A 50,753-nucleotide genomic window follows, 5' to 3' on the forward strand; every position below is an offset into this window, starting at 1 on the left:
TATAATTAAAGTTTTACCCAGTCATGTATAAGCATTGCTTTTAATTGCTGATTTATCCTGTAAAAAACACATTTGCTGGATACGTTTTAAATATGATTTATCTTTATATAAAAAATTCAATAGGCTGCTTGTTTTTATGCAAGCAACCTATTTTATTACAAAGAAATATGTTATCTTTGTAATCCTAACAAAGGAACAACCAAGAAACGAAGAATTTTCTTTTAGTATATCGTACAGCCCTGAGTGAACGGTCCCAAGCTTATTAACTTCGGCTCGATACATAGCAATTAGGTTCTTCGAATGTCCGAGATAGCTTCGGCATTTTGAGTTGTTCCATTTACTTTTTTGTTTAATTAATTATACTACATCTGGAGTTCTCCAGAACACAAGGTTCTTTCCTCCGTTTTCTAATTCAAACCTCACAAGAAATTCATTTACTACATCAGTTTCATAAATTGACACAAGTCCTGATGATAATTCTATGTCTTTAATAAATTTACAATTTCTCTCAAGAAACTGCATAACTTCACCCCATATCTCATTTGAATAATCAGCAGTATAAGAAATTTCATTCTTAACGAAATATTCACGAAGAATTTCTCGGAGTTCCGAATTTCCTACATTATCTGAAAAGCATGAGCCTATGGGGTGAAGTTCTATAGATTCTGTAAGTACATGGTGTTTCATATTCTATACGTTTATAGTATAAAATATGTATTTATAAAAAATTAAATGCATAACATAGTTACTCAATGATATTATTAATCAGCGTATATCTCCCAATAAAAATATTGTTCTGTTGAAAAATCTAATGAAAGTATATCATTTAACCAAAAATCTTGCCATCTTGTAGATTGATATTCATTATCAACAAAATTCGAAAAATCCCAACTTTTATTATAATCACCACTGTTTGGACTAAAAGTTAAGTTATTTCCAAATACCGGCCATATATTTTCTAATTTAATATTATAATCTGTATCAGAATATAATATTGAGTTCGTTATTGTTAAGTTATTTTTACATATTCCTTCAACACCAGTTAATTCAACAACTCTAAAGGGGGGTGCACCTAATCCTTCATAATCAATATAGCCATTTTCACTATTTACTGATTTATCCCTAATATAAAAACCATATCCTTCATCCCCAGGTATATATGAACCATCATTAAGAGTAAAAGTTATGTTAATAATTAATTTAGGATTAAATTTTATAATGTCATTGTATTTTACAAGTTGATTATCTTTATAAGATGTTAATTTTGAACTATCTGCACCCATAGCAACAGCTCTTGCTTTCGTGCAGCATTTATTTGTATCAACTGTTCCACTATAACCTAATTTTGATTTTGCTTCGCCTTCCGTAGCAATTCCATTCGTTCCTGTAGCCATAATATCTATTTTTAATTATTTGATAAATTATACAGAAGGACTATCCATCCAATTTCAGAAAAAACAAGAAAATTCATCAATGAATGATTTTTTAACATTTAAAATGCAATTTCCGTAACGTGGCGAGTATAATTCTCAAAACAAATAATAAATAGAGAATTATATGATAACATTCCACTCATTACTTCACATGATTGATACTCTGCATACCGAGGAGGATTGCAGAGTATATCTGGAGAATATGCGGTGGAATGGAAAGCCTATTTGTCCTCATTGCGGTTCAATATCTGAACATCATTATAAATTGACTAAGGATGGAAAATTTGAAGGTCTTTATAAATGTAAGGATTGCCGTTGCCGATTTACTGTGAGACAAGGAACTATGTTTGAAGGCTCCAACCTTCCATTGAAAAAATGGTTCTATGCAATTTATCTATTCTTGTCACATAAAAGAGGCATCAGTAGTTGTCAATTGGCACGTGATATTAATGTGACACAGAAAACTGCATGGTTCATGCTGCATCGTATTCGTTACAATGTAAAGGATGATGATGCAAACTTCAATGATATGACACAAGTTGATGAAACATATATTGGTGGAAAGACAAAACGTAACAGAGGTGGACAAGGTCGAAGTACTAAACAAAAAACACCTGTAATGGGACTACTTTCTGATGGCTTGGTTTATGCAAAAGTTATCAAAAATGCAAGTTCTAAAGTTTTGCTTGGTGTTATTGATGAACTTGTCAGAAAAGGTTCCACTGTTATTTCTGATAGTTGGAGTGGCTACAACAAAGTCAAAAATGAATACATACACGAGGTTGTAGAACACAGCTTAGGAATATACGTAAATAAAGATGGATTTCATACCAATTCTATTGAAGGGTTTTGGAGCCAACTTAAACGTGGTATCATAGGTATCTATTATTTGGTAAGTCCAAAGCATTTGCCCAAATATTGCAAAGAGTTCGTATTTAGATACAACACTCGCAAAGAGAGCGACAGCAACAGATTTAATGCGTTCTTACAACAAAGTACAGAACGTCTATACTATGGAGAACTTTTGGAAAAACCTGAATGGCAGCTAATAGGTTAATATAGAATTCCTAAAATATAAAGTCCAATCACATTTCTTTGTGGTTGGACTTTTTTATGTTTATAACATATTTAAAGAGGACATCATTCCTTATTGTTTATGGCAGTCTGTGATATGTCACACAAATCTTTTGTCTATCTCACTCTTTTTCATTACATTTGTACACAAACAAATTTAAAAGGAGGTCCAAAAAACAGACATAAGAAATAAAAGACATATTGCAAGCAACTTGTAGACAAGTTATTTGGCTTAGCTAAATCTGGTAAATTTCGTGAAGTTCCAAGTAATAAGTCGAAAGGTCGGTTTGTACCCTGAACAAGGGCGCAGACTGCTTTTCCTTATTTGAACTTCGAGGTTTTACCAGAACCCAGCTAAGAAAATGAGTGAAAAGTTTAGGCTGTGTCCTTTTCTTTTTTCAAACAAGAAGTACAAACTTAAAAGCTTTAAATATGGATTATAAATTGGAATATATGGAACGTCTGTTTGCTAAGATAAGCAAGAAAAAGACAGAGTCTTATGTCATAAGTAGAATATGGCATCAATTAAACGACGACCGTGTTAAATTTGTCGTTCAGCAATACATCAGAAGAACACATGACAAGTATGCACTTGCAGACTTGTATCTTCCTCAACTCAATATCTTAATTGAAATAAATGAGCCGTTTCACAAAAACAATGTTGAGGTTGATAAGATTCGTAATGAAGAAATAATCAATACTACTCATGCACAATTATTAGTTGTTGATTGTGATAATGATATTCAAGAAATTCACCGCCAAATTTCCATTATAGTTTGGGCTATAAAATTAACGATACAACAACTTGGTGAGAAATTTCAGGCATGGGATGACGTAAGTACTCTTTCAGTGGAATATCATCGAAACAAAGGTTATTTGAAAGTCGAGGATAATGAATGCTTGCGTACTACAGAGGATGTTGCAGCTATTTTTGGGACTGTTGCAAAACATCGAGGTTTCTTGCGTGCATCAGGTGCAGCTATACCAAACAAGAAAAATGAAATAGCTTGGTGGCCAAATACAGAACATCATCTTTGGCATAACGAACTTTCAGAGGATGGAATGTTCATTTATGAATATCCCAAAGTAAATGAAAAACGTGAGGCACATCTAAATCAATGGCTTTCTGCTCCCGAAGAAACAAGAATTACATTTTTACGATATAAGGATGATTTAGGATTTTGTTTCTATCGCTTTGTAGGTGTATTCAAACTCAATAAAGAAAAATCAACAAAAGAAAATAAATGTGTTTGGGAACGCATCTCAAATACTTATCAACTTAATGTTTAATATAAACCTTTTTAATAATATGGCTGAAAATATAGGAAAAAGAGCTCAGCAAGAAAGAGAAAAAAGACTCAGAGAAAGTGATGAAGCTGTAAGGGCAAAAGTAAATTCACTATCTTACATAGCGAATGAAATAGAAGAAAATTTTTCTATTATAAAACATTTAATTAAAGAGAATAAACGCAACAAGAAAGTACTTTCTCATCACGTAAGTATAGAAGAATACAAAAGTAAAATGCAACAAGGTATAACAAGACTCCAAAATTCAATCATGGAACTTTCTGCATTGGATGCCTCAAAATGTTCTATTGTTTCTCCACATTATCAACAACAAATAGCTAACTGGCAAAAGCAACTAAAAGAACTTGACCCTCAAATTAAGAATGTAATTTTGACAGGTGATGATGATTTGGACGAGTTTGACAAACTAGAAAATGAATCTTTTTTGGATAGAATTTTGGGAAATGATAATGAAAGTAAAAGCACATCAGAGCAAGCTAAAAAAGAAGCACGAATCATAAACAGCATTGTGTTTACTAATAATGCTGATGAACTTACGCAAACTTTACTCAATTTTGGTAACTTGATTGATACTGAAATCAGCTCTTTTGATTTTGCAGGAACGGAACATAAGTTTTCAGATGCTAGAACTAAATTTGATAATGGAGTTAGATTATTAAAATCTATAGACCCCAATAATAAGATGATTTCTTATTTTGAAAGTCAACAACAAAAATGGGAGAAGAAACGTAAGATGCATATAAAGTATAGAATTTATATCATTGCTGGCATTGTCTTTTTCATTCTTTTATTTACAATACTTTCAAAACTTGGTATTATAGAATAATTCAAATGAATGTTACTTATGGGATTTGGTAAATGGAGTATAATTGGAATTATCTTATACTTATGTAGAAATATTATTTATGTTCTATTTTGGGGATTGATAGCATTTATTTGTTATGCAATATTGAAATGGTTATGAAAATACGTGGATTAAGTTTTTCCCTTAAAAGGGCAATTGGTATAACTGCTGCCAAACAAAAGATTAGCAGAAAAACGGGAATACCCACAACAAAACAAGGGTTAGAAAGAAAAGTTGGTAAAATAGTACTTGATTCTATTTTCGGTTCTAAAAAGAAATAGTAATTAAAAGAGGATGGCATACATCCTCTTTTGTTTTATCTTAGAGAAGGCAAAAACTTTAATTATACAAAACCGTTGGTACAATAAAGTATATAGTTGCGCTTTTCTAAATTCTCAGAATGAACAATAAAGTTTATTTCCAAATTATCCTCTATCCAACGAATTATTCCAGCAGAATCCTGTGCGGAAAACTTATAATTTCTTTTATTCCTATTCCCCAACAAAGAGCCAGTTTCCGGCAAATAACCCAATATAGCACCTAATGAACGGAAAAAAGTGCCATGACCCTTTGCATGCAATTCATTTCCCCACAGCCTTCTCCTTAACGAGTTCGTAGAAATCCCAATATACAAAATCTTATGCTTCCTCTCTTTCAACACCTTACTAAAGGTAAGCGGAAGTTTATCAATATCCTTTATCTTAACAACATACACACCTGAAGAATCAGGTATATCTGAATCATTCAACTGTTTTACACTGAGGAAATTAGACGAATTCATTAACTGTTCTTCTGATATTTGAGATGTAGCAACTCCAACGGGCTTTTGTATAGATTTTTCATACTTTCCATCAGAATGTGGTATAAACCATCTTCCATTACTAAGTTGGTAAGCATGTGTAATATATCCAGCCCTTAGAATATCTCGTAAAGGTTTTCCAGGTCTGCTCAATGAATCTTTGAGAACTCCAGCTTTATCTAACAATTCTGCTGCTTCAACGGCTGTTAGTACATCTTTTTTATAATCGTATTCAAGGTATTTATCTATAATAGATATGATTAATTCTAACTTCTGAGTATTCATAAACATGTACCTTAATATAAATTCCTGATTATTGATTGATAAATCTATAAGTAACTTTATACAATTCTATCATTCGTATATTCCACCTCAGATTCAGCAGCCATCGGTATATCCTCATCTTCCGATGTCGTATAAGTCTTGATTTTACGGTCTTCCAGAAAAATATGGTTCAATGTAAAAGCCAATGATTCAAGGGTCTGCACACGGATTTTAGGTTTTAACTGACACTCCCAGATGGTTATACAATGCCACCCCATTGCAGCAAGCTGACGCTGTTCCTCCACATCCCGCTTCTTGTTTCGTTCCACTTTCTTCCGCCAGAAATCCACATTCGTTTTAGGAAGATGATAATATTTGCAATTATCATGTCCATGCCAGAAGCAGCCGTTAACAAAAATGACCGTACGATACTTACGAAGCACAATATCCGGATGTCCAGGTAGACGCGGATGGTTCAGCCGATAACGGAATCCCCGTCCAAACAAGAACTTACGTACCACTATCTCTGGTTTTGTGTTCTTGCCACGTATTGCCGACATACAACGGTGTCGTTGTTCCTTCGTCAGTCTGTCCATTTGCCGATTTTTATCTTCAAATTAAAACATCGTAACCATACTACTGAATTCAGGATAAAGATACAGAGATTTAGCATACAAAAGAGTGATTCCTTAAAAAATTATGCACACTAAACTAATCTAAGACAGATTCTGCCGTATAAGCGATACCATATTTATCTGACATAATCAAACAATATTGTCTGATCAAATTCAGGATTCTTCAGAAACAAACTTGAAAAATTCCTCTTTTATTTGCCTCCATTTTATTTATTTTGCACATCAATATTAAGACGGAAGGTATTAACTGAATTTTAATTGAAAATTAATTCAACCCTTAAACAGCTGATAAAGAAGCTGAAGCGAAAAGCGATTAAAACAATTCACTCTATACTTGGAAGTATTCGGAGTAATATATTAAATAAAAGACTAAGAATGGAGCAAACAAATAAAATAGCAAACCCTATAAATAACTTATCATACGACAAGACTTCCGCCATCAGTATATTTGAATACAGCAAAGGATTGCTAGGCAGAAGTTTGCGCGAATTCATCAAAGAGAACTATTCACCCAAGAAAGGGAAAGGCGGCATCGGCCAAATGGTAGAGAACCTTTATTTTCTTTTGGAAACCAACAACAATCCAGAAGCGGACTTCTCGTCTGCCGGTATGGAATTAAAATGTACTCCCCTCAAATTGGGTAAAAACGACACTTACCTCATCAAGGAACGTTTGGTATGCAATATGATAAATTACTGCGAGGTCGTAAAGGAAGATTTTGAACAATCACACTTTTATCTGAAGTGTCAGTTGATGTTGCTGCTCTTTTATTTATACAAGAAAAATTGTGACAACCTCGATCTGAAATTTATTTTCTCTGTTCTTTGGAAGCTTCCTGAGAAAGACTTGCTTATCATCAAGCATGACTACGAGACCATACTGGAAAAAATCAAATGTGGCAAAGCCCATTTACTGTCAGAAGGAGACACTATGTACCTCGGTGCATGCAGGAAAGGCCAAAAAGGCGACAGCCTGATGAAACAGCCTTTTTCAGAAGAAGGAGCACCCCGCAGGGCTTTCAGCTTGAAGATGTCTTATATGCGAACTATCCTGCAATATGTAACGGATAGTGGTAAAAAGGCGGTTTCCAATTTCAAGTTTACTGCCGGACAAATTGTTTCAGAAAGGGAACTTGACAAACATAATTTTGAAGAAATCATATTAAACCGGTTCAAACCTTACCTTGGCAAAAACTACCAAGTAATCGCTAAAGGAAAAAAGATAGACATTTCCAATAATCCCAAGAGCAAATTTGCGATGATAGCCAATGCTATCGCCGCAACTGGGAAATGTGCCAATGTCAACCGTTCTGAAGAGTTCATGAAGGCCGGATTGACAATGAAGACAATACGTGTCCAACATAATGGAAATATAAAAGAAGCGATGTCCTTTGAAAACATTGACTACATAGAAGTCGCAGAATGTGACAATTGGTATGAATCCCGGTTATATGAATTGTTTTCAAGCCGTTTCATGTTTGTAATATTTAAAGAACAGACAGCCAATAAAGGAGATTATATACTAGACAATGTATTCTTCTGGACAATGCCTCCAGAGGATTTGGAATGGGCAGAGACATATTGGATGCATATAAAAAAGAACATATTGGAAGACCATATCTCTGAGGAATATTGGTGGAAAGGACAGGACAAGAAAAAATTCCATGTACGTCCAAAAGCTCAAAAATCAACAGATCTAGCTCTAACTCCCAGCGGAAAATGGGCTAAAAAGTTCTGTTACTGGTTTAATAATGATTACGTAAAACAAATAGTAAACAACAATGGCTCAAAATAATCATATAATTCGTGTAGTAGAACTATTCGCAGGTGTAGGTGGATTCCGTATCGGTCTGGAAGGAGCGTCCGACGCTTACGAAACAATCTGGAACAACCAATGGGAACCTTCTACCAAACATCAAGATGCCTCTTTAGTATATCAGGCCCGATTTGGAAAGAAAGGGCATTCAAACCAAGACATTAATCTTGTAAAAACAGCTGATATTCCAGACCATGACCTGCTGGTCGGTGGATTTCCTTGTCAAGACTACTCTGTGGCTGCTTCACTCAGCCGCTCGGGAGGTATTGAAGGTAAAAAAGGAGTGCTATGGTGGCAAATCTATCGCATCTTGCAAGAAAAGGGCGATGCAAAACCCAATTATATATTTTTTGAGAACGTTGACCGCCTATTGAACTCTCCAGCCTCCCAGCGTGGGCGCGACTTTGCCATTATTCTAGCCTCCTTAGCCGACTTAGGCTATATTGTAGAATGGCGAGTCATAAATGCCGCTGACTACGGGATGCCACAAAGAAGAAGAAGAACCTACATTGTAGGCTATCTTGGAAATTCTCCAATAGCCAACCGCATCCAAAAAATGAAAGACTGGGTTCTGTACGACGGAGTAATGGCACAGGCTTTCCCTTTTGAACAAAAGTCGGGAATCTCAGATTTTGAAATAGAAGGTTCCATAAAAGAAGTTTCAGATAACTTCAACAAAGAAGGAAAGGCAAGCCCATTTGGAAATGCGGGCATGATGTCGCATCGTCAAGTTTTTTCTGTCGATGCCTCACCTATTTATAAAGGTACCAGCCAAAACTTAGGTGATATTCTTGTGAACGAAAGCTTTATTCCAGAGGATTTCTTCATTTCTGAAAAAGATTTGCCCAGATGGATTTATGAGAAGGGAGCCAAAAAAATAGACCGCGTTTCTAAAGAAGGGTTCAAATATACTTTCTCTGAGGGTGGAATGGCTTTTCCCGACCCGCTTAACAAACCCTCAAGAACAATGATTACAGGAGAAGGAGGAAATGCTCCTTCACGTTTTAAACATGTCGTATTAACCCCATCCGGCAGATACCGCCGACTGATTCCTATAGAGTTAGAACGGCTGAATATGTTCCCAGATAATCATACTTACCATCCGGAAGTTTCAGACGGACGCAGGGCCTTTCTCATGGGAAATGCATTGGTGTGCGGTATCGTAGAGCTGATTGGAAAAAGTTTATATCGGTTCATGTATGATGAAGCACCTGTATCTTCACGACCGATACATACCTTACGGGAAGCACGTCCGACATTGGATTTAAACTTGTTTGCTTTTGAGAAAGAGCAGTTGATATTCAATAAGCCCAAGAAAAATTATGTGCTAGACAAGAACAAACGTTTGTTGATAGGATTTGTCAAGGAAGACAATCAAGACTATTTCCTGAATGAAGAACCGACTAAAATATATTATACAGGAAAGACGAAATCATTCCCTTCCACGATTGCATTAAATAAGTTGTATTATTTCATGCCTTATATCAAAGGGAAAGGTGTCAAGGACTTGTATCTAATCCGTATTGCAAGAATTGGAACAAAAGCAGAAATCCATCCAGAAACCAACGACAAAGATCCAAGGTTAGTCTTCGAATTGGAGTTTTTAGAAAGTTTATCCGACTATCTTCCTATTCGTTTAAATATCAATCACACATATACAGATACATTCCTGAGCCGAATAATCGACAAGGAAAACTGATTTAAGCAAAAATTCAATCCTCATCCGCATATTGAGAAGCATGCTGATGAGGATTTTTAATACACTCAGAGAAATACATCTTATAAGAAAAATCCCTTCGAGAAAATCTTATTGTATTTTCCCGCATCTATCAAAATGTTACCCCACTCCCTCCCATCCTCCCTCAAACCTCTTTCTTTTCTCACTCCATAACCTTATACGCTCAAAATCTGCAAGCTGAAGCATTTAGCTAAATTCAGAAAGAAACTATTTCCCTACAAACGCACACACAAAGAAAGCATAAAGCATCATACTTTACGCTGTTATACAAGAAAATCGCACACATACAATCAAAAAGGCACCCAAACTAATTCATTCTATTGCCGTAGCCGTCGTAACGGATGAAGGGAAAGGAATTCGTGAACTGAAAAACCTAGCCGTAGCTCCACACTGGCAGCGGAAAGGATACGGACGTCAGATGGTGGAATACCTTTGCCAGCGTTACCAGAATGTGTGTCACACGCTGACGGTAGGCACAGGAGACAGCCGTATGACCATTTCATTTTATCAGAGCTGCGGGTTTGTCTACTCGCACACGGTGCCCGACTTCTTTACCCTTCACTATGACCATCCGATTGTAGAGGATGGAAAGGTACTGAAAGATATGTACTATTTCAGCCGCACTCTTGCCCAGACAAATGAAACTGACGGATGAATCAGAATAAACCCTGCAAAAGTTTGCTCGTTCCGCAAAAAGTCGCGTCCTTTGTAATTGTAAATTCACAAGACTATGGCTGACAATTACATTGAACGACAATATGAGGCATATCAGGCACGGAAGGCGGCCTGGGAGAAAGAACGGAAGTACAAAAAGAAAAAACCGGCGGCTCCGGCCGAGGCTCCCCATCGCTCGGGGGCTTTCCTGCAAAATCAGGTGAAGAAGGTGGTGGCTGTGCACGACCTGTCGGGCGTGGGTCACGTGTCACTGATGGCGGTCATTCCGGTGCTCTCGTCCATGGGCTTTCAGGTGTGTCCGCTGCCCACGGCGGTCCTGTCCGCACATACGCAGTACCCCACATACTCGTTCCTCGACCTGACCGACGAGATGAAGCGCATCATCGAGAACTGGGAGAAGATGAACGTGCACTTCGATACTTTCTACACGGGTTATCTGGGTTCGCCGCAACAGGCACAGATTGTGGAGGAGTTTATCCTGAAGTTCCGTGGGGAAAATGACATGGTGGTGGTGGACCCGGTGCTGGGCGACAACGGTCGTCTTTATAAGGGCATTACCGAGGAGATGGTGACGGAGATGAAGAAGCTGATTCACCTGGCGGATGTCATCACGCCCAACCTGACGGAGCTGTATTACCTGCTGGACATGCCGTATCAGGAGCACATCACGGATGCGGAACTGAAACAGGCACTGAAGACGCTTTCCGACCGGGGTCCGGCCATCGTCATTGCCACGAGCGTGCCGGTAAGCGGTGACCCGCGTTCTACATCGGTCTATGCCTACAACCGCTTTGGCGACCGCTACTGGAAGGTGACCTGCCCCTATCTGCCGGCACACTATCCGGGCACGGGCGACACGTTTACCAGTGTCATCACGGGGGCGCTGATGCAGGGCGACAGTCTGCCCATTGCACTCGACCGCGCCACGCAGTTTATTTTGCAGGGCATACGGGCCACGTTCGGCTATGAGTACAACAACCTGGAGGGTATCATGCTGGAGAAGGTGCTCCACAACCTCGACATGCCGATTCAAATCAGCAGTTACGAGCTGGTGGAATAAGCGGCCACGCGAATCAGTACATACGTATCTGACCGACGGGGAGTTCCACTTCGCCGAAGGGTATCAGGGCATTGAACAGACGGATATGCCGGTAGTTTCCGAGGGAGGCGACCGGGATGTCCGTTTCTTTTATCTGTCCGGTGTCGAGCAGGTGTCGGCGCTGGGTTCCGGCCAGCAGAGGCTGTGCGGGGGTATGCCACTCGCATCCGTTCCAGAGGGCGATGTTGGCGATGGAGGTATCGGTGAGGAGTCCGTGGCGCACGATGAGGACGTCGTCAGCTGTATCGCGCAGGGCAAAGGCTTCGTCGAGCACACGGCGGTCAGCCTGCTTGTAGCGGTAGTCGATGTTGTCCTGCACCACCAGTTGCAGACTGTGTACGGGGCGGACGTGGTAAGGAAAGTATTCCACGCGAATCACGTCGCGGGCATAGGTCAGGCGACAGCGGGTGCGTGCGGTGTGGGCTTCCGGACGGAGGTAGTCACACACGTGGAGGTCGGGCACGGGACCGAAGAAAGCACGGCGCGTGTCGTTCATGCGGCGGTCGTGCAGCGGGGCATGCCACACCTTGCCGTCTTCGATGCGGAGGGTTTCAATAAAGAGGCACATAGACTTTCTGTTTCATTTCTTCGTATTCATTTCGGGCTTCGCTGCGGAAGGTGATGCCTCCCCCACTCTTGAACACCTTCGTGCCGTCGGGCTGCTGTTCCAGAAAACGGATAAGCACGGCACTGTCCAGGTTGCGGCCGTCAAAGTAGCCGGTCACGCCGGTATAGAAACCACGGTCGTACGTCTCGGCCTCACGGATAATCTGCACGGTACGGGGCTTGGGAGCTCCGGTGATGGAGCCTGCCGGCAGGAGACTGAAAAACAGGTCGCCCAGTTGTGAAGGATAGCCTTCAGACAGACGGCCACGGATTTCGGAACTCATCTGGAGCAGCGGACCACGGTGGGTGTGCAGCTCATCGAGGTAGCGGTAGCGGGTCACGGTGACTTCGGTGGCGAAACGACTCAGGTCGTTACGGATGAGGTCGGTGATGGTGGCATGTTCGGCCGCTTCTTTCGGGTCGGCCAGCAAGCGTTCGCGGGCATCGGGCAGCGTGGCATCCATCGTACCTTTCATGGGGTGGGAATAGATAAAACCATCGGTTATCCGGACAAAGATTTCGGGCGAGAACACCACAAAGCGGTCGTTTACCCACAGTCTGTAGGGAGCACGGGCATGGTCGAACACCTGCCGCAGAGTAAGGTCGGTATCGACGGGGGTGGCACAGGTGTAGTTCACCAGGAAGGAATTGCCGCCATGCAAGTGACAATGTACGATGTCGAATCCGCGACGGTACTCCTCAAAGCTCATCGGATGAGGCTCCCAGCAGAAAGAAACGGGGCGCGGAGTAGCGGACATTCCTTGCGGCACGTTCGTGGCTCCCGGAAAGGCAAACAGCAGTTCCGCAGAAGGCAGACGGTGGGGTTCTTCCACCAGGCATTTCTCGGCGGTATAATCTATCAGGAAAAAGAACGGACGGCCTTCGCAGCCAAAGCGGTTCATGCGGGTGATGGCTTCCTCACGGCCACAAAAAGAGAGGGTATCAGTCATTTCGTTTGGTTTTGAGGGAACAGAGATAAAGGGTTACTCCCACGGCTACGGCAAGCATCATCGCTTTCAGCCAGAGGGCATCGAACATCAGGAAGATGCAATGCAGGGAGGTGAGCCACAACAGGCTCAGAGCGAGGATCTTGGCACGCAGAGGGATGGCGCGCGACTCACGAAAATCGCGGATATAAGGTCCCAGCAGCTTGTGGTTCAGCAACCACTGGTAGGCTCTCGGCGAACTGCGGAAAAAGAGGGCGGCCGAAAGCAGCAGAAAGGGCGTGGTGGGCAATACGGGCAGGAAAATACCGGCCACACCCAGTGCCAGCGACAGGAATCCGATGGGGAGGTAAATGTATTTCATGGCGCAAAAATACAAGGTAAACGGCACACCGCAGGCAGGAGTTTAGTTAATAACCTCAAAATCGGAAGGGCTGCACGTGGATAAGCTTGCAGAAAAAGAAAGTTTTCATCATATTTGTAATTGCTACAAGAAAGATTTTCTGGAAGAAAGCACGACCGACCACAAGGGCATCTACCGCCTGACGTATCACGTGGCACCCTACTTCGAACGGTTGCAGCAGGATTCGTTCTACCCGTTCATCGAAGTGGTGTTCGAAATCAAGGACGGCAAGCACTACCATGTGCCAATCACGCTTTCGCCTTACGGATATTCTACGTATAGAGGAAACTGAAAAAAGAATGGGAGCCTTTTCAAGCTCCCATTTTTCGTGCCTTGCGGGTGCAATATCGCTTGCACTGGGCACAGATGTCATAACCCAGCATGGCTCCCAATATGAAATCTTCTTCCGGAGTGAGCAGGTTCAGGGGACGTGTCACCATCATGCGGATGGCTTCAATACATTCCGCCTTGCCGAAGAAAAGATTGATGCGCTCGTCGTCCACCGGCTGAATCACAAACTTGATGCGCTGGCTTCGCAGACGTTTCACGGCAAAGTCTTCATATCGCTTGTTCGTGGTGTACAACACCATCTGACGCACGCCTTTCTTCAGCTCATAGATGTGGTTGAGAAAGACTTTCAGTTCTACGGGATTGATATCGGGAGTCATCATGGGCTACGGATTTAGAAGATAGAGAAATGAGGTCGGAAGGAATCAAGCCAAATCGGCTTTGAGCATCTCTGTCCAGGCCGACACGCGGGCATCGGTCCGGTCGCTTTCGTTCACGTCGTCGAGGGCCAGTCCCACAAATTTTCCGTCGGCAACGGCCACGGAAGAAGCGTAGGTGTAATCGCTGTCGGGCACAGCTCCCACGAAGGTGCATCCGCTGTCTTTCAGGTCTTCAAAGAGGATACCCATACCGTCGCAGAAGGTATCGGAATAGGATTCGGAATCACCGCAGCCGAAGAGGGCGATGGTCTTGCCGGAGAGGTTGGCGTTTTTCAGCACCTTGATGCCGTCGTACCAGTCGTCCTGCAACTCTCCGTCACCCCAAGTAGAGGTACCCAGAATCAGGGCTTCGTAGCTCTCTGCCAGGGCAGCATCCAGCTTGCTCACATCGTGTACGTCTTCAGGGGATACTCCCAGCTTTTCCGCTATCAGGCGGGCCACAGACTCGGTGGTGCCTGTGGTAGAACCATAAAAAATACCAGTTTTCTTCATTTTCTACATGTTTGATTTGACATCGCAAAGAAACGGCATCCGGTGCGGATTTGAAATACCTAAAAATTGGGATTTTGCGGGATTTTTCCGACCGCTTTCTAATGGGTGAAAGAAAGAATTCTGTATATTTGTCGCATAAAAATAAGAAACAAGTATGAAACAGACTCTCTATGCGTGGGCCAGCATCGTGATGGGATGTACCATCCTGGCGGCCGGATTCGTATTCTTTATCAACCCTTATAACATTGTGCCCGGAGGAGTGTACGGGGCCAGCATCGTGCTCCACAACCTGTTCCCGTCCATTCAGGTGGGTACGTTCGGCTATATGTTCGACATTCCGCTGCTCATCCTGTCGGTGCTGCTGTTGGGAGCAAAGTTAGGGATACGCACCATTGTGGCGGCCCTGCTCACTCCGTTGCTGATGAACACCATGTCGCGGCTGGTCTACCCTACCCGCGAAGCACTGGAGAGTCTAGACCCGGCACAACTGCTGGGAGGCAGTATGAACATGACGGACCACCTGATGCTGACGTGCATCATCGGGGCAGTGGTCATCGGTGTGGGTACGGGCATCGTGATACGCAGTCAGGCTACCACGGGCGGAAGTGACATCGTGGGGATGCTGCTACAGAAGTATGCGCACATCCGTTTCTCACGGGCCATTCTGCTGGTAGACGGGGCCGTAGTGTGCTTCGGTCTGGTGGTTATCGGTTTCGGACTGGGTACGGCAAGCGACTCTACACAGCCTTCGTGGCACCTGTCGTTTTATTCGCTCATTTCCATCTTCATCATCTCGCGGGTCATTGCCTACATGATTAACGGGGCGAAGAACGACAAGCTGATTTTTGTCATCAGCGACCATGAGTTGCAGCCGCTTCACCAGTATATTCTGAAAGATTTAGACCGCACGGCTACCTGCATCAAGAGTTCGGGACTCTACACGGGCAAAGACAAGGAGATGATTTTTCTCGTGGTGAGTTACCAGGAGGTGCAGGGTGTGAAACTGAAAATCAAGGAGGCCGACCCGCGGGCGTTTGTGGTGGTGACGGATGCGTACGACACCTTTGGCGAAGGGTGGAAACAGCTTCCTTCTCCACACGAGATTTATCCGGAATAACTCATTTTCCGACTTTTAAGACAGAAAATCCGACATTCCGAAAAACGCACGATTGCCATTTGTGCCGTACCTTTGCATAAACAAAAAAACTTGCTTATGCACATTCTTTTTACGCATTTCCGTCGTTTCCGCTCCGGCTTCGCACAGGTGTGTTTCTACCTGGGAATTTTGCTGCTGGGCGGATGCGACATGATTGAATATCACCCGTACGACCTCGACATTGACGGAGAAACGGACGTGAACCGCCGGAACATCGAACGGATTGAAACGGCTACTTACGGGAAAGAGGAAATCCGGTTTGCCGTAATCAGTGACACGCAGCGCTGGTACGACGAGACGGAAGATGCCGTGGAGGCCCTGAACCGGCGCGATGACCTGGATTTCGTGCTTCATACGGGCGACATGTCCGACTTCGGTCTGAAACTGGAATTCGAGAAACAGCGCGACATTCTCAGCGGACTGAAGGTACCTTTTGTCTGCCTGCTGGGCAACCATGATTGTCTGGCTACGGGACTCGATGTGTTCCGCAAGATATTCGGCACGGAAGATTTCGCCTTTACTGCCGGTAACGTACGTTTTCTGTGTCTGAACACCAATGCCCTGGAGTTCGACTACTCGTCGGCGGTACCCAATATCCAGTTCATCCGCGAAGAAGGTGACCACGTGCCCGAAGGAGTGGAAAAAACCGTGGTGGCCATGCATGCAGGTCCCTTCTCCGAACAGTTCAACAACAACATCGCCGAGTATTTTCAGTATTATCTCCGGGAAATGCCCGACCTGCAGTTCTGCGTCTACGGCCACGGGCACAATATCAGTGTAGACGAGTTTTTCGATGACGGTATCAGGTATTACGAATGTACCTGCGCCAAGAAGCGCTCTTATCTGTTTTTCACCCTCAACTCAAACGGCTATACCTATGAAGTGGTCAATTTTTAAACTGCTGCTGGCAGGAGGAATGGCCGGAATGACGCTCCTGCCCCTTTGCGCACAAAACGACAGTATCGCTCCGGCCGTAAAGGAACGTCGCTGGGACAAGCGCGAGCACCTGCGTTATGATGAACGGTGGGAACGCCTGAAGCCCACTCACCTGAAATGGCAGTACGCCGGAGGAATGGGACTCAACTCAGTGGGCGTGGGCTGGGATTACGGACGCCGCTGCCAGTGGGAAACGGACTTCCTGGTAGGTTTCCTTCCGGCCAAGTATGCCGAGAAATTCCGTCTCACATTTACCGTGAAGCAAAACTACATTCCCTGGAGCATCTGCTTCAAGGAGCACTGGATGGCCGAACCCTTCTACTGCGGTCTGTACATCACCACCATTGCGGGCGACGAGTTCTGGAAGAAGGAACCGGGACGCTATCCCAACAAATACTATAACTTCAGTACCAAGATGCGCCCCTATATCTTCGTGGGACAGCGGTTCGGGTTCAGTCCCCACCACGACTTGGTGCGCCACGTCTCCCTGTTCTATGAACTGAGTACCTGCGAGCTGTATCTCATCAGCAAGGTAACCAACAAAAGTCTCTCCATGCGCGACATCCTGCGCCTGTCGTTCGGCGTGAAAGTACAGCTGTTCAGAGACGAATAGACACAGCCTGCAAAAAAAGATAAAAAAGGAACGGCAGCCGTTCGCCGTTCCAAAGTTTTCGTTATCTTTGCCGGAAAGTAAACAAAGGGGTGCCCCACGGATGTGTCCGGGCTGAGATTATACCCTACGAACCTGATGCGGTTAATACCGACGAAGGGATTGTTGATTCTGACATCTATTTCCTTTCCCCGTCCGCGGGATGCTCTCTTTGGTTTACACCCTAAAACAGTATGCTTATGAAACTATTGGTAAACAACAAAGAGACGGAACTTACACAAGGTCATACAATTGCCGCACTGGCACAGCAGCTGGAACTTCCGAAGCAGGGAGTGGCCATCGCGCTGCACAACCGCATGGTTCCGCGTGCGGAATGGGAAAACACCGTCCTGAACGAGGGCGACAGTCTGGTCATCATCAAAGCAGCTTGTGGAGGATAAGGCCATGGACATGAATCATTTCAAGTTGCAGTTCATCACACATTTCACCGACACGTATTCGTATCTCGACTCGGCCCGGATGGCCCTCGAAGGGGGATGCCGCTGGGTACAGTTGCGCATGAAGCACGCCTCGGACGAGGAGACGGAAGCGGTGGCCGTAGAGGTACAGAAACTGTGCCGCACGTACGGAGCCACTTTCCTCATCGACGACCGGGTGGAACTGGTGCGCAAGCTGAAGGCCGACGGAGTGCACCTGGGCAAAAACGACATGCCGATAGCCGAAGCACGAAAAATCCTTGGAAAGGACTTCCTCATCGGAGGTACGGCCAACACGTTCGACGACGTACAGGCACACTATGAAGCCGGAGCCGACTACATCGGTTGCGGACCGTTCCGCTTCACCACCACAAAAGAAAAGCTCAGCCCCATCCTCGGACTGGAGGGCTACCGTTCCATCGTACAGCAGATGAAGGCGGAAGGCATCCACCTGCCCATCGTAGCCATCGGCGGCATCACCCTGGAAGACATCCCTGCCATTATGCAGACCGGTGTGACGGGCATTGCCCTGAGCGGTACCATCCTGCGGGCAGCGAATCCGGTGGAAGAGACGAAGAAAATCGTAAGTCAATTAAAAATGAATAACGAGAAACGAAAAATTTGTGGATGTGTTCATTTTTAGACAGAAGAACAAAAGAAACATATTTTTCAAATCCTCTGATTTTCAAGATTTCATCACAAACTCCAACTCACCTTTGCCGGTAAAGAAATTCCTACTTTACCAAAAAGAATAACGAGTAAAGGAACCAAAAAAAGAACGAAGCTCCGAAGCGATTTCGCCCCAAAGGAAGCCCCAAAACAAAAAAACGGATCAAAGAATAAAGAAGCAAAAACTCCCCACAGCGATTTCGCCAAAGGCGAAGAGCGACAGCCCCCCCAAAAAACCGCCGTCCTCAGTTTCGGACCGAAAAGCGGAGAAGCAGAGCACGGCGAAAAGAAGCGCAGGCTGTTTGAGCGAAGCGAGTTCCTGCGCTTCCGACGAGCGAAGCTTCGCAGCCGGTCCGAAACTGAGGACGGCGGTTTTTTCTTTTTGTTACCTTTTTCTTTTTGCCGCCAAAAAGAAAAAGTAAGAGCAAGCCAAAAGAAAAAGTAAGAACAAGAGCAAACAATAAACAAAATAGATAAAACAATGGAAAAACTAATCATTGCGGGAAAAGAATTCGAATCCCGCCTATTCTTAGGAACAGGAAAATTCAACTCCAACCAACTCATGGAAGAAGCCATCCTGGCTTCCGGCACAGAAATGGTGACCGTAGCCATGAAACGTATCGAACTTGACAACAAGGAAGACGACATGCTGAAGCATATCATCCACCCCCATATCCAGTTGCTCCCGAACACCTCGGGCGTGCGCACCGCAGAAGAAGCCGTGTTCGCCGCACAGATGGCCCGCGAAGCCTTCGGCACCAACTGGCTGAAACTGGAAATCCATCCCGACCCGCGCTACCTGTTGCCGGATTCTACCGAGACCCTGAAGGCTACGGAAGAGCTGGTGAAATTAGGATTCGTGGTACTTCCTTACTGCCAGGCCGACCCGACCCTGTGCAAGCGTCTGGAAGAAGCCGGAGCAGCTACCGTGATGCCGCTGGCTGCCCCCATCGGTACGAACAAAGGATTGCAAACACGTGACTTCCTGCGCATCATCATCGAGCAGAGCAACGTGCCGGTGGTAGTGGATGCCGGTATAGGTGCACCGAGTCATGCCGCTGAAGCCATGGAAATGGGTGCCGCTGCCTGCCTGGTAAATACCGCCATCGCCGTAGCCGGGAACCCGGTGGAAATGGCCGTAGCCTTCAAGGAAGCTGTCATTGCCGGACGCCGTGCCTACGAAGCCGGACTGGGTATTCAGGCCGATAACCTCGTGGCATCTGCCTCCTCTCCCCTCACTTCTTTCTTGAATGAATAAATCCTGATTTTTCTCAACCGGTAGGGACTGTTCCCTACCCGCAAACAAACCCCGATTTATATGGAAAAAGAAAAAGACCCAAAAGCATACGCCCATGCAGAAAAAGCCTACATGCAGGGCACCCTTTTCCCCTTTGTAAAGGTAGGCATGCAGAAAGTGAACCTCACCCCGACGGTGACCGTAGTAGACGGCAAGAAGGTAATGACACCTAATGCACCGGTGTACGTGTACGACACGAGCGGCCCGTTCAGCGACCCGAACATTGAAATCGACCTGAAGAAAGGACTGCCGCGCATGCGTGAGAGCTGGATTACCTCACGCGGCGATGTGGAACAGTTGCCGTCCATCACCTCGGAATATGGCAAGATGCGCCGTGACGACCACTCGCTCGACCACCTGCGCTTTGAACACATCGCCCTGCCTTACCGTGCCAAGGAAGGCCACTGCTGTACGCAGATGTACTACGCCAAACAGGGCATCGTGACACCGGAAATGGAGTACGTAGCCATCCGTGAGAACATGAACTGCAAGGAACTGGGCATCGATACCTACATCACACCGGAATTCGTGCGCGACGAGATTGCTGCCGGACGTGCCGTACTGCCTGCCAACATCAACCACCCGGAATCGGAACCGATGATTATCGGCCGCAACTTCCTGGTGAAAATCAATACCAACATCGGTAACTCGGCCACGACTTCAAGCATTGACGAGGAAGTGGACAAGGCGGTGTGGAGCTGCAAATGGGGCGGCGACACGCTGATGGACCTGTCGACGGGTGCCAACATCCACGAAACTCGCGAATGGATTGTGCGCAACTGTCCGGTGCCAGTGGGTACCGTGCCCATCTATCAGGCACTGGAGAAGGTGAACGGCAAGGTGGAAGACCTGACCTGGGAAATCTACCGCGACACCCTCATCGAGCAGTGCGAGCAGGGAGTGGACTACTTCACCATCCATGCCGGTATCCGTCGTCACAACGTACACCTGGCCGACAAGCGTCTGTGCGGCATCGTGAGCCGTGGCGGAAGTATCATGAGCAAATGGTGCCTTATCCATGACCAGGAGTCGTTCCTCTACGAGCACTTTGACGACATCTGCGACATCCTGGCTCAGTATGACGTGGCCGTATCATTGGGCGACGGGTTGCGTCCGGGCTGTATTGCCGATGCCAACGACGAGGCTCAGTTTGCCGAACTCGACACGATGGGTGAACTCGTGCTCCGTGCCTGGGAAAAGAACGTACAGGCCTTTATCGAAGGTCCGGGACACGTGCCCTTGCACAAGATTCGTGAGAACATGGAGCGTCAGATCAGCCACTGCCACAACGCACCATTCTACACCCTCGGCCCGCTGGTGACCGACATCGCTCCGGGTTACGACCACATCACTTCGGCCATCGGTGCCGCACAAATCGGCTGGCTGGGTACAGCCATGCTGTGCTACGTCACTCCGAAGGAACACCTGGGTCTGCCCAACCGCGAAGATGTACGTACAGGAGTTATCACCTACAAGATTGCCGCCCATGCAGCCGACCTGGCCAAAGGTCATCCGGGCGCACAGATTCGTGACAATGCCCTGAGCAAGGCCCGCTACGAGTTCCGCTGGCGCGACCAGTTCCACCTGAGTCTCGACCCCGACCGTGCGCTGGAATACTTCAACGAGGGACGTCACACCGACGGCGAGTACTGCACCATGTGTGGTCCGAACTTCTGTGCGATGAAACTCAGCCGCGACCTGAAAACAATTAATAATGAATAATGCATCAGGCCAGCATCTTTAACTTTTAATTTTTAACTATTAACTATAGAAATGTTTAGTGACGAATTAGAAAAAATAAGCTGGGAGGAGACGACCAAGGCCATCTACTCCAAAACCGAGGCCGACGTGATTCGGGCACTCGGAAAATCACGGTGCGACGTAGACGACTTCATGGCTCTCATCTCGCCGGCTGCCGAAAAGTTCCTTGAACCCATGGCACGCCTCAGCAAGAAATATACCGAAGAACGTTTCGGACGCACCATGTCGATGTTCATCCCGCTCTATATCACCAACTCGTGCACCAACTCATGCGTGTACTGCGGCTTCCACATCAGCAACCCCATGACGCGCACCATCCTGACACCCGAAGAGATTGAAAACGAATACAAGGCCATCAAGAAGCTCGGCCCGTTCGAAAACCTGCTGATTGTGACAGGTGAGAATCCGGCCAAGGCGGGTGTGCCCTACATTGCCAAGGCGCTCGACCTGGCCAAGCCGTACTTCTCGAACCTGAAAATCGAGGTGATGCCGCTCAAGACGGAAGAATATGCCGAACTGGTACACCACGGACTGAACGGTGTAATCTGTTTCCAGGAAACGTACAACAAGGCCCGCTACAACGTGTACCATCCGCGCGGCATGAAGTCGAAGTTCGAATGGCGTGTCAACGGGTTCGACCGCATGGGCCAGGCCGGCGTACACTCCATCGGCATGGGTGTGCTCATCGGACTGGAGGACTGGCGTACGGATGTAACCATGATGGCTTACCACCTGCGCTACTTGCAGAAGCATTACTGGAAGACGAAATACAGCGTGAACTTCCCGCGCATGCGTCCGGCCGAAAATGAAGGTTTCCAGCCTAATGTCATCATGAGCGACAAGGAACTGGCACAGGTGACTTTCGCCATGCGTATCTTCGACCACGATGTGGACATCTCCTACTCTACCCGCGAACCGGCCAATATCCGCGACCACATGGCTTCACTGGGTGTGACTACCATGAGTGCCGAGAGCAAGACCGAACCGGGCGGATATTACACCTACCCGCAGGCACTGGAGCAGTTCCATGTGAGCGACGAACGTACAGCCGTAGAAATCGAGAAGGCCCTCAAAGCATTGGGACGCGAACCGGTATGGAAGGACTGGGATGCTTCGTTCGACCACGTGGCACAGTCGCACGCCACCGCCGCTGCGACCCGCTGAAAAGTCCTCCGGAACACTCTCTAAAAAACGCCCTTACGTTTTCCCTGAAACGCAAGTACGTTTTACTTCAAACACCAGTGCGTTTGGATGGAAACACAAGGACGTTTTTCCAAAACGCAAGTGCGTTTTTTCAAGGCACATATAAATCCCTTCAGAAGGCATCCTGAGGCCATTATCCCGACTTCCGGATGCCTTTCTGTCTTTTCATCCATCCCCTTATCTCTTATTCCTTATGAAACTGACTGAAAAAGAAGCTGCACGCTACAACCGACAGATTCTGCTCAACGAAATCGGCGAGACAGGACAACTCCTGCTGAAGCAGGCCCGCGTACTCATCGTGGGAGTGGGCGGACTGGGGTCGCCCATTGCCCTCTACCTGGCCGGTGCCGGAGTGGGCACCATCGGACTGATTGACGACGATACCGTGAGCGAGACCAACCTCCAGCGGCAGGTGCTCTACAGCGAACCAGAAATCGGACTCTCCAAGGCCGAACAGGCCAAGTTGCGTCTGCAGGCCCTCAACTCCGACATCCGTGTGGAAGCCTGGAACGAACGGCTCACCACGCAGAATGCCGAATGCCTCATTGCCAACTACGACATCGTGGTGGACGGATGCGACAATTTCCGCACGCGCTACCTCATTAGCGACACCTGCGTGCGGCTGGACAAGGTGTACGTGTACGGTGCCATCCGCGAGTTCGACGGGCAGGTCTCCGTATTCAACTACCAGGGCGGTCCCGACTACCGCACCCTCTTCCCCGACGAAGAGGAAATGCTCGCCATGCCCCACCCCTCCAAGGCCGTGCTGGGTGTCACTCCGGGCGTAGTGGGCTGCGTGGAAGCCAGCGAGACCATGAAAGTCATCCTGGGCAGTCCGACCGTGCTGAGCGGAAAACTCTGGCACATCGACCTGCGAACCCTGGAAAGCTACGTCATTTCACTGGTATAGCCCCACACGGTTCGCTGAAAATCACGGTTTCCGGTGATGTACAGCTCCTCAGATAGCTTTACTTTTGTACAAACGTAAATTATCCTATTATTCTTATCTTTAGTATGAACAAAAGTAAAGCAACGACAGCCCTGAAATCGCTGCTGGTTTCAGGCTGTGCCCTTTTTGTGTGGGGCATGACACCCGTATTTTTAGCCTCCACCCTTACCTCGTGCGAAAAATTAGAGGATATTTTAGGAGGTGGTGATGAAGATGAAGACGACGAAAACGGAGACGGAAGCAGCTCAGGCAATCTGAACGGAGTGGGTACTACCGACGGAGCGGCTCCCTATTTCAATCTGGAAACGACCCGCATCGAATTGCCTGCCGTAAGAGACGGAGAAGGCATACAGGTGAAATGCCAGACCAACATCATGAGCATGCGCTATGTGCTGGAGAAATTCAAGAAATTCAGCGAAGGTGAACTGACTGAACAGGAGGACTATTCGTTCATCCTGGAAAATCCGGAGTATTCATTCTACGGCGAAGAGTACCTGCAGTATTACACCAACTACTCCAGCGAGAAACAGACCGACAACCTGCTGATTTATGCCACCGACAAAGACAGTCTGCTGGCCACCATCCCCATCGAACAGGCGGCTGCCCCTCATATCAGCGTGACCAAGGCAGATGCAGGTGTCAATGAAATCACACTGACACTAGAAGGACAGAACGACGCCCGTTTCTATTCCACCTACATCTCAACCGACAGCATCCCCTTGTTCGAAGTCATTCAGGATTTGAAGAACGGAGGCTCAGGACTTCCTTTTGAATACCTCTTCGACCTTCAAAGCCAGCCTACGTGTACCTTCTCCGGACTGACAGAAGCAACCAAATACTACATCTACCTGCAAGGCGGTACGGAACCGGGGCCCTTGTGCGGAGTTTCACTGTACACCGTCACTACTGCCATGCGCGGCAAGGAAGATGCGCTGATTCTGAAATACGTATTGAACAACCTGAACAACCGCACGGTGTACCTTCCGTTTGAAGGACGGGTGAAAGGTGTCATCGACTGGGGCGACGGGGTAACCGAGGTGCTCGACAAGTCATACGTATATTCGGCCGACCTGTCACACGTTTATGCCCAAGGTGCTGAATCGACGGTAGAAGTAGCCTTCAAGGGTACGGTAGAATCTCTGACAACCAACAGCACGACCAAAGGAGAAATCCTCAAGAGTTCACTCATCGGCATCACACAATGGGGTACGCCCGAACTGAAAACACTGAGACTGGAGGATGTTACTGCACTGACCCAGCTGGCTGCCGACACCAAGGGAGCACTGTCTGCCATCACGGACTTCACCTCCTGCTTTGAAGACTGTACGGGACTGACCAACCTCCCCGAAGACCTGTTTGCCATGGCAACCGGTGCCCAAACGTTCGACAGAGCCTTCCTGGGCTGTACGGGACTGACTTCACTTCCGCTCAATCTCTTCGCCCAGAATTCCAGTGCCCGCAACTTTAACGCTACCTTCTCCGGCTGCACAGGACTGCTCTATCTGCCCGAAGACCTCTTTGCAAGCAACAAAGACATCTATGTCATGAACGATGTGTTCAGCGGATGTGAAAACCTGAAAGAGATTCCGGCCGGACTGTTCCGTAACAATACCCGTTTAGGATACATACAATGTGGCTTCTCAGGATGCAGCTCACTCACCAGTCTGCCCGAAGGACTGTTTGCCAACTGTCCGGGCATACAGAGTGTGTCAGAAATCAACTCCGTCATGGATGCCTACGGTCTTTTCTCGAATTGCACCTCATTGACCGAAATTCCGGAAGACTTGTTTGCCAGCATGACCAAGGTTACCAGATTAGATGGCATATTCAAGGGATGTACCTCCCTCCGCGAGATTCCTGAAAAGCTGTTTGCAAACAACACACAGGTGATTTCCATGTGGGAAGCCTTTGCCGGATGCAAGAGTCTGCAACGCATTCCTGCCGGACTGTTCGACTCCATGCGCACCCTGCAAGCAGTCCGACTCTTGTTCAAGAATTGCAGTTCGCTCACCGGCGAATCGCCCTACACCCTGATAAACGGGGAAAAGGTACATTTGTATGAGCGCAAGGATTACCCGAATGAATTCCTTGAAATCACCAGTCACACCAGCGCGTTTAACAACTGTACGAACCTGACCGACTATGAATCCATTCCAAGTAACTGGAGATAAACGAGTCCCGATTTTTGCATAATTATCCTTCCCCTGCCAAAGCTAGATAAAAAACACGCTTGGCAGGGGATTTTTCATGCCTCAATTTCCGATTCTCTATTTTTTATGCTAACTTTGAGAATCAAACCTTTATCAAAAGTACCATCATGCATACTAAACAACTCACCGACATTCTGCTGGTATTCCTCTGCATCTTCTGCTTCACCAGCTGCGACCACGACGACGTAAACTTTCCAACTTTCACATTCAATGAAAACGGAGAATGTGAGCCAGCGTCTCTCACCCCCATTTCTTCCGCCCGCTTCGAAGAAGCCGTGGTGGGATACGGCTGGAAGCACGTCCACACCTACGAAATCAATCCCGACGGCACTTGCCAGACGCAGGATTATTACCAAGACCTGACAGGTGCAGGCCCTACTCAATATTACATGGAAAGCAACTCTTCCCTGAAGAAATACATGTACATTGACGCCTATCCTGCATGGGGATTCCGGACAGTCACTTATACCTTCTCGGACGAGAACCGACTGCTCAGCAACCAGAACACAGTGTTCCAGATACTTTCTGTGAACGGCAACACAATGGAAATACTTGACCAGCTGGGGGTACGGGCAGGCGGAACCGAAATCTACGGTTATTCCATCTACCAGCGGATGACGAATCAGGAACTGGAAGAGGTGCAGAAAACATATCACACAGATTTGTCGGACGTCCACGAACTGACCGTATCGGTACAGGAAAATCCGCTCATCATCTCCGGAAAAGAAACGGAATTCGACGTGCTGAGCAGCAACGGTCCTTTCACTTTCAAACCAGCCAGAGAAGGCAGTTGCGAAATCACTTCACAAGAGAATCACGTCAAGGTCAAACTGCTGAGCAACGGAGTATATCTCACCGGCTACGACCGTCTGCGTCATTGTGAGGTGGTCATCTTCTCTACCGACGAGGAACTGGAACCCGAAGGCACGGACATCTACGACTTCACGTACACAGAAATCACCGTCAATCAAGAAAAGAAACTCTTGACACCCGATGGCCACGAAATCTCCTACGCCCTCGGCAGCATGGAAGTCACCCCGCGCAAGGAATACACCGGAAGTATCCTGAGCCAGTATGCTCCCGTAGCCCTGCTTGCCGTGGACACAAACGGACAGGCACGCTATCTGCGCATGAACAGCGGCAAAATCAGCTTCAAGGACCTTCTTCCGCAAGAAGTGCTCGACCAGCTGACGGAAGGTACAGACGGGGCTTCTCTCACCTACAAGCTGGAACTGATTACGCCCGACTGTGAGGTGTTCCAGGTTCTGCCTTTCAAAATCACCTATAAAAAATAGTGCAAGTTTCATGAAGCTAATCCGCCTGCTTCCCATATTGCTTGTCATCGGACTCTCCTGCCTGACGAGTTGCCAGAAAGAAGAAATTCCGTCTGCCGACAACGAGCGGACACTCTTCATGTACCTGCCGTGGTCTACCAACCTGACGAACTATTTCTACCAGAATATCGACGATATGGAAGACGCCATCTCCCGCAGAGGGCTGAACAAGGAACGGGTGCTCGTCTTTCTGTCTACCAATTCCACGGAGGCAGAACTGTTTGAAATCACGGTCAACAACGGTACCTGCACCCGGCAGATACTGAAAGAATACACCCGTCCCGCATTTACGACCGAGGAAGGTCTCACGGGCATTCTGAAAGACGAAAAGAACTGCGACCTGATTTACGGCCGCCAGCGATACGTTCCAGCCGCAAGGCTATGCGCTGTGCTTTCATCCCGACCTGATTCGCGGCACCAACCTCGGACGCACTATCAAGGAATACACGTTCTTCTCGTATGAAGTAAACGAAGCCTTGCATCTCTCGGAACGGGAACGACACACCTTCATCGACTGCCTGCAGAACATTCAGGAGGAATTGCAACATAGTGTGGACAGGATGAGCAAACGGCTGATTGCCAACCACATCGAGTTGCTGCTCAACTATTGCCTACGCTTCTACGAAAGGCAGTTCATCACCCGTCAGGATGCCCACCACGACATTCTAACCCGTTTCGAAACATTCCTGGACCAATATTTCACGGGAGACAATGCCGCACAAAAGGGATTGCCCAGCGTGAAACACTGCGCAAGCGAAGATAGCCTATCAACTCGGTTTCCAGTATCCGCAGCACTTCACTCGTGTATTCAAGAAAGCCACCGGAATGACTCCAAATGAATACCGGAGCAAAGCGGAGTATAAATAATACAATATTTTTCATCCGCCATAAGAAAGAGGAAGCACAGAATTCATTACATTTGCAGAAACCAAACCCGACATTTATGAATCGCAGACTACTATCCGTCACCGTGTTTCTGGCACTGATGCTGACTTCCCTGCTGGCCGGACGCCATAACTACCACGTGACACGAAACGAAATAACAGCCGACCTGAATCAGGCACTGGCACTGACTTTACTGGAAAAGAAGGAGCCCATTGTGACACAAGACACGATACGGGCATACAAGCAGTTCAGGCGTACTTCGGGCGGACAGGTACTGATTGTCGTGTCCGATGAACGGTTCTGCCGACACCTGAAGAACCGGCGACTGAAGGAAACCTCTTTCCTCACGTTCGATGTGGTGGACAAGGAGTATCAGGGCGGTTCGACGGATGAACAGGCCATCTACAGCGATACACTGATGATAAGAAACGAACACGCAGGCGAGACACTGGCCCTGAAAGGCTATACCCGTCTGTCGGCAGCGGCTGTATTCGGCATGTCCGACCAGCGCTTGCCTGCCGGACTGATGGCAGCGGCTATCCTCTGGGCCATCGGCTCGATGCTGTACTTACGGAAAAGAGAGAAAGAGAATCTGGTGCTGCAACCCGTCGGAGGATGCGGACAACCGGCTGAAGATGGTACACAATCTGCCGAAGATTTCGGGGGACTGACGTATTCGGATGCAGACGACCGTTTCTACGGCGCCGACCACACGCCTATCCGCTTCACCCCCATGCAACAGCAACTGATGCGGCTGTTCTGGCAGTCACCTTCCCACTCCATATCGAAAGAGGAAATCTGTGCGACACTCTGGCCCAAGAAAGACGATGCCAACGATACGCTCTACACCCTTATCCGCCGGTTGAAACCTATCGTAGAGGAGCATACACGGCTGAAAATCGTGGCCGACAGAGGACGAAACTATTCCTTGGAAATCAACGAATTGAAAAGCTGACAGCGAATTGTCAGGCAAATGTCAGCGTCGGTTTTTGACGCCTTCGTAACGCCCTCTTACTTTTGTTCCTGAAATTTACACACAGGAACAAATGAATACACTCAGATTACTTTTCCAGCAGGAGGCCGAAAGCCGGCTTCTGCTGACCGTCTCCCGATTTCTGGCCAGCATCTTTCTTCTTTTATTGTTGGCCCTCCCCACTCTGGCACAAGAAGTGGAACCCACCGTGGACTAGGCGAAGTGGAAGTCAAGGCCGACCGGATTATCCACAAAACCGACGGCCTGCTACTCTATCCCTCCGAACAGCAGAAAGCTTCTTCCCGCTCGGGCTACAGTCTGCTCCAGCAACTCACCTTACCAAATATCCGTGTGGATGAGGTGGGCCACAGCATCTCGGCCATCGACCAGCGGGGAAGTGTACAGATTCGCATCAACGGCATCATTGCGGACAAGGCAGAGATGCTGTCGCTCGACCCGAAGAGCATCCGCAAGATTGACTTCATCGACAACCCTGGTGTGCGTTATGGCGACGGCATTGCCTACGTCATTGACATCACTACCCGACGGGCAGACAACGGATATACTTTAGGAACCTCGCTCACCCAGGCACTGACTACCCGCGACGGCGATTACACAGTATACGGCAAATGGAACACGGAAAAGAGTGAGCTGTCGCTGAACTACAGCTTCGGCTACCGGGATTTTAAAGGAATACGGACGGAAGAAACCGCGCACTACCACCTGAACGACGGCTCCATTTATACCATCCAGCGCAACGACCTCGCCTCGCGCAACCGGAGTCTGAGCAACCAGATGAAACTGACCTACAACCTGGCCGACTCCAGCCGCTATGTGTTTCAGGCTTCACTGAGCGGCGACTTCAGTCACGTGCCGGGTGATTTCAGTCAGAAACAGATTGTGGACGGGACACAGACGTACACCGCCCTCGAACAGCAACAAAGCCAGAGCAGCAGTCCGGTGCTCGACCTCTACTACTTCCAGCAGTTCTCCCCCCGGCAGTCGCTTACCCTCAATGCCGTGGGCACATACATCGGCACCCGCTCCTCCGACAGCTACGACGAAGGTTCACCCTATCGTTACGACGTGGACGGACGCACTTACTCCCTGCTGAGCGAGGCCATATACGAAAACCGGTTGAAGCCCTTCACCCTTTCTGCCGGCCTCAACTACAGCCAGAAATACACAAACAATGAATATACGGGCGATGTTTCTTCCGTCACCCCCATGCACCACAACCGCGTGTACCTGTTTTCGGAAATCAAGGGAGCGTGGGGCAAGCTCCGCTACTCGGCAGGCATCGGAGGCAGCTACCTGCACTACCGCCAGCAAGCCCATTCGTACGATTACTGGAGTTTCTGTCCGAAAGCAGCCCTGAGTTACAACTTCACCCACTCTCTGCAACTGAGTTACAATTTCCAGCTGAACGAACGCACCTCACGGGTAGCCATGATCAGCGATGCCGCCATCCGCACCAACCGCATGGAATGGACCGTAGGCAGTCCCGACCTCAAGCCCAACCGGGAGACGTATCACACCCTCCGGCTGTCGTACAACGACTCCCGTCTGCAAATCAATCTGCAAGGCTTCTACAAGAAATGTCCTCACCCCAACATGGCGGTGTACGAACGCACGTCCGACGACCGGTTCATCTACACCCAGCGCAACCAGAAAGAGATTGATGCCCTGCACGCCATGGCCTACGCAAGCTACTGGCTGATGCCGGAAAAGCTCTCCGTCACGGCCTACGGGGGACTGTTCCGCTGCTTCAACTTCGGCCAGGACTACACGCACTGCTACACGTCTTACTTCTTCACAGGGGCCGTCAACGCCTACCTGGGCAACCTCTCCCTCCATGCCTACGCCGACAACGGCTCCCGCTTCCTGGAAGGGGAAACCAAAGGCTACAGCGGAGGCGACATCGCCCTGAAGGCCGCCTACAGCTACAAAGACTGGCAGTTTGCCCTTATCTGGCAACAGCCCTTTCAACACAAATACAAAATGTTCGAATCGGAAGTCCTGAACCGGAACCTCCAGAAAACCACTGCCCTCTACAGTCGCGACGCCTGTAACCTCGTCAACCTGACCGTAACGTGGCGACTGACTAAAGGACGCAAGTTCCGCGCTGTCAACCGCTCCATCCAGCTGAAGGACAGTGACACGGGGATTATCCGATGAAAAAAGAAATTCTCAGGTAAGTATTCCGCTTGCCTGAGAATTTTTCAATGAGCTGCACGCTGCAACCACCGGTTACAACCGTTTCCCAACAGTACCCCCAAGAATACGCTCACAAAGATGCGCCAATCATCGGCAAGGCCCATCCATTGTGTGACGAACAGACAGAGACTGCACACTACGGCTGTGACCACCAAGCTCCATAACAACGGTTTCATTTTCATAGGCATTTGTTTTGATTACAAGCGTAAAGATACAAAAACTTACCTAAAAACGACTTTTTGAGAAAGAAATAATTATTTCTGACAGACTTATTTGTCTAAACCACCCCGATAAAATCAAGAAACTTTGGCGGCACGCTCGAAAGTAACCGGAATGGCATACCTCACTTTCTCCGGTTTTCCGCTTTGCCGTCCCGGTTTCCATTTCGGCATCAGCTTTACTACCCGAAGAGCCTCTTCGTCCAATGCCGGATTCACTCCCCGCAGCACCACCGGATGAATAATGTTTCCTTCCTCATCTATCACAAACTGCACGATGACTCGAGGAATTACAACCGTTTCAGGCACAAGCGATTTGTCATAGTTCAGATTCTTCCGAATAAAATCCATCAAGGCCGACATGCCCCCGGGAAACTCCGGCATCTCCTCTACCTCGTCATACGCAATATCCAGATCCTTTTCCTCTGCCACTTCCTGCAAAGGCTTTGAAGAAGGCTCCTTGTCCGAAGCATCCCGTTCTTCCACCTTGTGGCCAATCCGGAATTCCGCCGCAAAATACCAGTCGTGATAATTATCCCCAATATCCATTTTCTTCACCACACGATAGATGCCCGGCGTAAGCATACGGAGTGACGTATACAAACTGGCAGAAAAGGGATAAATCTTATTGGATGGAAGAATACGTTCTTCAAGTGTCCAAACTGTTGCTCTCGGTAAAGACAGCCATTTTTCTCCCTCCTTCCGAAGCACTCGGTACGGCGACCCCATTGAGATGCTCCGCCCGCTCCGGTTTACGATTCTCACCGCCACAGATTCCGTATTCAGCGGATACACCGCCTTCTCCGTGTACATCTTGATGCCGAAAGTATCCGTACACATCGGTTGAGTAAAATAAGTAGCTACATCCTCTTTTCCGTCGTTCACTACGATTGCCGCATAATTCAGCACCTTCTGCCGGAACTCTTTCTGCAATGCCTCCGAGTTCACCATCCACGACATATACAACGTGTCATTGTCCCGAAAAAACGAAGTATTCAAGTTTTCTATGACACGGTCCTTGGGATGTTCCTTCCCATACTGGCTAATTTTGTCAAGCAGTTTCCGATGCTGAGCCTTGGATACGAGTTCAAACTCCGCGTATGCCGTACATGTATTACGGTTGAATGATTTGTAAATGCGATACCTGCCGGGACGGTTCTTGTCCGTATAAAATTGAATAGTCTGCCGGTCTGTAGGATAATCGGGCGTAAACACCCACAATACATCGTTGATTATCGGATTGGTAGGCTGAGGTTCCCATTGCTTTAGTGCTTCATTGTAATATACCAGACTGTACCCTTCTCCACTGTCATATTCCCGGTTCGCACGACTGGTAATGAAGACCTTGACTTTGGAAGTCGCTACAGGATAATAATCATATTCTGTATGCATATAAAGCGAATCCGCAGAAAGAGGACGGCCGACAGGAATATCCCGTACCACCGGTTCCAGCACCATCGCCACCGGTTGAGGCGGAGTGTCTGTAGAAGTTTCCGTATCCGGCTCCTCTGCTGCAAGCGTATCATCCGTTACTTCCGGACTCTGTACTGCTGGAGGAGTCTCCTTTGCCAGAACATCTACCGGTTGCGCCTTACGCTTGCCTGTACAACCAACACACATCACACAGACCACCGCCACAAACAATTGAAAAAATGCATTTGTTTTCATACGCTATTGGGATAATTAATTTGTATTCTGCACAGAAGGTTTAAACGCAACAGGAAAAGCAAACTTTACATTCCGGTTCTTCCCGGCTTGTCTGCCCGGTTTCCATTTCGGCATCAGACTGACGATACGCAAGGCTTCTTCATCCAACGCCGGATTTGTACTCCGCAACACCACAGGGTTAGTGGCATTTCCCTTCTTATCTACTACTATTTGAATGATGACACGCTCCCTCTTTTCAGCCTTGTCATGCCGCAGGTTTTTCCGGATAAACTCCATTAAAGCAGACATACCACCGAGAAACTCCGGCATCTCCTCCACTACCTGATAAACTGTTTGCTCATCTTCCTTTCATTGTATTATCGATTTTTCCGTGAAACAATTGTCCGTTATTTATCTATCCAGAACTCGGCACTTACTGTAATTTCTTCCCTCCCGTCATGGAATGATTGAATAATCCGATATTTTCCGGATGTAATTCTATAGCAACTGACAGGATAACTAAAACAATAATAATCAGGAGCAAAGTTTAACTGCATACCTACATCTCCAAAGCCATACATTCCATTCATCTTTGCACCCATCCACGAACCGTTTTCCCATTTCTGCAATGTCCAGTCACCACCAAAAATCAGCGACTTACGCTTAGGATTCAATAGGATAGCATACACATTCTTCGTATCAAGCGGATAATGGTTCTGTATCATATTCATCCTCACAGTAGTCCCCAGCGTATCACAGTTCAGGCATTGTGCATCGGCAGGCCCAATCTGCATAACCTGTTTTTTTGATGCCGTGCGATTGCATCCCAAACTGCATATTGCCATCATCACCACGAAATAAATATACCAGCTTTTCATACTCCACACATTTTTATTTAACCTCAAAACTGTCTGTCAAAAGAATGCGTTCATCACCTCTACTAAATGATTTCTGAACACGGTATTTCCCTTTTGGAATGCAATATTCATTCAGTTTATAACGGAAGCAATACAGCAAAGGAGCCTTCTCTATCATAAACGCATCACTATTCCATACAATCGTATAGGAGGTATCCTTTTGCTCCGGCGGACACCATTTATCATTTTTCCACAAATAGAAACGCATATCCCGTCCGAACTCCAACAGAATGTCCGTCGGATTGCTTACAAATATATTAATCACGGGCACATTTTCTGTATATACTTCATATTCTGTCCACAGACGGGTTTCTCCGTTATATGCTTCAGGTAAATCTTTTGTATACCAAAGTTGACACTGACGTAATTCGTATGTTACTGTATCTTGAAATGAAGCACAGGTATCAGCAACCACAATGGATGTCATGCTGTCCGCACCTCCGATAACAGCTGTAGAGGTAGCCTCCTGTACAGGCTGTCCAGGCTTATTTACACAGGCCGCCAGCAAAATCAATATAACACATGCAATCTCTTTTCTCATATTCATTCCATTTTAATGAAAACAATTATTCCTTTTATCTATTTCATCAGTATCGGTTTATCACACGGTGTATAGCCGATAACCAGCACATCAGTATCCGGATTAACAGTAGCAGAAGAATTCAGTTTATATTGAACTACAAGTGTATCTTTACCTGCCTTCAATAAAGTAGGGACATTCATCACCTTTCTAAAAGTGTCCAATGCTGCTTTCCGAAACGAACGGTTGCTGCAAGAAATGATTTTCGGTTGCACGACATATCCGTTACTGTCCACTGCATATTCAATGCGTAGCAGACACTCTTTTCCTTTGGCCAGCAACTTTACCGGATATTTGCTTTCCTTATGTAAAGTCTTGATAAACCATTTATAATCACGAAATTCATCTAAAGATTTATCCAGACCAAATATTCCTTTCGGAGCCTCCTTGCGCCATGAAGTGCCAAACTTCTTATCCAGATAATCAAAAACCACCTGATTATAAGCTGTCAGCATATGATTGGGAACACCCAGATAACAGTCCAGTGTTCCATCTTTTTTCAATGGATAAAAAACGTCATAACTCACGCCGTACTTTATCCAGAAAAAGTGTGTGCGGATTTTTTGTTCCTGTTCTTCCGGTATTACCAGGCGCAGCTTGGGATGTCCCTTGAGGATATTTTCTTTCGACAACTCCGGCGAACAGTCATATTTCAAAATATAATCATACCATAAAGGAAGCACCATACGCAGCGTGTCATTATGCTGCGAAGGGAGGGTTACTACCGTATCACAAGGAGCGAGTCCCACATATTCAGCTTTCAGATGATAAGTTCCGGCCTCCAGTCCCGTCATCCGGAAGCAGCCGGTGGAATCTGTCAGCCATCCTTGAAACGGTTGTTCAACCATGCTCAAATTGGAGCCAACAAGCACAGCATGTACCACATCATAAGGAGGACGTTGACGGACGGATTCACCATACACCCGACCCACAATCGTGTATTTTGCAGAATCACCCTTATTATGCGTTATATCTCCCCTCAAAGTTATAGTAAGATTCCGATATTCGCTCGTGTACTTTCCGTTGATGAAGAGCACCTCCCACGGATAAATGGATTTCAGCGTTTCTTTGAGGGCAAGAGCCAGCGGATGATTCCCGTCGTTTATCATTTCCTGCGAAGAACGCAGATAAATGAAACGTACGTCACAGTCTATAAAGTGACCGTCGGCTGTCAACTGGAAATCACTTAGCGAAAAACGAATTCGTTCTCCACGGTATTCAGGAAACCGCTTCCAAGGAAACCGATGCACGATTTCCCCTTGTGCCTTCGTCAGATTCAATCCGGCTCTCCGGTAATTGTGGTAAGTCTGCGTTTCCAGCACTTTACCGCTCCGAACGGTCAGCACCCGTTCTGTTTCCATGTTGCGGTCGAACCCATCATGCACGTATCTCACCACATCTCCTTTCCCGGCCCGAAGTTCCCCACTGAACCAGCGGGCTTGAATTGTCCCCGCCAGACAATAGGCCGCAAAAATCGGCCGCAAGTCTTTCACCTCATACATTCGTGTATATTCTTTCTTGCTGACCTCATCGTAGACATCCGCTTCTACCCGTTGCAGGCAAAGATACCCATCACGCACCTCCCAGAAAGCGGTATAGCCGCTATAATTGCCCGTAGACCGAGTAACATTTTCCGGAAGAAAATCTCCCATCCGCCTGCACAGCAGGGAATCGTATCCTATCGGCTTTGCCATCAAAACCCATTCTTCTCCTTCCAGACGAATCACATCGCCCGATTGCCCTGTGGCTTTAAGCGTCAGCATCACACCACACAGCAGAATAAGCAGCATCATTTTCTTCATACGTATCTGATTGTTAGGTAAATCTAGTTTTTAAAGATACGGAAAAGAAACGGCATTTCAAAGTTGTGGAAAGGATTAGAAAAACGAAGCTCCGTTTTCCGAGAAATATTGGTTTTATTTTTACGTTTCCCAACCCCGAACCGTATGTTTTCAAAAGCAGAAACGTATAGTTCCGCACCGAAGAACATACGGTTCTCTTACGGGAAACATAGAAAACGCCTTGAAGAAACGATTATGTCCTCAAGGCGTTTTCCAATATGTAAAGTTAGCAAGCTATTCGGCGTCTTCCTATTCCGCAAAAGCCGGAACAGGCAAATGCATACCTGCCATTACCACTCCGTTTTCACGGGCATATTGCAGGTAGTATTTGCGGCTTTTTATGGCTCCGGTCTTATCCATGTCATACTGCGCACAGATTTCCGGATGATCTTTCTGCAAGGCAAACCCGTGAAACAAGTCACCAATTACCAGCAGTTTGCCCGCCTTATAAACGGTATGTCCCGGTGTATGTCCTATGGCCTCCATAGGGAGCACATTTCCGGGAAGCGTATCTCCAAAAGCAAAGAGATGCAGACGGTCTTTATAGGCATTCATCGTGGTCTCTACCTGTGCCCTTTTATCAGCCGGCATTTTCATCCAGGCATCATATTCCGCCTTTGAAGCATATACCTCAGCCTTCGGGAAGACAACCTTACCGTCCTTCATCATTCCGCCGATATGGTCGCCATGAAAATGGGTAATAAACAAGCAGTCAATATCTTCAGGCTTTACATTCAACGATTTCAAGCCCTTCATCATCCGGCTATCAGGAGCACCGACACCGGTATCAAAAAGCATCCGCTTGCCATCACATTCAATCAAAAACGTGCTGACGGAAGCTGGTATACCCTCTTGAAGAGAAAGGCTGTTCATCAGCGCATCTGTCGCATCCGGAAAGAGAGTACGCGGCATCAACCGTGAGCTGGCATTGTCACGAATCCATGTCACCTTCATACTGTCCAGCGTCAACGTGGCCAACAAACTATCTTTCTGTAATGTTACCCGAGTACATACGGTCTTTATCGTATCTGCATTCATTTCTTTCTCTGTTTTCTGTTTATTCTGCCCTCCGCAACCAAAAAACAAGAAGGCTGACAACACGACGGCACCCGCCATCACATAATTTTTCATACGTATTTGTTTTGTAGTTTCTTCTTATTGTCCCATCTCTACCTTCACTTCCTGAATGTTACGAAGCTCATCGCTGAAGTTGACACCAATCTTGTAGACCGTACGGCTGTCCTTGGCAAAGGGTGCGGCATAGCCTTTCTCCCGAATCTGAGCCAAAGCTTCGTCCGCGCTGCCGTTCAACTTGAATTCCATGATGTACACATAGTCCTGCGTCTGGAGCACCAGGTCAATCCGACCACGGTTGGTTCGGTATTCCACCTGCACGTAGAAGCCCATCAGCTTGAAGATGATGTAGAGGATGTTCTGATAGTGCACTTCGCGGTCGCGTGCCAGTTCGTATGGAATGTCGGCAAACATGGTCTTCAACCGTTCGAAGAAATCATCTACTTTGCCCGCCATTACTTCCTCCACAAAGCACTGAATCTGGTAGGGTGACTTGCTTACGCTCACCGATGCGTAGTTGGGCAGCAGGAACTTGAAGAACCCTTGTTCCACTTCGCGGTTGGGGAAGCCTAACGTGTAGTTCTCGAACATCTTGTTGTAACCCTTGATGGTGAGGTAGCCACTCTGGTAGATAACCGGAATCGGGTCGGTTGAGGCCGTATCAATGCTGTCCAGCACCGGCTGGCTGGTGACGATATGTTCCAGTTCTTCTATCGGATAGTGATGGAGCTTGAGTAGTTCGACGAGGTAGGTCGGTGTTCCAGTCTCAAACCAGTAGCTGCCGAACCGTCGGTTGGCAAAGGTATTCAGCAGGCTGAACGGATTGTACATACCGATGGCATTTTCCGTGAAATGATACCCGTCGTAGTTTGTTTTCAGTTCTGCACAAGCTTCTTCATAGCTCATGCCTGTAGCTGCGGCTAATTCGTGAATATCCTCTTCAAAATAGGTATAAATTTCTTTCTCACTGATACCACAGATTTCGGCATACTGGTCAATCATGGAAATGTCACGCAGGTTGTTCAAATCGCTGAACACGCTGACCTTGCCGAACTTGGTCACTCCCGTGAGCAGAGCAAAGCGGATGCACCCGTCCATGGATTTCAAAGCTCCGTAGAAGGCTTTCAGGGTACCGCGGTATTCGTTCTGCAAGGCTTCATTGCCGATGGCCTGTAGCATGGGCTTGTCATATTCGTCGATGAGAATCACCACGCGGCGGCCTGTCTGCTCGCAGGCACGGCGGATGATCCCCTGAAAACGCCGGGCCACACCGATTTCACTGGAAGATGCTCCATAAAGTACTTCCCAATTCTGTACGTTTTCCTCCAACACGTTGGTCAGTGATTCCGGCGTATCGTATTTCTGCGTATTCAAATCCAGGTGTAGTACCGGATATACCGTCCAGTCCTTCTCCAGTTTCTCCAGTGCCAGTCCCTTGAAAAGCTCTTTCTTTCCCTGTGCGTAGGCTTCAAGGGTTGACAACAGCAGGCTTTTTCCGAAGCGTCGCGGACGGCTCAGAAAATAGTATTTATTTGTATTAAACAATTCATATATCTGTGCAGTTTTGTCCACATACACATAACCATCATGTATCAGACCTTCAAAGTTCTGTACTCCTACCGGATATAGCTTGCTCATAACCACTGGATTTAGATTCTACTGCGAATGTAGTAATTTTCAGCGAACATTCAAACAGACAAAGAATAGGAATCTGAAAATTAGATGGATAATCACTCGTCCTTTACAGTCATAATTACTATCTTTGTATAGAGTCATATTGCGACTTCGATTCAATAACTATTCAGAAAACCGAGCAATGGAAGTACACAGAATAATAAACAACATTTTTAAGGTTCTTCTTAATCTACTGCTCTTCATGATGGCTGGGGTAGCAATCATGAATGTATTTATGAGCAACTGCACGACAGGAGAAATCTGCTATCAGCTACTAATAGCCATTCTATGTATCGCAACGATTTTCTGCAAGAAATACAGATATATCGGTTTGTCCATCATCTTGGTATTGATGTTTATTGCTTATCTTGTCACTAAATAATAACCGTAATGGGAACATTAGGATGCATCCACGACATGATGCGGAGGGACAAAGAAAACAGGGAACTCCGTCAACGCGACCGGGAACGTATGAAGGAAACGCGCCGGCGAATGACCGAATGCCGGCACACGGAGATACCTCCTACACTTTCCGTGGAAAAGCTGGAGAAGATAAAGAAACAGACACAAGAGAAAGAACAAGCGGATCAAAGCCGAGCCTTTAAAATCAAACTGATTCTAGGGTTAGTCATACTTGTCCTTCTGCTGTTATGCGGATTCTTGCTCTGAAGCTTCGTACACGTGTTTTTCAAATCTGCCTAACACAAAAGTTTTTTCAGGCTTTCAGCCGAAGCGTAAAGCAACTACCCTTACCTATCTCGCTTTCCACGGTCAACGTACCGCCATGTGCTTCTACAAAATCGCGTGAGATGGAAAGTCCAAGTCCGCTGCCCTGCACCTTAGTACCCGGCACACGGAAATAATGTTCAAAAATGCTGTTGTGATAGCGCGGGTCAATACCCTTTCCGAAATCGCGTACATACATCTCAATTTCCTTGTTTCCATTCACCTGTCGTGCGCCAATGATAACCCGGCTGTTTTCTGAAGAATAACGAATGGCATTGCTCAGCAAGTTGGTCAGCACCCATGCAATCTTTTCACTGTCTACAAAGAGTTTTCCAATCTTGTCTTCCGGATATTCCACCTCAATCTGAATACCAAACTTCTCTGCCTGCACCCGATTAGCCTTGATAGCATATTCTATCAGTTCAATTGGCTTGGTTATCTTCGGTTTCAGTTGCAGTTTACCGCTTTCCACCTGTGTCATGTTCAGTAATTCACCCGTAATGCTCAGCAAACGTTCGCTGTTTTCCCTGATACTGTTCGAAAGCTCCTCCTGCTCCGGATTCAGATGTCCCACACGTTTGTCTTCCAGCAATTGCAGACTCATCATGATGGCGGAAATCGGTGTTTTCAGTTCATGCGAGATAGTAGAGATAAACGTGGTTTTTGCCGTATCCAGTTCTTGAAACTCTGTGATGTTTTTCAACAGCACCACATTGCCCCTCTTCTCCATTGTCACCCCATCTTTTCCCGGCATCGTGATGTCCATGTACTTCACCTGAAAATAACTTTCCTTATTGTCGGCATAGATTTTCAGCGGCTCCTTCTTCACCTTTCCACCCTCTTCTATCAACCCTCTTACCAGACGGCGCAGCAAGTCGTTGCTCATGGCTATTTCCTGAGCCGACTTCCGGATGACGTTTTCCCGCTTCAGGTTCAGCACATTCAGTGCCTCATGATTGATAAAAAGGATATTCATTTCATTGTCCAGTCCGATAATCGGTTCATTAATGGAGTTGATGATAGTTTCCATGTAGCGTTTGGAAGCCATCAGGTCGGACAAGGTACTGTTATGATACTCGTTCAGTCGTCTGGCCATCCGGTTAAAGTTTTTCGAAACTTCCACCAGTTCTTCGCCTCCTTTCAAATTCAGAGTCACATCGTAATTATGGTTGGCTATTTCCAGAATGCCATCGGCCAGCTGTTTGATTGGCGAGTTAATGGATGCAGGCAACTTGATGAGCATACCGATACCTATCAAGATGCAAATGCCTCCGATTACCGTAATCCATATCAAGGCCCGCTTCAATCCCGGACCGGCAGCCGGGCTATCCGGTTCCGTAGCCGTAAGAATCTGCAGATTAGCCACAGAGAGTGCTACCAGCAGCACAATCATAGATACCAGCACGCCTATCGTAAGCGCGATTTTTGCTTTAATATTCATACCATTCATTTTCATTGAATTTTATGCAATTATAATCAAATCTATTTTCATCTCGGCCAAAGCCTGCAAAAACTTTTTGTATTTCCCTATCTGAAAGATGGTCTGAGGCATTTTAAAGGCAGGATGCCCCATACAGATGGTCGTAATCTGTTTTTCTCTGCAGGTTTCTATGATGGCTTCAGTTATACTCTCCGAAAATACTTGCAGCACGTCTCCCCCCAGTTCCGTCACCAGTTTGAAGTGATTCAGCAGGTAGCGTTGTGAAGCCAGACTGATACGCTCTGTACTCTCACGGGGAGTCTGCACATAAAGTACCGTAAAAGACGTGCTGTAGCGGGAAGCCAGACGGTAAGCCTTGCGGATAATGTGACGCGGAGTATGTTCATTGCTGCTGATACATGCCAGAATACGCTCCCGCCGGGCCGGCTGTGACACTACCGGAAGCACTTCGCTTTCCACTTTTTTCTCCACGCGGAAAGCCACTTCCTTCAAGGCCAGTTCACGAAGTTGCAGAATATTCTCGGTCTTGAAAAAGTGGTGCAGGGCCGTCTGAATTTTCTCCGGACGATATATCTTTCCCGATTTGAGCCGCGCAATCAGCTCCTCGGCCGTGAGGTCAATGTTGACCACCTCATCGGCTTCCTGCAGTACACTGTCGGGCACCCGTTCCTTGACTTCGATGCCGGCAATTTCCTTTACTTCATCGTTCAGGCTCTCAATATGCTGAATGTTAATGGCCGACACCACATTGATGCCCGCATCCAGCAGTTCCATCACATCTTGCCAGCGTTTTTTATTGCGGCATCCTTCCACATTCGTATGGGCCAGTTCATCTACCACAACCAGTTCCGGATGAAGCTGAAGAATCGTCTCCAGATCCATTTCCTCCAGTTCCTTTCCTTTGTAGAAAATCTTCTTGCGAGGAATTACCGGCAATCCTTCCAACTGCGCCTCTGTGCCGGCACGCCCGTGAGTTTCCACATATCCTATCTGTACGTCAATGCCATTGTCCATCATCTCGTGTGCTTCCTGCAACATCCGGTAGGTTTTTCCCACACCGGCTATCATGCCAATGTATACCTTGAATTTACCACGGCGAGAACGACGGATTAAATCCAGAAAATGTGGTACGTTATGCTCTCTTTCTTCCATTTTTCGTCAAACTTTTATACAATATAATTCCCAGCCTCATAACCTGTCTATCAATTATCTTCCCAGAATCCACGATAGAACAACAGCAGAATACCAAAAATCTCCAGACGACCGATAAACATCAGTACTGACAATATCCATTTGGCCGCATCGGGTAAGGCAGCCCATGAGAACACGGGACCAAAAGCACCCAACCCCGGACCTACGTTACCAATAGCCGACACAACCGTACTCATTGCTTCCGTCAGTCCCACTCCAAAGCACATCAGCAGCGTCCAGCCCACAAAAATACAAACCAGATACGTAGCAAAGAAAGTATATACCGTAGCCGATACCTGCGAGGATATTGCTTCTTTATTGACACGCACCGGCAATACGGCACGCGGATGAAGCATCTGCTTGAACTGGTTACGGATGTTCTGGGCAATGATGAGCAAACGCAGGTTCTTGACTCCTCCGCTTGTGGAACCCGTACAACCTCCCGACAGCATGGCAAACAGGAGCAGCATCCAGGTGAATTGAGGCCATAGGTTGTAGTCATCCGTTGCAAACCCGCAAGAGGTATGCGTAGTAGCTACCTGAAACAAGGCTTTGCGGAATGCCGTTTCCAGGTCATAATAATCTGTCACGAACAAAGCTATGGTAATGATTCCCGTCAGTATACCCACTGATTTGAGGAACCAGTGCAGCTCTCTATCCCTCAACAAATTTTGATACTTTCCCTTTAGCGCCATATAATACAACGAGAAATTTACGCCGGAAAGAATCATAAAAATAGAAATCACATATTCAATAAACGGAGAATGCCAGTAAGACACACTATCCTGTTTGGTAGAGAATCCGCCGGTAGCCGTGGTGGCAAAAGAGTGACATATTGCATCAAACAAGTTCATTCCTCCACACATCAGCAGAATCGTTTCCACCAGCGTCAGACCTATATAAATCAGCCACAGATAACGGGCCATAATCTTCGCTTTGGGATGAATCTTGTCATGCGTCACTCCGGTAGCCTCCGAAAGGAAAAGCTGCTGGCTGCTACCACTGAAAAGTGGAAGCAACGCGATGGTAAACAACACAATACCCAGTCCTCCAATCCACTGCGTCAGGCTGCGCCAGAACAGCAACCCATAGGGTAATGACTCGATGTCATCCAAGATGGTCGCTCCTGTAGTAGTGAAACCAGACATGGTCTCAAAAAAAGCATCTGCCACAGAAGGAATGTATCCGCTAAAGTAAAAAGGCAACATCCCCAATGCCGTAAACAACAGCCACGACACACTGACAATGCAGTACCCGTCACGGCGACTAATCAGGTTGTCGGTTCGTTTGCCCACCAGCACCATACTTCCTCCAAGAGCAATATTGATACCCATGGTTTGTACAAAATAAATATAATCAGGTTCTTCATACAAAAGTGAAACCCCGGCACACAAAGCAAACAGTCCAGCTTCGACCAATACCAGCACTCCCAAAATATAAATAATAAGCCGGGTATTTATCAGTCCCTGTTTCCGGCCTTTGCTACGAGGTACATCGTATTCAAAAATATTATCCATAATCTTTTTTTGTTTTTTCCCTTGAGCAAACAAATGTCATGCCGTGAAATCAGCCATAATCATAACCCTCTAAAAATCAAGAAAATAAATTCGCACAAAGAGAAAATGCTCTCCAAGCAACCTTCTCATTTTGAGAAAAGCCCATCTCATTTCGATAGAGCTCATATCAAAGTCCCCCGAATAAAAATCCCCGACACTCCATGTCCGGAATGTCAAGGATACGAACGGACTCATCCGTTTATTTCACCGTGGGGTTTGCTTCCTCCAAAGCCACATTCAGTTTCAATACATTGACTTTTTCTGTTCCAAACAAGCCGAGGAATGGTTTCTCAACCATCTTGTCGACAAGCGCCTTCACGGTCTCCTCATTCATGCCACGTGCTTCGGCCACGCGCTTCACCTGCACGTATGCACAAGCTGGTGTAATGTGCGGATCTAAGCCGGAACCGCTGGCAGTTACCATCTCGGCCGGCACATCCTTACGCTCCAGATAAGGATGATGTACCAAGAAAGAATCTACCCGTGCCTCCACTTCTGCCAGATATGCTTCGTTGGTAGGTCCTTTATTGGAGCCAGCTGACGAATCTGCCTTATAATCGGCAGCCGAAGGGCGCCCCCAGAAATAAATATCCTTGGTAAAGGCCTGGCCCACATTGGCCGCGCCTACTACTTTCCCGTTCAGGGTAATCGTTTCTGCGTTTCCTTTTCCCGGGCCGAAGAACTGCCCGAAAACCCATAGTATCAGCACATAACATACAGAGAAAAGAATACAGAATGCAATGGTAATGCGAATTGATTTTATAAAGTTTTTCATAACTGTCCGTTTTTATTAGAAGAATAATCCTACAAATAAGTCAATTAGTTTAATTCCGATGAAAGGCGCGATAAGACCACCCACTCCATAAATCAGCAGGTTGCGGCGCAGTAAGGCACTCGCGCCAATCGGTTTATAAGCCACTCCCTTCAGAGCCAGCGGAATCAGAATCGGAATGATGAGGGCGTTGAATATAATGGCAGAAAGGATGGCACTTTCAGGACTGTGCAGCCCCATGATGTTCAGTGGAGCCAGCTGTGGAACGGTCACCATGAACAAAGCCGGGATGATGGCAAAATATTTGGCCACGTCGTTGGCGATAGAGAAGGTGGTAAGTGTGCCACGAGTCATCAGCAACTGCTTGCCGATTTCCACAATTTCAATCAGCTTGGTAGGGTCATTGTCCAAATCGACCATGTTGCCGGCTTCTTTAGCAGCCTGCGTGCCGCTGTTCATGGCCACACCCACATTGGCCTGTGCCAGTGCCGGCGCATCGTTCGTACCGTCGCCCATCATAGCTACCAGCTTACCGGCAGCCTGTTCCTTCTTGATGTAGTTCATCTTGTCTTCCGGTTTGGCCTCAGCAATGAAATCGTCCACTCCGGCTTTTTCGGCAATGTATTTTGCAGTCAGCGGGTTATCACCGGTCACCATTACCGTTTTCACCCCCATCTTGCGCAGGCGTTCAAAGCGTTCCTCAATGCCCGGCTTGATGATATCCTGCAATTCTATGACACCGGCAATCTGTCTGTTGATACTGACCACCAAGGGGGTTCCGCCATTGCCAGAAATCTTCCAGATGATGTCTTCCGTCTCTTCCGGGAATTCATTACCTGCCTCCAGTGCTATACGACGAATGGCATCGAAGGCACCTTTGCGGATTTCGGTTCCATCTTTCAGGTCGATACCAGAACATTTGGTTTCGGCGGTAAACTGAATCATGCGGGCTCCTTCGGTAGGCAACGTACGCATACGTACTCCCAGTTCACGTCCCAGTTCGATAATGGATTTTCCTTCAGGGGTATCATCGGAAACAGAAGAAAGCAGACAAGCTTCTACGAACGCATGCTTATCCAGACCTGCCACCGGATAGAAGGCAGTAGCCTTACGATTGCCGATGGTGATGGTACCGGTTTTATCGAGCAGCAATGTATCTACGTCGCCGGCCGTTTCTACCGCTTTACCCGACTTGGTGATTACATTGGCACGCAGAGCACGATCCATCCCGGCAATACCGATGGCCGACAGCAACCCTCCGATGGTAGTTGGAATCAGACACACAAATAAAGAAAGGAAAGCAGCAATCGTAATCACGGTGTGAGAATAGTCGGCCATCGGCTTCAGTGTAATGCACACAATCAGGAATACCAGCGTAAATACAGCCAGCAATATGGTCAGGGCTATTTCATTCGGTGTTTTCTGACGGCTTGCTCCTTCTACCAGCGCAATCATCTTGTCCAGAAAACTTTCGCCCGGCTGTGTAGTCACGGTCACTTTGATACGGTCTGACAACACTTTGGTACCTCCGGTAACGGAGCTCTTGTCGCCTCCGGCTTCGCGGATAACCGGAGCAGACTCACCGGTAATGGCACTCTCATCAATGGAAGCCAGTCCCTCGATAATCTCACCGTCTGCCGGAATCACATCGCCCGCCTCACATTCAAAAACATCTCCTTTCTTCAACTGCGAACTGCTCACGGTCTTTACCTTACCGTCGACAATCAGTTTGGCCGGAGTTTCCTCACGGGTTTTTCGCAGACTGTCGGCCTGCGCCTTACCACGAGCTTCGGCTATGGCTTCAGCAAAATTGGCAAACAGCAAAGTGAGAAACAGAATGACAAACACCCAGAGATTGTATACAAATGAACCTTGTGAGGTATGAGTGGCCGAATAGAGTGTAACAACCAGCATGATTAAGGTAGCAACTTCTACCGTAAACATGATGGGATTCTTCACCATGATTCTGGGATTCAGCTTGACGAACGACTGCTTCAAGCTTTCCATGACTTGTTCCCTCTGAAACAGAGAAGTATGATTCTTATTTTTCATATCTTTTTTCTTTCGTTGTTATCGTATCTTCTTCAATGATACGTTTCAGTATTTTTCTCTTATAAACTAAAGTGTTCTGCAATTGTACTCAAGGCATGTGCCGGAAAGAATGACAAGGCGGCTACTATGAAAATCACTGCAAATGTCATGACACCGAAAGTCACGGTATCCGTTTTCAGCGTACCGGCGCTTTCCGGGATGTATGTCTTCTGCGCCAGCAAACCGGCGATGGCTACCTGACCTACAATCGGAATGAAGCGGCTCAGGATAAGCACGATGCCACAAGAGATGTTCCAGAACCAGGTATTGTCGCCCAGACCTTCAAAGCCAGAACCGTTATTAGCTGCCACTGAAGTAAATTCATACAGCATTTCGCTCAGGCCATGGAATCCGGGATTGTTCAGCCATCCCCCTTCGCTTTCCACCCATTCAGGTGCATGTACATACAGGTAAGCAGCCAGTGCCGTACCCACCAGAATCACAAACGGATGAAGAAGGGCCACCATGGAAGCCACTTTCATTTCACGGGCTTCTACCTTATGGCAGAGAAATTCAGGCGTACGCCCTACCATCAGGCCGCTGATGAACACTGCGATGATGATAAAGGTGAAATAGTTCATCCAACCTACACCTACCCCGCCAAACCACGTGTTAATCTGCATATTCAGCATTTCAATCATACCAGAAACCGGCATGGTAGAATCATGCATGCCATTTACCGAACCGTTGGAAGTCACCGTGGTAGCCACACTCCACAAACCGGTAGCTCCGGCCCCCAGACGTACTTCCTTGCCTTCCATGGCTCCGTTATCCTGCGCAATACCCATGGCATCCATGCGCGGATTTCCTTTCATCTCTGCAGGCACGTTAATACATACCCCGATGAGGAATGCGGCCAGCATGACACAATAAATGCTGTATCCCAGTCTCCTGCGCTTCACATAGAAGCCAAAGGCAAATACCATGGCCATCGGCAGAAGCAGGATGGAGCAGCATTCCACTATATTAGAGAAATATGTAGGATTTTCCAGCGGATGCGAAGAGTTCACCCCATAATATCCGCCTCCGTTCGTACCCAGCTGCTTAATAGGAATGATAGCGGCAGCAGGCCCCTGCGACACATGCTGTGTAACCCCTTCGAGCGTCGTTATCTCCATCTTTCCGTCGAATCCCATCGGAGTGCCTTGCGTTATCAGTATAAAGCCCACCACCAGTGAAAGCGGCAGCAAGATACGTGTACAGCTCAGCACAAGGTAATTCCAGAAATTTCCGATGGTTTTGGTCGTCTTTTCACCTAGTGCTTTCATAATGCCTGCCATGGCCGCCATACCGGTGGCAGCTGTAATAAACTGAAAAAGCATGATGACAAACAACTGCGTGAAATAAGTCAGGTTGCTTTCTCCGCTATAATGCTGCTCGTTACAGTTCACCATGAAAGAGATGCAGGTGTTGAAAGCCTGATGCACCGTCTGCCCGCCATTTCCATCTGGATTAAGCGGAAGACTGCCCTGAATCACCAACAGTATCATACCCCAGATAAACCAGAACAGGTTCACCACCAGCAAAGCTTTCAAGAACTGCTTCCAGTTCATTTCTTCTTGCGGGTGGATACCTGAGAATCGGAAAATCAGGTTTTCTACCGGCTGCATGAAGTCCGACCAGACTTTTTCGCCCTTATACACTCTCGCCATATATTTTCCAAGCGGATAGCTTAGCACTATCATCAGAACAATTTGCGCTACAACACCTAAAATTTCTGTATTCATAATACCCAGAATTAATCAATATCTACTTTATCAGAATTTCTCCGGCTTCACAAGCACATACATCAAATAGCCGAACATGATGACACTCACAATAAATAATGCGGTATACATAAAAGTTTCTCCTTTCAAATTCGTTCAAACCAATCAATACATTTATAAAACAACCAAAAGCAGGCGAACCCGCTTAACAGACAGATTAAAAATCCCACTGTAAATAGTTCCATAGTTTTTTCTTTTTTTCGATAAACAATCAGTTAAATTCACGGCATACGTAGGGCAAAGGGTATGCCACAATTTAAAGAAAATCCATAATCAGCTGATAATCTAATTGTTATAGAAATAGTAAAAGAAAAAGGCACAAAAAAAGCCTTCTCAAATTGAGAAGGCTCACTATTATTTTGAAATATCAAAATGATAAAAACATTCCTATATGGAAATATGATAAGCTTCTATTTTACGGTAAAGCGTGGCCAGGCCGATTTTCAGCAGACGCGCCGCTTCTGTTTTGTTTCCCCTGGTATATTGCAGTACTTTCGTGATATGTTTCTGTTCAATCACTGCCAGCTCAAACTCTTCCTTACCCTGCTCTTCGTCCATTCCGGCACATTGCAAGTCAATCGGCAAATCCTGCACGGTCACTTCTTCATCGCAGACGATGGCACTGCGCTCCATCACGTTCTTCAGTTCGCGGATATTCCCCCGCCACTCAGCTCCTTTCAGTATGTCCACCACCTCGGAAGTCATCCCCTTGATTTCTTTCTTCAGTTTTGCAGCGAAGCGTTTCAGGAAAGTCTCTGCCAGCATTTCAATATCTTCTTTCCGCTCACGCAACGGAGGCAGATGAATCTGGAACACCGACAAGCGGAAATAAAGGTCCTCACGAAAATGCCCGTTCTCAATTTCCTTTTTCAAATCGCGGTTGGTGGCTGAGATAATGCGTACATCCACCTTCGTTGGCTTGGTATCTCCCACCTTAATATATTCTCCGATTTCGAGCACACGCAGCAAACGCGCCTGAAGGTCGAAAGCCATTTCACCGATTTCATCCAGAAAAACCGTACCGTGATTTGCCACCTCAAACAGACCGGGCTTGTCTTTCATGGCCCCGGTAAAGGCTCCGGCCTTGTAACCAAAGAGCTCACTCTCCAACAAGTCTTTGCTGAAAGCCGAACAGTTGATGGCCATGATAGGATACTGACTACGAGGACTCGCGTAATGAATGGCGTGGGAGAACACTTCCTTTCCGGTGCCGGTTTCACCCGTCAGCAGTACCGGTACATCTGTATCGGCCACTTTCCGGGCCAGTGCAACCGCCTGCTTCAGTCCGTTGGAACTTCCGATAATCGACTCAAACGAATAGGATACGAGAGGAGCGACCTTTCCTTTCTTTTTCTCCACCTCATCCACTGCACGACTGATTGTCGGAATAATCTTGCGGTTATCATCTCCCTTGGTTATGTAATCAAATGCCCCATTCTTAATGGCCTGCACCCCATCCGGAATATTGCCGTGAGCAGTAAGCAGAATCACCTCCGCTTCCGGACGATGTTTTTTTATCTCCCGAATGAAATCTACTCCGTTTCCATCGGGGAGAAACACGTCACAAAGCACCACATCAAACGGTTGGGCTTTCAGCAGTTTCAATGCACTCTGGCAGTCACTCGCTTTCCACACCTTGTAGCCTTCCAGCTCAATCATGCGCGCCAGCAGGTTACGAATGGGGTCTTCATCATCAATCACTAAAATCTGGATCATATCAGTAAAA

At 46.9% G+C, this 50,753-nt stretch carries 50 protein-coding genes, 1 pseudogene and 1 riboswitch; of the genes and pseudogenes, 25 read left to right on the plus strand and 26 right to left on the minus strand.

The window, feature by feature from the left end:
* Positions 1–357: 357 nt before the first annotated feature.
* Positions 358–687, minus strand: coding sequence for a hypothetical protein (locus tag WKT20_RS08190; protein ID WP_340417192.1), 330 nt, complete (start codon positions 685–687; stop codon positions 358–360).
* 74 nt (positions 688–761) lie between these two features.
* A complete protein-coding gene (locus tag WKT20_RS08195) occupies positions 762–1,394 on the minus strand; it encodes a hypothetical protein (RefSeq protein ID WP_340417193.1) in 633 nt (210 codons plus the stop codon).
* 163 nt (positions 1,395–1,557) lie between these two features.
* Between WKT20_RS08195 and WKT20_RS08200 the strand changes: the two genes are divergently transcribed.
* The 4 genes from WKT20_RS08200 (at position 1,558) to WKT20_RS08215 (ending at position 4,940) form a co-directional block, all read left to right on the plus strand.
* Positions 1,558–2,490 (plus strand): IS1595 family transposase, encoded by a 933-nt coding sequence (locus WKT20_RS08200; RefSeq protein ID WP_118400542.1) that lies wholly within the window; start codon positions 1,558–1,560, stop codon positions 2,488–2,490.
* Positions 2,491–2,939: 449 nt separating this feature from the next.
* Positions 2,940–3,797, plus strand: a complete 858-nt coding sequence (locus WKT20_RS08205; RefSeq protein WP_340417194.1) for an AbaSI family restriction endonuclease — start codon at positions 2,940–2,942, stop codon at positions 3,795–3,797.
* A gap of 19 nt (positions 3,798–3,816) precedes the next feature.
* Positions 3,817–4,641 carry a hypothetical protein gene (locus WKT20_RS08210; protein WP_195531769.1) on the plus strand — a complete coding sequence of 275 codons (825 nt, stop codon included), beginning with the start codon at positions 3,817–3,819 and terminating at the stop codon, positions 4,639–4,641.
* A 134-nt stretch (positions 4,642–4,775) separates the two neighbouring features.
* The gene (locus WKT20_RS08215; RefSeq protein WP_195531770.1) at positions 4,776–4,940 is read left to right on the plus strand and encodes a hypothetical protein; all 165 of its coding nucleotides are present in this window, start codon (positions 4,776–4,778) and stop codon (positions 4,938–4,940) included.
* A gap of 62 nt (positions 4,941–5,002) precedes the next feature.
* Here the strand turns inward: WKT20_RS08215 and WKT20_RS08220 are convergent, their stop codons facing one another.
* Positions 5,003–5,743: a GIY-YIG nuclease family protein gene (locus WKT20_RS08220; protein ID WP_340417195.1), complete on the minus strand. Its 741-nt coding sequence runs from the start codon at positions 5,741–5,743 to the stop codon at positions 5,003–5,005.
* A gap of 56 nt (positions 5,744–5,799) precedes the next feature.
* On the minus strand, positions 5,800–6,318 hold the full coding sequence (locus WKT20_RS08225; protein WP_118243470.1) for a very short patch repair endonuclease: 519 nt from the start codon (positions 6,316–6,318) through the stop codon (positions 5,800–5,802).
* 414 nt (positions 6,319–6,732) lie between these two features.
* On the opposite strand from WKT20_RS08225, the gene WKT20_RS08230 reads away from it, so the two are divergent.
* The 4 genes from WKT20_RS08230 to WKT20_RS08245 all read left to right on the plus strand — a co-directional run bounded on the left by WKT20_RS08230 (position 6,733) and on the right by WKT20_RS08245 (position 11,645).
* Positions 6,733–8,151 (plus strand): Sau3AI family type II restriction endonuclease, encoded by a 1,419-nt coding sequence (locus WKT20_RS08230; RefSeq protein WP_340417196.1) that lies wholly within the window; start codon positions 6,733–6,735, stop codon positions 8,149–8,151.
* Positions 8,138–9,871, plus strand: coding sequence for a DNA (cytosine-5-)-methyltransferase (dcm, locus tag WKT20_RS08235; RefSeq protein WP_340417197.1), 1,734 nt, complete (start codon positions 8,138–8,140; stop codon positions 9,869–9,871). The genes WKT20_RS08230 and dcm overlap by 14 nt, the downstream gene beginning before the upstream one ends.
* A 358-nt stretch (positions 9,872–10,229) precedes the next feature.
* Entirely contained in the window at positions 10,230–10,565 is a 336-nt protein-coding gene (locus tag WKT20_RS08240) for a GNAT family N-acetyltransferase (protein WP_340417209.1), read from the plus strand.
* Positions 10,566–10,640: 75 nt separating this feature from the next.
* Positions 10,641–11,645, plus strand: a complete 1,005-nt coding sequence (locus WKT20_RS08245) for a pyridoxamine kinase (RefSeq protein ID WP_007563955.1) — start codon at positions 10,641–10,643, stop codon at positions 11,643–11,645.
* Between the two features lie 13 nt (positions 11,646–11,658).
* Here WKT20_RS08245 and WKT20_RS08250 read toward each other — a convergent pair whose 3' ends face one another.
* From WKT20_RS08250 to WKT20_RS08260, 3 genes are read right to left on the minus strand one after another with little or no spacing between them, the layout of a single operon-like run.
* Positions 11,659–12,252 (minus strand): aminotransferase class IV family protein, encoded by a 594-nt coding sequence (locus WKT20_RS08250; protein WP_340417198.1) that lies wholly within the window; start codon positions 12,250–12,252, stop codon positions 11,659–11,661.
* Positions 12,236–13,240, minus strand: coding sequence for an aminodeoxychorismate synthase component I (locus WKT20_RS08255; RefSeq protein WP_340417199.1), 1,005 nt, complete (start codon positions 13,238–13,240; stop codon positions 12,236–12,238). Before WKT20_RS08255 ends, WKT20_RS08250 begins: the two co-directional genes overlap by 17 nt.
* Positions 13,233–13,598, minus strand: coding sequence for a YbaN family protein (locus WKT20_RS08260; RefSeq protein ID WP_040313354.1), 366 nt, complete (start codon positions 13,596–13,598; stop codon positions 13,233–13,235). The genes WKT20_RS08255 and WKT20_RS08260 overlap by 8 nt, the downstream gene beginning before the upstream one ends.
* 76 nt (positions 13,599–13,674) lie before the next feature.
* Here WKT20_RS08260 and WKT20_RS08265 point away from each other — a divergent pair, with 76 nt between their 5' ends.
* Positions 13,675–13,929 carry a hydroxyisourate hydrolase gene (locus WKT20_RS08265; RefSeq protein WP_223805049.1) on the plus strand — a complete coding sequence of 85 codons (255 nt, stop codon included), beginning with the start codon at positions 13,675–13,677 and terminating at the stop codon, positions 13,927–13,929.
* Positions 13,930–13,948: 19 nt separating this feature from the next.
* Here WKT20_RS08265 and WKT20_RS08270 read toward each other — a convergent pair whose 3' ends face one another.
* A complete protein-coding gene (locus WKT20_RS08270; RefSeq protein WP_007563936.1) occupies positions 13,949–14,308 on the minus strand; it encodes a DUF2023 family protein in 360 nt (119 codons plus the stop codon).
* A 42-nt stretch (positions 14,309–14,350) separates the two neighbouring features.
* Complete coding sequence (gene fldA, locus WKT20_RS08275) at positions 14,351–14,857, minus strand: flavodoxin FldA (RefSeq protein WP_204506001.1); 507 nt, start codon at positions 14,855–14,857, stop codon at positions 14,351–14,353.
* 154 nt (positions 14,858–15,011) lie between these two features.
* Between fldA and WKT20_RS08280 the strand changes: the two genes are divergently transcribed.
* The 5 genes from WKT20_RS08280 (at position 15,012) to WKT20_RS08300 (ending at position 18,678) form a co-directional block, all read left to right on the plus strand.
* Positions 15,012–15,974, plus strand: coding sequence for a YitT family protein (locus WKT20_RS08280; RefSeq protein WP_340417200.1), 963 nt, complete (start codon positions 15,012–15,014; stop codon positions 15,972–15,974).
* A 189-nt stretch (positions 15,975–16,163) separates the two neighbouring features.
* Positions 16,164–16,910, plus strand: a complete 747-nt coding sequence (locus WKT20_RS08285) for a metallophosphoesterase family protein (protein ID WP_118441893.1) — start codon at positions 16,164–16,166, stop codon at positions 16,908–16,910.
* The gene (locus WKT20_RS08290; protein ID WP_117701980.1) at positions 16,891–17,562 is read left to right on the plus strand and encodes a hypothetical protein; all 672 of its coding nucleotides are present in this window, start codon (positions 16,891–16,893) and stop codon (positions 17,560–17,562) included. The genes WKT20_RS08285 and WKT20_RS08290 overlap by 20 nt, the downstream gene beginning before the upstream one ends.
* A gap of 75 nt (positions 17,563–17,637) precedes the next feature.
* A riboswitch (TPP riboswitch) is annotated at positions 17,638–17,738 on the plus strand.
* Positions 17,739–17,798: 60 nt separating this feature from the next.
* On the plus strand, positions 17,799–17,999 hold the full coding sequence (gene thiS, locus WKT20_RS08295; RefSeq protein WP_040313353.1) for a sulfur carrier protein ThiS: 201 nt from the start codon (positions 17,799–17,801) through the stop codon (positions 17,997–17,999).
* A gap of 10 nt (positions 18,000–18,009) precedes the next feature.
* Positions 18,010–18,678: a thiamine phosphate synthase gene (locus WKT20_RS08300; protein ID WP_409072440.1), complete on the plus strand. Its 669-nt coding sequence runs from the start codon at positions 18,010–18,012 to the stop codon at positions 18,676–18,678.
* A 53-nt stretch (positions 18,679–18,731) separates the two neighbouring features.
* Here WKT20_RS08300 and WKT20_RS08305 read toward each other — a convergent pair whose 3' ends face one another.
* The gene (locus tag WKT20_RS08305; RefSeq protein WP_340417201.1) at positions 18,732–19,202 is read right to left on the minus strand and encodes a hypothetical protein; all 471 of its coding nucleotides are present in this window, start codon (positions 19,200–19,202) and stop codon (positions 18,732–18,734) included.
* Here WKT20_RS08305 and WKT20_RS08310 point away from each other — a divergent pair.
* From WKT20_RS08310 to WKT20_RS08350, 9 genes and pseudogenes are all read left to right on the plus strand, one after another.
* Positions 19,186–19,962: a thiazole synthase gene (locus WKT20_RS08310; protein WP_007563920.1), complete on the plus strand. Its 777-nt coding sequence runs from the start codon at positions 19,186–19,188 to the stop codon at positions 19,960–19,962. The two genes, WKT20_RS08305 and WKT20_RS08310, sit on opposite strands and share 17 nt — an antisense overlap.
* A gap of 60 nt (positions 19,963–20,022) precedes the next feature.
* Complete coding sequence (gene thiC / locus WKT20_RS08315; RefSeq protein WP_258362168.1) at positions 20,023–21,723, plus strand: phosphomethylpyrimidine synthase ThiC; 1,701 nt, start codon at positions 20,023–20,025, stop codon at positions 21,721–21,723.
* 51 nt (positions 21,724–21,774) lie between these two features.
* On the plus strand, positions 21,775–22,926 hold the full coding sequence (thiH, locus tag WKT20_RS08320) for a 2-iminoacetate synthase ThiH (RefSeq protein ID WP_177299021.1): 1,152 nt from the start codon (positions 21,775–21,777) through the stop codon (positions 22,924–22,926).
* Between the two features lie 232 nt (positions 22,927–23,158).
* Complete coding sequence (locus WKT20_RS08325; RefSeq protein WP_177299022.1) at positions 23,159–23,875, plus strand: HesA/MoeB/ThiF family protein; 717 nt, start codon at positions 23,159–23,161, stop codon at positions 23,873–23,875.
* Positions 23,876–23,979: 104 nt separating this feature from the next.
* Positions 23,980–26,085: a leucine-rich repeat protein gene (locus WKT20_RS08330; protein ID WP_278453919.1), complete on the plus strand. Its 2,106-nt coding sequence runs from the start codon at positions 23,980–23,982 to the stop codon at positions 26,083–26,085.
* A 146-nt stretch (positions 26,086–26,231) separates the two neighbouring features.
* The gene (locus WKT20_RS08335; protein WP_340417202.1) at positions 26,232–27,419 is read left to right on the plus strand and encodes a hypothetical protein; all 1,188 of its coding nucleotides are present in this window, start codon (positions 26,232–26,234) and stop codon (positions 27,417–27,419) included.
* Between the two features lie 355 nt (positions 27,420–27,774).
* Positions 27,775–28,325 (plus strand): annotated as a pseudogene (locus WKT20_RS08340) (AraC family transcriptional regulator); the annotation flags it as partial.
* A 76-nt stretch (positions 28,326–28,401) separates the two neighbouring features.
* Entirely contained in the window at positions 28,402–29,298 is an 897-nt protein-coding gene (locus tag WKT20_RS08345; RefSeq protein ID WP_340417203.1) for a helix-turn-helix domain-containing protein, read from the plus strand.
* Positions 29,299–29,538: 240 nt separating this feature from the next.
* Entirely contained in the window at positions 29,539–31,494 is a 1,956-nt protein-coding gene (locus WKT20_RS08350) for a TonB-dependent receptor (protein WP_340417204.1), read from the plus strand.
* A gap of 44 nt (positions 31,495–31,538) precedes the next feature.
* Here WKT20_RS08350 and WKT20_RS08355 read toward each other — a convergent pair whose 3' ends face one another.
* From WKT20_RS08355 to WKT20_RS08390, 8 genes are all read right to left on the minus strand, one after another.
* Positions 31,539–31,715: a hypothetical protein gene (locus WKT20_RS08355; RefSeq protein WP_177298469.1), complete on the minus strand. Its 177-nt coding sequence runs from the start codon at positions 31,713–31,715 to the stop codon at positions 31,539–31,541.
* 114 nt (positions 31,716–31,829) lie between these two features.
* A complete protein-coding gene (locus WKT20_RS08360) occupies positions 31,830–33,419 on the minus strand; it encodes an energy transducer TonB (RefSeq protein WP_117672015.1) in 1,590 nt (529 codons plus the stop codon).
* A 15-nt stretch (positions 33,420–33,434) separates the two neighbouring features.
* Positions 33,435–33,728 carry an energy transducer TonB gene (locus WKT20_RS08365; RefSeq protein ID WP_229035393.1) on the minus strand — a complete coding sequence of 98 codons (294 nt, stop codon included), beginning with the start codon at positions 33,726–33,728 and terminating at the stop codon, positions 33,435–33,437.
* 77 nt (positions 33,729–33,805) lie between these two features.
* Entirely contained in the window at positions 33,806–34,276 is a 471-nt protein-coding gene (locus tag WKT20_RS08370) for an immunoglobulin-like domain-containing protein (protein WP_117747724.1), read from the minus strand.
* Between the two features lie 13 nt (positions 34,277–34,289).
* Positions 34,290–34,856: an immunoglobulin-like domain-containing protein gene (locus WKT20_RS08375; protein ID WP_229035392.1), complete on the minus strand. Its 567-nt coding sequence runs from the start codon at positions 34,854–34,856 to the stop codon at positions 34,290–34,292.
* 38 nt (positions 34,857–34,894) lie between these two features.
* The gene (locus WKT20_RS08380) at positions 34,895–36,697 is read right to left on the minus strand and encodes an FEKKY domain-containing protein (RefSeq protein ID WP_117672009.1); all 1,803 of its coding nucleotides are present in this window, start codon (positions 36,695–36,697) and stop codon (positions 34,895–34,897) included.
* 288 nt (positions 36,698–36,985) lie between these two features.
* Entirely contained in the window at positions 36,986–37,867 is an 882-nt protein-coding gene (locus tag WKT20_RS08385) for an MBL fold metallo-hydrolase (RefSeq protein WP_340417205.1), read from the minus strand.
* A 24-nt stretch (positions 37,868–37,891) separates the two neighbouring features.
* Positions 37,892–39,448: an ATP-binding protein gene (locus tag WKT20_RS08390; RefSeq protein ID WP_117747722.1), complete on the minus strand. Its 1,557-nt coding sequence runs from the start codon at positions 39,446–39,448 to the stop codon at positions 37,892–37,894.
* Between the two features lie 178 nt (positions 39,449–39,626).
* Here WKT20_RS08390 and WKT20_RS08395 point away from each other — a divergent pair, with 178 nt between their 5' ends.
* Entirely contained in the window at positions 39,627–39,866 is a 240-nt protein-coding gene (locus WKT20_RS08395) for a hypothetical protein (protein WP_117701962.1), read from the plus strand.
* An 8-nt stretch (positions 39,867–39,874) separates the two neighbouring features.
* Positions 39,875–40,153, plus strand: coding sequence for a hypothetical protein (locus WKT20_RS08400; protein WP_117672001.1), 279 nt, complete (start codon positions 39,875–39,877; stop codon positions 40,151–40,153).
* Between the two features lie 46 nt (positions 40,154–40,199).
* Here the strand turns inward: WKT20_RS08400 and WKT20_RS08405 are convergent, their stop codons facing one another.
* From WKT20_RS08405 to WKT20_RS08440, 8 genes are all read right to left on the minus strand, one after another.
* Positions 40,200–41,651: a HAMP domain-containing sensor histidine kinase gene (locus tag WKT20_RS08405; RefSeq protein ID WP_340417206.1), complete on the minus strand. Its 1,452-nt coding sequence runs from the start codon at positions 41,649–41,651 to the stop codon at positions 40,200–40,202.
* Positions 41,652–41,672: 21 nt separating this feature from the next.
* Positions 41,673–42,803: a sensor protein KdpD gene (locus tag WKT20_RS08410; RefSeq protein WP_117671997.1), complete on the minus strand. Its 1,131-nt coding sequence runs from the start codon at positions 42,801–42,803 to the stop codon at positions 41,673–41,675.
* Positions 42,804–42,853: 50 nt separating this feature from the next.
* Entirely contained in the window at positions 42,854–44,359 is a 1,506-nt protein-coding gene (locus tag WKT20_RS08415; protein ID WP_117671995.1) for a TrkH family potassium uptake protein, read from the minus strand.
* A 238-nt stretch (positions 44,360–44,597) separates the two neighbouring features.
* A complete protein-coding gene (locus tag WKT20_RS08420) occupies positions 44,598–45,173 on the minus strand; it encodes a K(+)-transporting ATPase subunit C (protein ID WP_117700936.1) in 576 nt (191 codons plus the stop codon).
* 15 nt (positions 45,174–45,188) lie between these two features.
* On the minus strand, positions 45,189–47,222 hold the full coding sequence (gene kdpB, locus WKT20_RS08425) for a potassium-transporting ATPase subunit KdpB (RefSeq protein WP_340417207.1): 2,034 nt from the start codon (positions 47,220–47,222) through the stop codon (positions 45,189–45,191).
* Between the two features lie 59 nt (positions 47,223–47,281).
* Positions 47,282–48,988 carry a potassium-transporting ATPase subunit KdpA gene (gene kdpA / locus WKT20_RS08430; protein WP_340417208.1) on the minus strand — a complete coding sequence of 569 codons (1,707 nt, stop codon included), beginning with the start codon at positions 48,986–48,988 and terminating at the stop codon, positions 47,282–47,284.
* 30 nt (positions 48,989–49,018) lie between these two features.
* Positions 49,019–49,099, minus strand: a complete 81-nt coding sequence (kdpF, locus tag WKT20_RS08435; RefSeq protein WP_117672085.1) for a K(+)-transporting ATPase subunit F — start codon at positions 49,097–49,099, stop codon at positions 49,019–49,021.
* Positions 49,100–49,414: 315 nt separating this feature from the next.
* Positions 49,415–50,743: a sigma-54-dependent transcriptional regulator gene (locus tag WKT20_RS08440; protein ID WP_340417210.1), complete on the minus strand. Its 1,329-nt coding sequence runs from the start codon at positions 50,741–50,743 to the stop codon at positions 49,415–49,417.
* Positions 50,744–50,753 lie beyond the last annotated feature (10 nt).

Origin of the sequence: Phocaeicola sp. ICN-14070 (assembly GCF_037892625.1) — a bacterium.
GTDB lineage: Bacteria > Bacteroidota > Bacteroidia > Bacteroidales > Bacteroidaceae > Phocaeicola > Phocaeicola plebeius.

Excerpts from the sequence above, each read along its gene's own strand:
- WKT20_RS08190 (WP_340417192.1), bottom strand. The coding sequence starts at position 687 with ATGAAACACCATGTACTTACAGAATCTATAGAACTTCACCCCATAGGC.
- WKT20_RS08195 (WP_340417193.1), bottom strand. The coding sequence starts at position 1,394 with ATGGCTACAGGAACGAATGGAATTGCTACGGAAGGCGAAGCAAAATCA.
- WKT20_RS08200 (WP_118400542.1), top strand. The coding sequence starts at position 1,558 with ATGATAACATTCCACTCATTACTTCACATGATTGATACTCTGCATACC.
- WKT20_RS08205 (WP_340417194.1), top strand. The coding sequence starts at position 2,940 with ATGGATTATAAATTGGAATATATGGAACGTCTGTTTGCTAAGATAAGC.
- WKT20_RS08210 (WP_195531769.1), top strand. The coding sequence starts at position 3,817 with ATGGCTGAAAATATAGGAAAAAGAGCTCAGCAAGAAAGAGAAAAAAGA.
- WKT20_RS08215 (WP_195531770.1), top strand. The coding sequence starts at position 4,776 with ATGAAAATACGTGGATTAAGTTTTTCCCTTAAAAGGGCAATTGGTATA.
- WKT20_RS08220 (WP_340417195.1), bottom strand. The coding sequence starts at position 5,743 with ATGAATACTCAGAAGTTAGAATTAATCATATCTATTATAGATAAATAC.
- WKT20_RS08225 (WP_118243470.1), bottom strand. The coding sequence starts at position 6,318 with ATGGACAGACTGACGAAGGAACAACGACACCGTTGTATGTCGGCAATA.
- WKT20_RS08230 (WP_340417196.1), top strand. The coding sequence starts at position 6,733 with ATGGAGCAAACAAATAAAATAGCAAACCCTATAAATAACTTATCATAC.
- dcm (WP_340417197.1), top strand. The coding sequence starts at position 8,138 with ATGGCTCAAAATAATCATATAATTCGTGTAGTAGAACTATTCGCAGGT.
- WKT20_RS08245 (WP_007563955.1), top strand. The coding sequence starts at position 10,641 with ATGGCTGACAATTACATTGAACGACAATATGAGGCATATCAGGCACGG.
- WKT20_RS08250 (WP_340417198.1), bottom strand. The coding sequence starts at position 12,252 with ATGTGCCTCTTTATTGAAACCCTCCGCATCGAAGACGGCAAGGTGTGG.
- WKT20_RS08255 (WP_340417199.1), bottom strand. The coding sequence starts at position 13,240 with ATGACTGATACCCTCTCTTTTTGTGGCCGTGAGGAAGCCATCACCCGC.
- WKT20_RS08260 (WP_040313354.1), bottom strand. The coding sequence starts at position 13,598 with ATGAAATACATTTACCTCCCCATCGGATTCCTGTCGCTGGCACTGGGT.
- WKT20_RS08270 (WP_007563936.1), bottom strand. The coding sequence starts at position 14,308 with ATGATGACTCCCGATATCAATCCCGTAGAACTGAAAGTCTTTCTCAAC.
- fldA (WP_204506001.1), bottom strand. The coding sequence starts at position 14,857 with ATGAAGAAAACTGGTATTTTTTATGGTTCTACCACAGGCACCACCGAG.
- WKT20_RS08280 (WP_340417200.1), top strand. The coding sequence starts at position 15,012 with ATGAAACAGACTCTCTATGCGTGGGCCAGCATCGTGATGGGATGTACC.
- WKT20_RS08285 (WP_118441893.1), top strand. The coding sequence starts at position 16,164 with ATGATTGAATATCACCCGTACGACCTCGACATTGACGGAGAAACGGAC.
- WKT20_RS08290 (WP_117701980.1), top strand. The coding sequence starts at position 16,891 with ATGAAGTGGTCAATTTTTAAACTGCTGCTGGCAGGAGGAATGGCCGGA.
- thiS (WP_040313353.1), top strand. The coding sequence starts at position 17,799 with ATGAAACTATTGGTAAACAACAAAGAGACGGAACTTACACAAGGTCAT.
- WKT20_RS08300 (WP_409072440.1), top strand. The coding sequence starts at position 18,010 with ATGAATCATTTCAAGTTGCAGTTCATCACACATTTCACCGACACGTAT.
- WKT20_RS08310 (WP_007563920.1), top strand. The coding sequence starts at position 19,186 with ATGGAAAAACTAATCATTGCGGGAAAAGAATTCGAATCCCGCCTATTC.
- WKT20_RS08305 (WP_340417201.1), bottom strand. The coding sequence starts at position 19,202 with ATGATTAGTTTTTCCATTGTTTTATCTATTTTGTTTATTGTTTGCTCT.
- thiC (WP_258362168.1), top strand. The coding sequence starts at position 20,023 with ATGGAAAAAGAAAAAGACCCAAAAGCATACGCCCATGCAGAAAAAGCC.
- thiH (WP_177299021.1), top strand. The coding sequence starts at position 21,775 with ATGTTTAGTGACGAATTAGAAAAAATAAGCTGGGAGGAGACGACCAAG.
- WKT20_RS08325 (WP_177299022.1), top strand. The coding sequence starts at position 23,159 with ATGAAACTGACTGAAAAAGAAGCTGCACGCTACAACCGACAGATTCTG.
- WKT20_RS08330 (WP_278453919.1), top strand. The coding sequence starts at position 23,980 with ATGAACAAAAGTAAAGCAACGACAGCCCTGAAATCGCTGCTGGTTTCA.
- WKT20_RS08335 (WP_340417202.1), top strand. The coding sequence starts at position 26,232 with ATGCATACTAAACAACTCACCGACATTCTGCTGGTATTCCTCTGCATC.
- WKT20_RS08345 (WP_340417203.1), top strand. The coding sequence starts at position 28,402 with ATGAATCGCAGACTACTATCCGTCACCGTGTTTCTGGCACTGATGCTG.
- WKT20_RS08355 (WP_177298469.1), bottom strand. The coding sequence starts at position 31,715 with ATGAAAATGAAACCGTTGTTATGGAGCTTGGTGGTCACAGCCGTAGTG.
- WKT20_RS08360 (WP_117672015.1), bottom strand. The coding sequence starts at position 33,419 with ATGAAAACAAATGCATTTTTTCAATTGTTTGTGGCGGTGGTCTGTGTG.
- WKT20_RS08365 (WP_229035393.1), bottom strand. The coding sequence starts at position 33,728 with ATGCCGGAGTTTCTCGGTGGTATGTCTGCTTTAATGGAGTTTATCCGG.
- WKT20_RS08370 (WP_117747724.1), bottom strand. The coding sequence starts at position 34,276 with ATGAAAAGCTGGTATATTTATTTCGTGGTGATGATGGCAATATGCAGT.
- WKT20_RS08375 (WP_229035392.1), bottom strand. The coding sequence starts at position 34,856 with ATGAGAAAAGAGATTGCATGTGTTATATTGATTTTGCTGGCGGCCTGT.
- WKT20_RS08380 (WP_117672009.1), bottom strand. The coding sequence starts at position 36,697 with ATGAAGAAAATGATGCTGCTTATTCTGCTGTGTGGTGTGATGCTGACG.
- WKT20_RS08385 (WP_340417205.1), bottom strand. The coding sequence starts at position 37,867 with ATGAAAAATTATGTGATGGCGGGTGCCGTCGTGTTGTCAGCCTTCTTG.
- WKT20_RS08390 (WP_117747722.1), bottom strand. The coding sequence starts at position 39,448 with ATGAGCAAGCTATATCCGGTAGGAGTACAGAACTTTGAAGGTCTGATA.
- WKT20_RS08395 (WP_117701962.1), top strand. The coding sequence starts at position 39,627 with ATGGAAGTACACAGAATAATAAACAACATTTTTAAGGTTCTTCTTAAT.
- WKT20_RS08400 (WP_117672001.1), top strand. The coding sequence starts at position 39,875 with ATGGGAACATTAGGATGCATCCACGACATGATGCGGAGGGACAAAGAA.
- WKT20_RS08405 (WP_340417206.1), bottom strand. The coding sequence starts at position 41,651 with ATGAATATTAAAGCAAAAATCGCGCTTACGATAGGCGTGCTGGTATCT.
- WKT20_RS08410 (WP_117671997.1), bottom strand. The coding sequence starts at position 42,803 with ATGGAAGAAAGAGAGCATAACGTACCACATTTTCTGGATTTAATCCGT.
- WKT20_RS08415 (WP_117671995.1), bottom strand. The coding sequence starts at position 44,359 with ATGGATAATATTTTTGAATACGATGTACCTCGTAGCAAAGGCCGGAAA.
- WKT20_RS08420 (WP_117700936.1), bottom strand. The coding sequence starts at position 45,173 with ATGAAAAACTTTATAAAATCAATTCGCATTACCATTGCATTCTGTATT.
- kdpB (WP_340417207.1), bottom strand. The coding sequence starts at position 47,222 with ATGAAAAATAAGAATCATACTTCTCTGTTTCAGAGGGAACAAGTCATG.
- kdpA (WP_340417208.1), bottom strand. The coding sequence starts at position 48,988 with ATGAATACAGAAATTTTAGGTGTTGTAGCGCAAATTGTTCTGATGATA.
- kdpF (WP_117672085.1), bottom strand. The coding sequence starts at position 49,099 with ATGTATACCGCATTATTTATTGTGAGTGTCATCATGTTCGGCTATTTG.
- WKT20_RS08440 (WP_340417210.1), bottom strand. The coding sequence starts at position 50,743 with ATGATCCAGATTTTAGTGATTGATGATGAAGACCCCATTCGTAACCTG.